The organism is Desemzia sp. AGC72, assembly GCF_057334175.1.
Genome location: NZ_JBHFIG010000020.1, coordinates 56,840 through 106,897 on the forward strand (window position 1 = coordinate 56,840; position 50,058 = coordinate 106,897).

The 50,058-nt window shown below is 36.9% G+C and carries 43 protein-coding genes and 3 pseudogenes (1 of these 46 running past the window's edge); 38 read left to right on the top strand and 8 right to left on the bottom strand.

Annotated elements, in window-relative coordinates:
- From ACE025_RS08695 to ACE025_RS08705, 3 genes and pseudogenes are all read left to right on the top strand, one after another.
- A pseudogene (locus tag ACE025_RS08695) lies at positions 1-862 on the top strand (LacI family DNA-binding transcriptional regulator) (its annotated part extends 146 nt beyond the left edge of the window); the annotation flags it as partial.
- An 84-nt stretch (positions 863-946) separates the two neighbouring features.
- A pseudogene (locus tag ACE025_RS08700) lies at positions 947-2,329 on the top strand (sucrose-specific PTS transporter subunit IIBC); the annotation flags it as partial.
- Positions 2,330-2,347: 18 nt separating this feature from the next.
- Entirely contained in the window at positions 2,348-3,748 is a 1,401-nt protein-coding gene (locus ACE025_RS08705; protein ID WP_485939297.1) for a glycoside hydrolase family 32 protein, read from the top strand.
- Positions 3,749-3,820: 72 nt separating this feature from the next.
- On the opposite strand, the gene ACE025_RS08710 is transcribed toward ACE025_RS08705, so the two are convergent.
- Positions 3,821-4,324 (bottom strand): pyridoxamine 5'-phosphate oxidase family protein, encoded by a 504-nt coding sequence (locus tag ACE025_RS08710; RefSeq protein ID WP_485939298.1) that lies wholly within the window; start codon positions 4,322-4,324, stop codon positions 3,821-3,823.
- Between the two features lie 193 nt (positions 4,325-4,517).
- On the opposite strand from ACE025_RS08710, the gene ACE025_RS08715 reads away from it, so the two are divergent.
- Positions 4,518-4,937, top strand: coding sequence for an Hsp20/alpha crystallin family protein (locus ACE025_RS08715; protein WP_485939299.1), 420 nt, complete (start codon positions 4,518-4,520; stop codon positions 4,935-4,937).
- A gap of 26 nt (positions 4,938-4,963) precedes the next feature.
- On the opposite strand, the gene ACE025_RS08720 is transcribed toward ACE025_RS08715, so the two are convergent.
- Positions 4,964-6,346 carry a DUF1576 domain-containing protein gene (locus ACE025_RS08720; protein WP_485939300.1) on the bottom strand — a complete coding sequence of 461 codons (1,383 nt, stop codon included), beginning with the start codon at positions 6,344-6,346 and terminating at the stop codon, positions 4,964-4,966.
- A gap of 373 nt (positions 6,347-6,719) precedes the next feature.
- A complete protein-coding gene (locus ACE025_RS08725) occupies positions 6,720-8,096 on the bottom strand; it encodes an MATE family efflux transporter (protein WP_485939301.1) in 1,377 nt (458 codons plus the stop codon).
- A gap of 357 nt (positions 8,097-8,453) precedes the next feature.
- Between ACE025_RS08725 and ACE025_RS08730 the strand changes: the two genes are divergently transcribed.
- Positions 8,454-9,170: a pseudouridine synthase gene (locus ACE025_RS08730; RefSeq protein ID WP_485939302.1), complete on the top strand. Its 717-nt coding sequence runs from the start codon at positions 8,454-8,456 to the stop codon at positions 9,168-9,170.
- 116 nt (positions 9,171-9,286) lie between these two features.
- Here ACE025_RS08730 and ACE025_RS08735 read toward each other — a convergent pair whose 3' ends face one another.
- A complete protein-coding gene (locus ACE025_RS08735) occupies positions 9,287-9,961 on the bottom strand; it encodes a glycosyltransferase domain-containing protein (RefSeq protein ID WP_485939303.1) in 675 nt (224 codons plus the stop codon).
- A 172-nt stretch (positions 9,962-10,133) separates the two neighbouring features.
- On the opposite strand from ACE025_RS08735, the pseudogene ACE025_RS08740 reads away from it, so the two are divergent.
- A pseudogene (locus ACE025_RS08740) lies at positions 10,134-10,873 on the top strand (SDR family NAD(P)-dependent oxidoreductase).
- An 81-nt stretch (positions 10,874-10,954) separates the two neighbouring features.
- On the opposite strand, the gene ACE025_RS08745 reads toward ACE025_RS08740, so the two are convergent.
- Positions 10,955-11,806 (bottom strand): class I SAM-dependent methyltransferase, encoded by an 852-nt coding sequence (locus ACE025_RS08745; RefSeq protein ID WP_485939304.1) that lies wholly within the window; start codon positions 11,804-11,806, stop codon positions 10,955-10,957.
- A gap of 117 nt (positions 11,807-11,923) precedes the next feature.
- Here ACE025_RS08745 and ACE025_RS08750 point away from each other — a divergent pair, with 117 nt between their 5' ends.
- The 7 genes from ACE025_RS08750 (at position 11,924) to ACE025_RS08780 (ending at position 18,630) form a co-directional block, all read left to right on the top strand.
- Entirely contained in the window at positions 11,924-13,114 is a 1,191-nt protein-coding gene (locus tag ACE025_RS08750; protein ID WP_485939305.1) for an MBL fold metallo-hydrolase, read from the top strand.
- Complete coding sequence (locus tag ACE025_RS08755; RefSeq protein WP_485939306.1) at positions 13,115-13,375, top strand: DUF3006 domain-containing protein; 261 nt, start codon at positions 13,115-13,117, stop codon at positions 13,373-13,375.
- 183 nt (positions 13,376-13,558) lie between these two features.
- Positions 13,559-15,025, top strand: coding sequence for a nicotinate phosphoribosyltransferase (locus tag ACE025_RS08760; RefSeq protein WP_485939307.1), 1,467 nt, complete (start codon positions 13,559-13,561; stop codon positions 15,023-15,025).
- A 24-nt stretch (positions 15,026-15,049) separates the two neighbouring features.
- Positions 15,050-15,877 carry an ammonia-dependent NAD(+) synthetase gene (nadE, locus tag ACE025_RS08765; RefSeq protein WP_485939308.1) on the top strand — a complete coding sequence of 276 codons (828 nt, stop codon included), beginning with the start codon at positions 15,050-15,052 and terminating at the stop codon, positions 15,875-15,877.
- A 173-nt stretch (positions 15,878-16,050) separates the two neighbouring features.
- Entirely contained in the window at positions 16,051-17,190 is a 1,140-nt protein-coding gene (gene nagA, locus ACE025_RS08770) for an N-acetylglucosamine-6-phosphate deacetylase (RefSeq protein ID WP_485939309.1), read from the top strand.
- Between the two features lie 16 nt (positions 17,191-17,206).
- Positions 17,207-17,911: a glucosamine-6-phosphate deaminase gene (locus ACE025_RS08775; protein WP_485939310.1), complete on the top strand. Its 705-nt coding sequence runs from the start codon at positions 17,207-17,209 to the stop codon at positions 17,909-17,911.
- A gap of 11 nt (positions 17,912-17,922) precedes the next feature.
- Entirely contained in the window at positions 17,923-18,630 is a 708-nt protein-coding gene (locus ACE025_RS08780) for a GntR family transcriptional regulator (RefSeq protein ID WP_485939311.1), read from the top strand.
- 110 nt (positions 18,631-18,740) lie between these two features.
- On the opposite strand, the gene ACE025_RS08785 is transcribed toward ACE025_RS08780, so the two are convergent.
- Positions 18,741-19,622, bottom strand: coding sequence for a hypothetical protein (locus ACE025_RS08785; protein ID WP_485939312.1), 882 nt, complete (start codon positions 19,620-19,622; stop codon positions 18,741-18,743).
- 150 nt (positions 19,623-19,772) lie between these two features.
- On the bottom strand, positions 19,773-20,630 hold the full coding sequence (locus tag ACE025_RS08790) for a DegV family protein (protein WP_485939313.1): 858 nt from the start codon (positions 20,628-20,630) through the stop codon (positions 19,773-19,775).
- A gap of 260 nt (positions 20,631-20,890) precedes the next feature.
- Between ACE025_RS08790 and ACE025_RS08795 the strand changes: the two genes are divergently transcribed.
- Together ACE025_RS08795 and ACE025_RS08800 are read left to right on the top strand one after the other, a co-directional pair.
- A complete protein-coding gene (locus ACE025_RS08795; protein ID WP_485939314.1) occupies positions 20,891-21,529 on the top strand; it encodes a YigZ family protein in 639 nt (212 codons plus the stop codon).
- 143 nt (positions 21,530-21,672) lie between these two features.
- The gene (locus ACE025_RS08800) at positions 21,673-22,734 is read left to right on the top strand and encodes an LCP family protein (protein ID WP_485939315.1); all 1,062 of its coding nucleotides are present in this window, start codon (positions 21,673-21,675) and stop codon (positions 22,732-22,734) included.
- Positions 22,735-22,832: 98 nt separating this feature from the next.
- Here the strand turns inward: ACE025_RS08800 and ACE025_RS08805 are convergent, their stop codons facing one another.
- Complete coding sequence (locus ACE025_RS08805; protein ID WP_485939316.1) at positions 22,833-23,921, bottom strand: glycosyltransferase family 4 protein; 1,089 nt, start codon at positions 23,919-23,921, stop codon at positions 22,833-22,835.
- 419 nt (positions 23,922-24,340) lie between these two features.
- Between ACE025_RS08805 and ACE025_RS08810 the strand changes: the two genes are divergently transcribed.
- The 23 genes from ACE025_RS08810 to phoU (ACE025_RS08920) all read left to right on the top strand — a co-directional run bounded on the left by ACE025_RS08810 (position 24,341) and on the right by phoU (ACE025_RS08920) (position 50,018).
- Positions 24,341-25,273 (top strand): LCP family glycopolymer transferase, encoded by a 933-nt coding sequence (locus tag ACE025_RS08810; protein ID WP_485939317.1) that lies wholly within the window; start codon positions 24,341-24,343, stop codon positions 25,271-25,273.
- 114 nt (positions 25,274-25,387) lie between these two features.
- The gene (locus ACE025_RS08815; RefSeq protein WP_485939318.1) at positions 25,388-26,734 is read left to right on the top strand and encodes an ATP-dependent helicase ComFA; all 1,347 of its coding nucleotides are present in this window, start codon (positions 25,388-25,390) and stop codon (positions 26,732-26,734) included.
- Between the two features lie 257 nt (positions 26,735-26,991).
- Positions 26,992-27,429 (top strand): ComF family protein, encoded by a 438-nt coding sequence (locus ACE025_RS08820; RefSeq protein ID WP_485939319.1) that lies wholly within the window; start codon positions 26,992-26,994, stop codon positions 27,427-27,429.
- Between the two features lie 273 nt (positions 27,430-27,702).
- The gene (hpf, locus tag ACE025_RS08825) at positions 27,703-28,260 is read left to right on the top strand and encodes a ribosome hibernation-promoting factor, HPF/YfiA family (protein WP_485939320.1); all 558 of its coding nucleotides are present in this window, start codon (positions 27,703-27,705) and stop codon (positions 28,258-28,260) included.
- A gap of 337 nt (positions 28,261-28,597) precedes the next feature.
- Positions 28,598-31,135, top strand: coding sequence for a preprotein translocase subunit SecA (gene secA / locus ACE025_RS08830; protein WP_485939321.1), 2,538 nt, complete (start codon positions 28,598-28,600; stop codon positions 31,133-31,135).
- A gap of 112 nt (positions 31,136-31,247) precedes the next feature.
- Positions 31,248-32,355, top strand: a protein-coding gene (gene prfB / locus ACE025_RS08835; RefSeq protein WP_485939322.1) for a peptide chain release factor 2 whose coding sequence is annotated in 2 segments (ribosomal slippage) — positions 31,248-31,319 and positions 31,321-32,355 — 1,107 coding nt in all. Because the reading frame shifts where the segments join, the coding sequence is not laid out codon by codon here.
- Between the two features lie 435 nt (positions 32,356-32,790).
- Positions 32,791-33,477, top strand: a complete 687-nt coding sequence (ftsE, locus tag ACE025_RS08840) for a cell division ATP-binding protein FtsE (RefSeq protein ID WP_485939323.1) — start codon at positions 32,791-32,793, stop codon at positions 33,475-33,477.
- Complete coding sequence (gene ftsX / locus ACE025_RS08845) at positions 33,467-34,354, top strand: permease-like cell division protein FtsX (RefSeq protein WP_427355123.1); 888 nt, start codon at positions 33,467-33,469, stop codon at positions 34,352-34,354. The genes ftsE and ftsX overlap by 11 nt, the downstream gene beginning before the upstream one ends.
- Positions 34,355-34,425: 71 nt before the next feature.
- Positions 34,426-35,622 (top strand): C40 family peptidase, encoded by a 1,197-nt coding sequence (locus tag ACE025_RS08850; RefSeq protein WP_485939324.1) that lies wholly within the window; start codon positions 34,426-34,428, stop codon positions 35,620-35,622.
- A gap of 275 nt (positions 35,623-35,897) precedes the next feature.
- Positions 35,898-37,073, top strand: coding sequence for a PDZ domain-containing protein (locus ACE025_RS08855; protein WP_485939325.1), 1,176 nt, complete (start codon positions 35,898-35,900; stop codon positions 37,071-37,073).
- Positions 37,074-37,138: 65 nt separating this feature from the next.
- Positions 37,139-37,864 (top strand): response regulator, encoded by a 726-nt coding sequence (locus tag ACE025_RS08860; protein ID WP_485939326.1) that lies wholly within the window; start codon positions 37,139-37,141, stop codon positions 37,862-37,864.
- A 155-nt stretch (positions 37,865-38,019) separates the two neighbouring features.
- The gene (pnpS, locus tag ACE025_RS08865; RefSeq protein ID WP_485939327.1) at positions 38,020-39,636 is read left to right on the top strand and encodes a two-component system histidine kinase PnpS; all 1,617 of its coding nucleotides are present in this window, start codon (positions 38,020-38,022) and stop codon (positions 39,634-39,636) included.
- Between the two features lie 232 nt (positions 39,637-39,868).
- Entirely contained in the window at positions 39,869-40,783 is a 915-nt protein-coding gene (locus ACE025_RS08870; RefSeq protein ID WP_485939328.1) for a substrate-binding domain-containing protein, read from the top strand.
- Between the two features lie 190 nt (positions 40,784-40,973).
- Positions 40,974-41,837 (top strand): phosphate ABC transporter permease subunit PstC, encoded by an 864-nt coding sequence (gene pstC / locus ACE025_RS08875; protein ID WP_485939329.1) that lies wholly within the window; start codon positions 40,974-40,976, stop codon positions 41,835-41,837.
- Entirely contained in the window at positions 41,834-42,649 is an 816-nt protein-coding gene (pstA, locus tag ACE025_RS08880; RefSeq protein WP_485939330.1) for a phosphate ABC transporter permease PstA, read from the top strand. Before pstC (ACE025_RS08875) ends, pstA (ACE025_RS08880) begins: the two co-directional genes overlap by 4 nt.
- Positions 42,649-43,401 (top strand): phosphate ABC transporter ATP-binding protein PstB, encoded by a 753-nt coding sequence (gene pstB / locus ACE025_RS08885; RefSeq protein WP_485939331.1) that lies wholly within the window; start codon positions 42,649-42,651, stop codon positions 43,399-43,401. Before pstA (ACE025_RS08880) ends, pstB (ACE025_RS08885) begins: the two co-directional genes overlap by 1 nt.
- Before the next feature lie 115 nt (positions 43,402-43,516).
- Positions 43,517-44,188, top strand: coding sequence for a phosphate signaling complex protein PhoU (phoU, locus tag ACE025_RS08890; protein ID WP_485939332.1), 672 nt, complete (start codon positions 43,517-43,519; stop codon positions 44,186-44,188).
- 294 nt (positions 44,189-44,482) lie between these two features.
- Positions 44,483-45,358: a phosphate ABC transporter substrate-binding protein PstS family protein gene (locus ACE025_RS08895; RefSeq protein WP_485939333.1), complete on the top strand. Its 876-nt coding sequence runs from the start codon at positions 44,483-44,485 to the stop codon at positions 45,356-45,358.
- Between the two features lie 122 nt (positions 45,359-45,480).
- On the top strand, positions 45,481-46,377 hold the full coding sequence (pstC, locus tag ACE025_RS08900; RefSeq protein ID WP_485939340.1) for a phosphate ABC transporter permease subunit PstC: 897 nt from the start codon (positions 45,481-45,483) through the stop codon (positions 46,375-46,377).
- A complete protein-coding gene (pstA, locus tag ACE025_RS08905; protein WP_485939334.1) occupies positions 46,377-47,261 on the top strand; it encodes a phosphate ABC transporter permease PstA in 885 nt (294 codons plus the stop codon). Before pstC (ACE025_RS08900) ends, pstA (ACE025_RS08905) begins: the two co-directional genes overlap by 1 nt.
- 331 nt (positions 47,262-47,592) lie before the next feature.
- A complete protein-coding gene (gene pstB / locus ACE025_RS08910; protein WP_485939341.1) occupies positions 47,593-48,399 on the top strand; it encodes a phosphate ABC transporter ATP-binding protein PstB in 807 nt (268 codons plus the stop codon).
- A gap of 20 nt (positions 48,400-48,419) precedes the next feature.
- Positions 48,420-49,178, top strand: a complete 759-nt coding sequence (gene pstB, locus ACE025_RS08915; RefSeq protein WP_485939335.1) for a phosphate ABC transporter ATP-binding protein PstB — start codon at positions 48,420-48,422, stop codon at positions 49,176-49,178.
- A 162-nt stretch (positions 49,179-49,340) separates the two neighbouring features.
- Positions 49,341-50,018, top strand: a complete 678-nt coding sequence (phoU, locus tag ACE025_RS08920; RefSeq protein WP_485939336.1) for a phosphate signaling complex protein PhoU — start codon at positions 49,341-49,343, stop codon at positions 50,016-50,018.
- The last annotated feature ends 40 nt before the right edge of the window (positions 50,019-50,058 follow it).

Sequence of the window (50,058 nt, forward strand, 5' to 3'; positions counted from 1 at the left end):
GCCAAATACATTCGCACAGAGTTTAAAAGCAAAGAACACTAAAATGGTTGGAATTATTGTACCTAGGTTAGACTCTTATTCTGCCAACGAAGTTTTGAGCAGTGTGGACAGAACTTTGAGAGAAAAAGGCTATCAATTATTGATCACTAACACCGATCAGAGTAGCGAAAGAGAAATCGAAAATATTTATACACTGGCTAAACAAAAAGTAGCCGGTATTATCTTAATGGCTACAGTAATTACAAAAGAGCATAAGAAAGTAATCTCGGAAATTGATGTACCAGTTTTACTATTGGGTCAACAAGCTGAAGGACTGAATTCAATAGGGCATCAAGAATTTGAAGCAGGATACGCAATGGGAAGACATGCGGGTAGTTTAGGACACAAAAACTTTTTATATTTTTCGGTCTTTAAAGAAGATATTGCAGTAGGGCAACTAAGAGCAAATGGCGTACTAACGGCTTTGAATGAAGAAAAAGACGTCAATGTCGAAATCATCGAGACAAGTTTTTCATTTACAAAAGCTTACGAAATAGCTTTGGAGATCTTACCGAAAACAAACGCTACGTATATCTTGTGTGCAACAGACAATATTGCGATGGCTGTTTTAAAAGCAGCACATACATTGCAGTTAAGAGTTCCAGATGATTTTTCATTATCAGGATTCGGTGGATATGAAGTAACGTCTATTGTTTCACCTTCTATTACTACCGTCAAGTATGGTTATAAAGAGTTAGGGGAAACAGCAGTAAAAAAAATGTTCCAGCTTATCAAAGGAGAAACAATAGGAGAAAACACCTTAATACCAAATTATTTATTGAAAAGAGAGTCTACGGTTTTAAATGTGAAAAAAGTTGAGTAATTTACTTGACATTCCCTTTTGAAACCGATATCATTCTATTCAAATAGAACCGGTTCCAATCTCAAAAACTTAGGAGGGAAAAAAATGGCAACGAATAAAGAAATAGCTTCAGATGTAATAAAAGCATTAGGCGGTAAAGAAAATATCCAGTCGGTCACTCACTGTGCAACAAGGTTGAGAGTTATTGTACACGACAAAGATAAAATCAACGAAGAAGAAGTGGAAAATATTGAAAAGGCAAAAGGCGCATTTTTCAATTCTGGACAATATCAAATCATCTTCGGTACGGGTACAGTCAATAAAATCTATGAAGAAGTCACGAATTTAGGGATTTCTGAACAGTCGTCACAAGAAACAAAAGAACAAAAAAATGAAGGAAAGAATGGTTTCCAAAGAGCTGTTCGGACTTTCGGAGATGTATTTGTTCCCATTATTCCAGTTTTAGTAGCAACAGGGTTATTCATGGGACTGCGTGGTTTATTGACGCAAGAACAGGTCCTAGCAGTATTTGGTTTAGTTCCAGAAGATATCAGCGCTAATTTCTTATTATACACTCAAGTGTTAACGGATACAGCTTTTGCATTTTTACCAGCTTTAGTAGCATGGTCTTCATTTAAAGTCTTTGGTGGTTCACCTGTTATCGGAATTGTTTTAGGACTGATGTTGGTCAACCCGGCACTTCCTAATGCATATGAAGTTGCTGCAGGGACTGCTGATCCTATCACTATGTTTGGATTTATTCCAGTAGTTGGGTATCAAGGAACAGTATTACCGGCATTTATTGCAGGATTCATTGGAGCTAAATTTGAGCGTATCATTCGTAAACGTGTTCCAGAATATTTAGATTTATTAGTTACACCATTTGCAACACTATTGGTGATGAGTATCTTGTCATTATTTGTTATCGGACCTGTATTCCACTCATTAGAAACAGTTGTATTAGATGCTACAATCTGGTTATTGCAATTGCCGTTTGGTATTGCAGGATTAGTGATTGGTGGATTGAATCAGTTGATTGTTGTAACAGGGGTACATCACATTTTCAACTTCTTAGAAGTACAATTACTAGCTAATACAGGAGTAAACCCTTATAACGCAATCATCACATCTAGTGTTGCTGCTCAAGGTGGAGCTACATTGGCAGTTGGTATGAAAACAAAATCGAAAAAATTAAAAGCTTTAGCTTTCCCATCAACTCTATCAGCTTTCTTGGGAATAACAGAACCTGCTATTTTTGGAGTAAACTTACGCTATGTTAAACCATTTTTATTCGGTTTAGTAGGTGGTGGTGTAGGGGGAATGCTAGCAGACCTATTGAACTTAGAAGGATCAGGTATGTCTGTAACAGTTATTCCAGGAACATTGCTGTATTTAAATGAACAAATTATCTGGTATATCGTTGTTAATGCCGTTGCAATCGCAGTAGCTTTTGTTTTAACATATATGTTTGGGTTCTCAGATAAAGATATTGCAAAGGATTAACGAATGAAAGGAAGAAATCACTTGTCGAGTCAGTCAGAAACGAAAAAGCATCAATTATCCTATCATATAGTACCGCCGCAAGGTTTGTTGAATGATCCTAACGGGCTTATTCAATACAAGGGTATTTACCATGTGTTTTTCCAATGGAATCAACACGGTACGGTTCACCAGTCCAAAAGCTGGGGACATGTAACCTCTACAGATTTGGTTAATTGGGAGTATCATGAAGCAGCTCTAGAACCAGTTGACTGGTATGATAAAGATGGAGTCTATTCGGGAAGCGCGGTAACAAAAGATGATACGTTGTATCTGTTTTATACCGGAAATGTGCGAGGAGTAGATGATAGTCGAGAAAGTTATCAATGTCTGGCCGTTTCGCAAGATGGGTTCCACTTTGAAAAGAAAGGCCCGTTATTTGAACACCCTAAAGGTTATACAAGACATGTTCGAGATCCTAAAGTCTGGCAAGGTGAGAATGGTCTGTGGTATATGGTTTTGGGAGCTCAAAGAGAAGACCTGACAGGAGATGCTATACTTTATACTTCGGAAAATCTCTTAGACTGGACATTTAAAGGTTCGTTGTTGGAAAATAAAGTTTCACTAGGGTACATGTGGGAATGTCCTGATGTCTTACAATTTAAAGAGAAAGACTTGTTTGTCTTTTCTCCACAAGGACTAGAGGCAGAAGGTATTAAATTTCAAAACATTTATCAAACGGGTTACCTGACTGGACAGTTAACAGCAACTGGGCAATTTGTTCCTGAGAATGAAGAGTTTGTTGAGATGGATAGAGGGTTTGAATTCTATGCTCCGCAAAGCTTTACCGATCAAAAAAATCGTGTCATTTCTTTTGGTTGGGTAGGGGTAATGGATCCAGAAGTGGAAGCTGCTGTTCCAACAATAAAAGATGGATGGGTGCACGCATTGTCTATTCCGAGGGAATTAACTTACCAAAATGGAGTATTGAAACAACAACCAGTAGAAGAGTTGAAAGCATTAAGAAATGGTCCTCCAACAGAGTTGGATACTGATGATTCATTGGTAAATCTTGCTTCATTCCAAAAAGAAGTACTCATTGACTGGAATGAAGAGCCGAAAAACTTTTCAATGGAGATTCGAAACAATGTAGAAATCAACTATGATCAAAATACAAGAAACGTAACGGTCAGTCGGATCAATTGGTTAACGAATGAGCGTGAGAAAAGAGAAGTTCAATTGAAAAAGGAACTAAAAAACATGCGTTTATTCCTAGAAAGCTCTCTGATTGAATTATTTGTGAATGATGGTGAAGAAGTGTTTACATTACGCTACTTTTCAGAAGATAAAGACGATCAACTTTCTTTCTCGCTTGCGGATAAGAACGAACAAAGAGAAATTTCCGTATATGAATTAACTGTTCAATAGAACAAAGAAGTGCAAAAAGAAATGAATCGGATTAAATTCTCCGATTCATTTCTTTTTGTCTTTTTAAGTTGATTATAAGTCAACGGTTTCGTTCGAATTTTCTCCTGGTTTAACAGAATCTTTATTTCCAACAGCTTTTTTAAAGAAGTTGGCAACAGATTTAGTTGTATTTCCTGTTTCCCAATATTCAGCTTTATCTGCTTCAACTTTGATTAAAATCAACATTGGATCATCATAGCTGACGTCAAACATTTTTTCGTAAATTTTGTTCCAAAATTCTTTTTTACGTTCTATATCATCTACAAATACGGCTTTACCGCTGATCGAAGCGTATGAATCTCCTACGACTGTCACATTAACATTTGGATTGGCAGAAATTTCTTTGTATTTAGTTGTATCTTTACGAGTGATGAACCATAAGTCTTCATCAAATTCTACTTCTTGGGTTTGCATGGGACGAGATACAATATTGCCATCTTCTGAAATCGTAGTCAGCATAACGACATCTGTGTCTTCTAAAATACCTTTTAGCACTGAACGAGCTTTTTCATTTTGTGTTGAATCATTATTTGACATATTTTTCACCTCTCCTGTTTAATAAATAAAGTATAGCAAAAATGAAAACGTTCTTAAAATAATAAGGTTATTGTTATTTTGCTAAAAAAAAATTTAGCACTGTATTGACTAGAGTGCTAAAAATAATTATAATATATGTGTAGTAAAGAAAGAGCGCTACAAGAGTCAAATCAAAAGAAAGAAGGAGTTTATTATGAATAGTTTATTTCCATCTAGACGTGATTTCATGAACCTCAACCGTAATTTTTTTGGTGATTCTTTTGACAATTTATTTTCAGCGGCTTCTTCATTTGACGTAGATATCAAAGAAACGGATACAGAGTATACTTTAGAAGCGGATATGCCGGGATTAACTAAAGAAGATATTCAATTAGATTATCAAGATAACGTGCTGTCTATCGGATCTCATAGAGAAGAAGGCAAAGACGAAACGGATAAAGAAGGCAACTACATCCGAAGAGAGCGTTCAGTCCGGTCCTATAAACGCCAATTTATTTTAAGAGATGTAGATGAGGCAAACATCACTGCTAAATTCGATAACGGAGTTTTAACAGTCCAATTGCCTAAAAAAGAAATGAAACAAGAGCCTGGTAAAAAAATCGAAATCCAATAACCATCCAATAAAAAGAACGACCTCACTTAATCGTGAGATCGTTCTTTTTCGTTGTTGTCTGTAACTGTTGGGTTATCAATAGTATCTAAATCTTCCGTATGCTCGGTGTCAATAAGTGGTTCAACGATTTTTTTATTTTGACGTTCTTTTTTATGAAAGTGCAAAACTTCTAATAAAGGGACTAAAATAGACGCAATAAAACCGCCTGAGAACCCATTATTATACAAGTTCATACCCGCATGTAAATAAGTGATGTTTGCAGACATTGCCATATGCAGACCGCCTGCAAATAATCCAGCAATAACTCCATAGTATCCACTTACGGGTGCTAAAGTAGTGCCGAATAATGCGGTCAATAAGAAAGTTGTTGAGTGCAGCTCAATAGACGTAAAGAAGCCAACGAAAAGAATGCCTGCAAAGATAGGTAAAACATTTTTGATGTGTTTTCCGAAAGCCCCAAAACCGACTACTGTGAAGATTCCGCCAATAACGGGACCATTTAACTCTCCACCTACCGCTAGTGAGAAGCTTGTAGAGATAAGACCTAAGAGACCCATATTGATTAAAGATAATCCAAAACCGTATTTTTCTAAAAAATCAGGACCGCCAACCCCATCTTCCTCTAAAAAAGTGCCGAAGTCTTTAAAGTTCATTCCATTAAAGTAATATCCCACGATAAACATAAACGAAAATAAACTATATAAAAAGATAGAAAAAGGAACGTTATTGCCCCTAGAAAGCAAATTAACTACATCCACACTAAAACCATAAGCTCTTAAAACAGCAATAAAAGCCATACCGATAATGCCAGCTGTAAAACCAATATTATACAAGCTGAAGCCTTTGTGGAAACTAGCAAAGTGCCGCGACAAAGGAGGAAGAATAAATCCGACAAAAACACCTGCAAGAAAACCTAACAAAACTCCTATGAAAAAGGGGAGTCCGATATTAAAAGAAATTTCGCTTACTAGAGGAGCAAGAGCAGTACCAAACAAAGCAGAAAGCAAATAATTTTTAAAAGGTGTGTGTGTTACTTTAGCGTATAGTATAACACCGAGGATGATCGGAATAGAATTATAGAGGTTTTTTCCGAATAGTGAAAATCCTGCAACAGTGAAAATAGCTGCCAGCAAAGGACCTGAGAGAGGTACTCGATTGGTTCGAATAATAAACAGGCTTTTTAAAACCATCAGCGAAGCATTGACTAGAGCAGCTCCAACATTCGCCAGCATAAAGTAATCGGTCACTAAATTTGCTGGAGAGATCAGTAGTTTAATACTCCCGTTCCAGATTTCCATAGGGGTATTAAACGTAAATGCAAATAAAAATAGCGAAAGCGAAAAGAACAAAGCAAACAGATATTTTGTTCGTTCAGTAACGATGCGCTTTTCATTTGTTCTATGGAACATCAAGGTCTTCATTTTAACTCAACACACTTTCTTAGAAGATTTTCTAAATAGAACAGGATTTCATCTGCAACATTCATTAAAAGTAAAGCAGGTACTTGCTTTTTTTAAAAGAATAACACGTCAAGTTTTTGGCGGCAACAAGAAATTTAAGTTCATAGACACAAATAAACTAAAAGTAATATGAAAACTTGTTGTATTAAGGTGATAGCGGTTTTAAAAAAGTGAACAAAATAGCAAAATACGTATAGAACAAATTGTATCTTTAAAAAAAGAGTAAACAAAATAACCGAAAAGTACAAAGAATAAATCCTGAAAAAACAAAAAACACTATCTCATCCAAACTCTGGAGTTGAGATAGTGTTTCAAATAAACTTTATTGGTTTTGACTAGTCAGTAATTTCTTAGCAAGCTGTTTTCTTTCCCCCACAGTGGTTTTTCTCTTAAATGAGTAGTAAGAATAAATTAGAGGAACTAGCGCCCCTAACCAAGCTATCGGATTTGCAATCGTTACACCTATATAACCTAATGGTTTAACTAATAACAGAGCAACTAAAACGCGAGCAAGCAATTCCATTACACCAGCAGCTGTTGGTGCAGTACTTTTTCCTAATCCTTGAAGAGTATATCTGTAAATGAACAACATAGCTAATAAGAAATAAAATGTTGCATTAGTGAAGAAATAAGTTTGAACTAAGTCAATGATGGCAGGATCTGTTTCTCCAATATACATTTCAGCAATTGGGCGTCCTACAGTAACAAGGACGATTGCCATCACTACACTGTAAGAAAGGACGATTTTTAATACTTTAGAAACACCTTCCCAAATACGATCGAATTTACCAGCACCATAATTTTGAGCTGTGTAAGTTGCCATAGTAACACCGAATGAAACTAAAGGCATAGTTGCGATTCCATTGATCTTTTCAGCAGCCGTTGTAGCAGCCACTGCCGTAGCACCTAAGCTGTTTAAAGTGATTTGGATAGCAATTGCACCGATGGAAATAATCGAAACTTGGAATCCCATTGGCAGACCAAGATTTAAGTGTTCCATAATTTCTTTTTTGTCTACTTTCCAATCTTCTTTACGAATACGTAAAATAGGAACTTTTTTCCAAATGTAAACCAAGCACAGTAAGCTAGCAATAATTTGAGAAATAACCGTTGCATAGCCGGCTCCTTCTACGCCAGTCCCCAAACCTAAAATGAATACATAGTCTAATGCGACGTTTAAAACAGATGCGATAGCTAAAAATAATAAAGGGGAGCGACTGTCGCCGATAGCACGTAAAATATTTGATAAAAGATTGAACAGAACGGTTGCGCCGATTCCAGCAAAAATAATCACCAAGTAAGCTTGAGCATCGTCTATTAAAGCAGCAGGAGTTTTCATGAATTCTAATATTTGTCTAGTAAATAGCGTCGCTATAATTGTTAATACGATACTGATTACTGCACTGATGATCACGCTGGCAGCTAAGTTTTTACGAATGGCTTTGAAATCTTGACGGCCGAAACGTTGCGCAGTGATAACAGAAAGACCTACTGTCAAACCTGTAGCCAAACCAATGATTAATGAACTGATACTTCCTGTAGACCCAACGGCTGCGAAAGCATCCACACCAATCGTTCTGCTGACGATAAAAGTATCTGCCATACTATAAAATTGTTGGAAAATATTCCCTAATAACATTGGCAAAGTGAAGAATAAAATTAATTTTGTTGGATTTCCTTTTGTCATATCTTGTCCCATAAAAAAATATTGCCTCCTAAAATTTTCGTTGTCGTTTAATGAAACTTTTTTTAAAAAATAAGTGCGTGGTTTTGTTAACACTTTTGCTAGTATAGTTTCATTTTCAGAAAATACAACCCATATTCCCCTTTTTTATTTTGACAAATTTGTTGACAAAAGATGGCTAAAAAGTGAATGCCGTTTTCATTGATTTTATAGGAAAGTTAACTGGCGTAGCAGCTTTTTTGATTTCACAAAGTGTTCATTTTCATAAATTTTCTTTTTGAAAAAGATGTTTCAAGAAGTCTATAAGTCTATTGTATTCAATCGAAAGATAGTTTACTGTTAAAGAGAAATTTATATAGAAGGAAGAAAAAGATGAGGATAGACAAATTATTAGCTGAAAAGGGTTTTGGTTCACGAAGAACCGTAAAGCGGCTGATCAAAAGCAAACAAGTATCAGTCAATGGCGAAATTATACTAGAGGATCGAATAAATGTTGATCCTGAGATTCAAGAAGTTAGCGTTTCAGGAAAAAGAGTGTATTACCAACCGCATGCCTATTATATGATGAATAAACCAGCCGGAGTAGTCAGCGCAGTAGAAGACAAGGAAAATAAAACAGTGATCGATCTGATTAAATCTTCCGATAAAGCAGTTGGATTGTATCCTGTTGGAAGATTAGATAAAGATACAGAAGGGTTACTGCTGCTGACAAATAATGGAAATTTAGGGTATCAATTGTTGCTGCCGCATAAACACGTGACAAAGACATATGAAGTTCGGGTGAACGAAAAGGTCACTATTAAAGACCAAAAAGCTTTTGAAGATGGAGTCGTATTTCATGGAGGAATTGTTTGCAAGCCTGCAAAATTAACGATATTGGAAGCACACGATGCAGAAAGCAGAGTTATCGTTGAGATCAAGGAAGGGAAATTTCATCAAGTAAAGAAAATGTTCCTAGCATGTGGGAAAAAAGTTACCTATTTAAAACGATTGACCATGGGACCTTTAATCATAGATGAAAAATTACCTGTGGGGTCTTACAGATCATTAACAAAAGAAGAGTTAGAAAAGTTGACTCCGTACTTTTAAAATAAAAGCACCGACCGAGAAAATCTATTTCTCGGTCGGTGCTTTAGTTATAGAAGCAGAATGGACAGATCTTCCTGTTCTCTTTTAAATGATGTATAAATTTTTATGAATATGAATCAAGAAACGACATTTTCTTGATCAGTATCTTCTATAGTAGATACAAGTTGTTGGTCAGTAATTAAATAACCTATTCTAAAGTTGTTTTTCCAAAGAATATAGTTAAAACTGAGGAAGTCTAAAAAGCTGAAAGTAGTTATTTCCTCCCACCATCGCTCCATCAATTGAGCAACTTCTAAAGAATGATTTTTCCGAAATAAAACAGTCGTGTCTGAGATACCGTGATTTTTGGAGTAAAGTTGATTTTGATAGTACTGCATTTGCAATCTAATGGTTTCAATGCGGTCGGATTGTTGTTCCATAGAAGAAACAGCAGCATCGTAAGCAGAATATGCTTCAACATGTTTGAAGGCATAGAGATCAAATTTATCCCAGGGCAATTCTTTTTCGATCCATTGATGTAAACTGTTTAAGCTGGACGCGGTCGGATTTTCAATCCATATTGTATAATCATACTCTGGCAACAAAATATGAGATAACATTTTTATGTGAGCTATTTTTCTGACAGAATCTAGCCCAGTTTCAGGAAGAGATTTCATTTGCCAAATAGAAGAAACAACTGCAGGCTCTTTCGTAAAACATATGTAGTCGTATTGGCCGGCAAGAGTGTAAGGCAGCTCATTGAAATCGAAGTTTTCAGTTGTAGCAGTGTAAATTGCAACTTTGTTTTTCATTGCCACCCCTTCTTTCTGCTTTAAATATATCACCTTTCGTATATGGATAATAACATAACGAATTTACTTTAAATAATAAAATCACTTAAGGTGTCATATGCTTTTTATTTGGGAACTTCGTTTTTCCCCGCTACTCTTAAAATACTAAAAAAAGAGAAAGGAGATTTTGTCAGTGGAAAAACTTGCAGGGAAAACGGCGTTTATTACAGGCGGTACTTCAGGGATAGGGGAATTCACTGCTAAAGCGTTAGCTAATGATGGAGCAAAAGTTGCTGTAGCTGGTCGTGATGAAGAAGATGGTAAACGTATAGTAGAAGAAATTCAACAAGCCGGAGGAGAAACAATTTTTGTTCGTCTAGATATTACAGACAAAGCTTCTATTACAAAGAGCATAAAACAAGCGGTTGATTCTTTTGGAAATATCGATATTTTATTCAATGGTGCCGGAATCCACGATTCTTATGATACGGTTTTAGACACGGATGAAGAGAGTTATGATCTATTAATGGATATTAATGTTAAAGGACCTTTTTTAATGACAAAAGAAGTATTGCCTATGATGTTGGAAAATGAAAAAGGTACTATCATCAATGTTGGTTCTCAAGCTACATTTGTGGCAGGACCTGGCGGTTCAGCTTATGTGACTTCTAAGCACGCACTCGAAGGATTTACGAAACAATTAGCTTATGACTTTGGAAAAAAGGAATCAAAGCGAATTTGATTGCTCCGGGTTTTATTGAAACACCAATGACTGAAGGAATAGAAGATGAACGATTGAAGGATATACCGGCGCAACGAGCAGGTAAACCAGAAGAGGTAGCAGCAGTAGCTGTATTTTTAGCTTCTGACGAATCGGATTACATCCAAGGTACATCCATAAAAGTAGATGGAGGATGGACAGTCGGTCGATAATATGGCTTTAAACGTCTATGTTGATAAAAATTAAAAATAGACAACAGAAAACAGATTTTTCCTTGTTTTCTGTTGTCTATTTTATTTTACTGCAATAAAAGCAAATGTATCCATTGACTGGATAGAAGATTGCTGGTTATAGGTTTTTAATGTATTTAATTCTGAAGTAAGCAGAGTTTTGAATTTATCCGGTATTGATTGAAGAGAAGCAATGACGTCGGGTGCATCAGAAATCGTCATAGCAACTTCCCATTCGCCGTCTTGCAATTGTTTGGAAGGGATTGTAGACTCTTTTGTGATTCTCCAACCAGCCTTCTCAGCGAGTATCAGACTGTCTTCAGGTGTGATCAACGTACGAATATTCGCTTCAGTCGTATAACGAAAACTTTCATATTGGGCCTGCAGCAAAGCAGCCAAGAAGTGCGGCAATTGATGACTTTCAGTTACACGAGTATCCCACTCTGCAAATACAAGACGTTTACCCCACTTGTTCAACTTGGTAAACATCTCCAGCAAGGTTTTTTGAGAACCCACATACCAACTAGAGTGTGAAAAGACGATCGTATCAAATGTATTTTCTGGAAAGTCTACTTCAGGATCTAGAATATCCGTATCAAAACTTACTGTGATGTGCTCGCCAATGGATGACTGCTGTAATTTAGCAATAGCTTCACCTAAAGTTTCAGGAGCTCCATAGTCGGGACTAGCTATATCAACAGCATGTACACTGCCGGTATTTCCTATTAAATAAGCCAATACTGCTGTTGTATCTCCTTGGCCACAGCCTATCTCCAGTACATTTTCTCCAGCATGAATTCCCCAAAATTCTGCTAAATGAAGACGATGCTGCGTTTGAACAGCTTGTATATCTGACAACTTTCCTGTTGGAGAAATATAATGTGCTATTTCTTCTATTGAAATTTTCTTATTCAATGCTTATCCCTCTTTCTTTTGTAGCCTAGAATTTATTTCATTATACCGATATTGAAACAAGATAAATACATAAAAAAAAACAATTTTATGTTAATCTAGTAACCAGAAGAAAGGTAAGTGAAAAGATTGAAAAAAGGTTTGGCAAAAATGAAATTACTTTTAACGTTAACAGTAATGGCGAGTGTATTAGGAGCTTGCAGTTTAGAGAGTCATTCTCCTGAAAGTATGGAAGATCCAGCTGCTTATGAAACATCTTTGGATGAAAACAAAGAAGAAACAGCTGCAGAATCTGAAAAAAAACTTGTAACATCATCTGAATTAGCTGTTCATTATATAGATGTTGGGCAAGCAGATGCGACTTTGTTTAAATTTGCAAGCGAAGACGAAGAATATACGATCCTTTATGATACGGGGGATTGGACAAGTACAGATGTTGTAGATTACTTAGCAGACAAAGAGATACAAGAATTAGACCTCGTGATTGCGAGTCATCCAGATGCCGATCATATCGGTCAATTAGATAAAGTATTGGAACAATTTGAGGTAGGAGAAGTATGGATGTCCGGAAATACGACTTCTTCGGATGTTTTTATCCGTTCACTTGAAGCCATACAGAAATATGAGGTGGGCTACTATGAACCAAGAGCAGGTGAACAATTCGATATTGGACCATTAAGTATGGAAATTCTTCACCCTAGTGTGTTAACAGGTGATACAAATGCAGATTCTGTTTCTATGTTTGTTTCTTATGGGGAAATTGATTTCTTATTTACAGGGGATGCAGGGAAAAAACAAGAGATGGAAATGGTAAATTCCGGGATGAATATTGATGCTGAAATATTGTCTTTAGGTCATCATGGATCAGATACTTCCAGTGCACCTGCTTTTATTGACGCAGTCAGTCCTGAAGTAGCCATCTACAGTGCTGGAGAAGGCAATTCGTATGGACATCCTCACATAAGTGTTGTATCAATGATTCAAGAAAAAGGAATCGAGTTATACGGAACAGATCAAAATGGTACGATCATTGTCAGAACGGATGGAAAAAGTTATCGAATTGAGACGATCACCGATGGAAATAAAAAACAAACAAGCACTGACAATTCATTGGCGGGGAAAATAAATCTCAATACAGCTTCTTATGAAGATCTGCTTGAAATCGCTCATATTGGTCCAGAGCGTGCAGAAGAAATCATCTTGCTGCGTCCATTGGAAAAAATAGAAGATCTACAGAAAGTAAACGGAATCGGACCTTCTAGACTAAAAGACATCATCACTGAAGGCAAAGCTTATATCGGGGGAGATTAAATGAAAGCTATGTTGGATCGAATTGAAGAGGGAAAAGCTGTTTTACTGATTCAAGATCTAGACAAAGAGTGGATTATTGAGAAGAACCATTTGCCTCAAGGGAGCAAAATTGGTGATTGGTTGACGTTACAGATAACAGAAGGACGCATAAGTGATATGACGATAGATCAAGCATTGACACAAGAGAAAAAAAAGACTGCCACTGATTTGTTAACATCCATTCGCAAGCAGCCTAAAGAGAGCAAATTCAAGAGAAAATAAGAAACGCTGTACGATAAAATAGTTTAACAACCTAAAATGAAATTAGATTAAATATATTGACCATAGGAAGTTTGAATGTAGAAAAGAAAAATCTCGTTGAAATGACATTAAACGCATAGGTTGAGCTTTACTTTTGTGGTATCATTAAAAACAAAGAAAAAGTAATTTTTGGGGGCAATCAGAGTGAATAATATATATCCAGATGATAGTTTGGCATTGCATACAGACATGTATCAACTTAATATGATGAAATCATATTGGGAATTAGGTGATGCAGATAAGAATGCTGTGTTTGAAGTATACTTCCGTGAGCATCCTTTTGGAATTGGATACGCAGTTTTTGCTGGATTGGAACGCGTTGTAAACTACGTTAAAAATCTATCTTTTACAGAAACTGATCTCGATTATTTAAGAGAAACTCAAGAATATCCAGAAGAATTTTTAACTTACTTAAAAAACTTTAAATTTACTGGGACGATTCGTTCAGCTATAGAAGGGGACTTAGTCTTTGCTAATGAACCTATTATGCAGATAGAAGGATCGCTTGCTGAATGTCAGTTATTGGAAACGACGATTTTGAACGTCGTCAATTTTCAAACTCTGATTGCAACAAAAGCTTCCGAAATGAAAACGGTAGTGGGAAATGATCCCTTGTTGGAATTTGGCACTCGAAGAGCCCAAGAAATGGACGCAGCCATTTGGGGAACACGAGCAGCCTTTATTGGCGGGGCGGACGCTACAAGCAATGTCCGTGCTTCTAAAATTTTTGGTATTCCAGCCAGTGGAACACATGCACACGCAATGGTTCAAGCCTACGATAGTGAATATGAAGCTTTCATGGCATATGCAAAAACACATAAAGATTGCGTATTTTTAGTAGATACATTTGATACATTAAAAACAGGCGTACCGAATGCGATTCGTGTTGCCGATGAAATGGGCGATAAAATCAACTTCTTAGGTGTTCGGTTGGATAGTGGAGATATGGCCTATATCTCTAAACAAGTTCGAGCGCAATTGGATGAAGCCGGATATCCTAAGGCTAAAATTTATGCTTCAAACAACTTGGATTCAAAAACGATTTTAAACTTAAAAATGCAAGGTGCCAAAATTGATGTTTGGGGCGTAGGAACACGACTAATTACTGCCTTTGATCAACCTGCATTAGGAGCCGTATACAAGTTGGTTTCTATAGAAGATAAAAACGGAAACATGAGAAACACGATCAAATTAACGAGTAACGCCGCTAAAATGTCGACCCCAGGCAAAAAACAAGTATGGCGTATCACCAGCAATGAAAAGGGGAAATCGGAAGGCGATTATGTAGCGCTGTGGGATGAACGCCCTGATTTGGATGAAGAATTATTCATGTTCCATCCAATCCATACGTATATCAACAAAACAGTTGAAAATTACACTGCAGTACCTCTGTTAAAAGATATTTTTGTGGACGGAGAGTTGGTGTATGATTTGCCGGATTTGAAACAAATCAAAGTGCATGCTAAGGAAAGTTTGACTGCCTTATGGGATGAGTACAAACGTATTTTGAACCCAGAAGCTTATCCTGTCGATTTGTCTCAAAAAGCTTACGACAATAAATTAGCAATCATTAAAGAAACCAGAAAGAAAATGAAAGACTTAGAAAAATAAACAGGTTTAGAAAGGGTGCAAGTTATGTCAGAATTAAGAGATGAAATCTTATCAGAAATGAAAGTTCAACCTTCTATTGATCCTAAAGAGGAAGTTCGCAAGCGAGTAGATTTTTTAAAGTCTTACTTAACAAAATATCCTTTCATAAAAACACTCGTACTAGGAATCAGCGGAGGCCAAGACTCAACATTGGCTGGAAAAATCAGTCAATTGGCTATCACTGAAATGAGACAAGAGACAAACGATACAAGTTACCAATTTATCGCGGTTCGCTTGCCTTATGGGACTCAAGCTGATGAACAAGATGCGTTAGATGCCATTGAGTTTATGGATGCTGACAAAACGGTTCGCTTCAATATACAGCCTGCTACTGATGCAGTGGTAGAAGCATTAACAGATGAAGATATTCAAATCAGTGATTTTAATATTGGCAACGTTAAAGCTCGTCAGCGGATGATTGCTCAGTATGCTATAGCTGGAAATTACAGTGGTGTGGTAGTAGGAACAGATCAATCTGCTGAGTCAGTGACAGGTTTTTATACAAAATACGGTGATGGCGGGACAGATATCAATCCATTATTTGGATTGAATAAGCGTCAAGGTAAAGCTATGTTAAAAGAATTAGGTTGCCCCGAGCACTTATATACGAAAGTCCCGACAGCTGATTTAGAAAATGACCGTCCATCTCTTCCAGATGAGGCAGCATTAGGTGTCAGTTATGAAGCTATTGATGATTATTTAGAAGGAAAAGAAGTCAAAGAAGAAGACGCAAAAACGATTGAAAACTGGTTTGTGAAAACACGTCATAAACGCAGTATGCCGATCGATATATTCGATGATTTTTGGAAGTAACAGTAAAAAATGAAATAAACTCTTAAAAAATAAGCCTCATAAGGAATCATACGATTCTTTTATGAGGCTTATTTTGTTACGATCTGCTGGCAAAAAATGGAATTCTAGCAGTTGCAATTTCGGTCTATACCATTTATAATAAAGAAGAAATTTTCAATAAGGGAGACGAGAATATGGCAAATCAAGTACTTGTCAACGGAACTATTTATACTGGTGAAACTAGGATTGATAACGGTTACGTTCGTTTTGATCAAAAAATCTTAGAAGTTGGAAAGATGGAAGAGTTCGTAAAGGACTCTCAAGAAGAAGTGACGGATATTTCCGGAAAACTAGTTGTTCCTGGTTTTATTGATGTACACAGTCATGGCGGTTATGGTGTTGATAACATGGACGCAGATTCAGAAAGTATCAATGAAATGATTTCTAAGATGTATCAAGAAGGAATCACCTCTTATTTTCCTACAACAATGACTCAGTCATTTGAAAATATTGAAAAATCTTTAAAAGGAATTGCTAAAGCTGCTGAAAAGAATCCGGTCATTCAAGGAATCCACGTAGAAGGACCTTTTATATCAGCTGTATTTAAAGGGGCTCAGCCAGAAGAACACATCAAAATTCCAGATGCAGAGACCATGAAAAAGTGGGACGAGATCAGTGGCGGCCGTATTCGCTTAGTGACATATGCTCCAGAGACGAGCGATGCCAGCGAGTTCGAAAAGACTTGCCAAGAGCATGATATTGTATTGTCAGCGGGACATACAAATGCGACACGCGAGCAAATGAAACAATCAAAAGCAAAACATATTACACATTTATACAATGCTCAAAGAGGGCTTCATCACCGTGAACCGGGCGTTACAGGTCACGCATTCTTAGATGAAGATACGTATGTAGAAGTCATTGCAGATGGATTCCACATTCACCCTGAAATGATCAAGATGGCTTATAAAATGAAAGGGCCGGATCGTATAGAAATAATTACAGATGCTATGAGAGCAAAAGGGATGCCAGATGGCGAAAGCGAACTGGGCGGACAAAAAGTTATCGTAAAAGATAAGCAAGCTCGTTTGGAATCTGGTAATTTAGCTGGAAGTGTATTGGAATTCCAGGATGCATTTAAAAATGTAATCGAGTTTACCGGATGCAGTATAGAAGATGCAGTGAAAATGAGTTCTGTCAATCAGGCTAGAGAATTTGGATTGACGCAAAAAGGAATTATCACCAGCGGAAAAGATGCTGACCTAGTTGTTCTAGATCCTGAGTTTAATGTGGAAAAAACATTTAGTTACGGAAAAGAAGTATATAAAAAATAAAAATGGGGTTAAAGATATGAACGTTTATGTAATGAAAAACAAAAGAGAAGCAAGTCAAAAAGCATTTGATTTAATGAAGCAAGAAATGGAAAATGGAGCTGACGTTTTTGGGTTAGCGACTGGAAGCACTCCAGAAGACTTGTATGAAATTATGACAGAAAGCGATACGGATTTTTCAGATATCACATCTGTAAACTTAGATGAATATGTTGGTTTATCACCAGAAGATCCTCAAAGCTACCATTACTTTATGGAAAAACATTTATTTTCAAAAAAACCGTTCAAAGAGACATACGTGCCGAATGGTTTAGCCGAAGAATCAGAAGAAAGTGAGCGTTACAACAAAATCATTGCGGATAACCCGATTGATTTACAAATTCTAGGAATCGGAACTAATGGTCACATCGGATTCAACGAGCCAGGAGCATCGTTCGAGTCTGAAACACGCAAAGTTGCATTAGTAGAATCGACTATTGAGTCAAATAAAGTTTATTTTGAACATGAAGAAGACGTTCCTAGATATGCTTATTCTATGGGAATCAAATCTATCATGGCATCTAAAAAAATTATTTTGATGGCATTTGGCGAACATAAAGCAGAAGCCATCAAAAACATGATCGAAGGACCAATTACTGAAGACGTACCAGCTAGTATTCTGCAACGTCATCCAAATGTTACGGTTATTGTTGATGAAGAAGCTGGGTCGTTATTGAAACGTTAAGGGGTGGAATAATGACCAAAGAAAAACCGATTTATATTCAGATCCACAATAAAATCCGTAAAATGATCGAAGAAGGTAAATGGCAAGTGGGGGAACGAATTCCTTCCGAACGCGACTTGGCAAAAACTTTTGAAGTGAGCAGAATGACTTTAAGACAAGCTGTACAGACGCTTGTGGACGAAGGTATTTTAGAACGGCGAGTTGGCTCGGGGACATATGTATCCAGTCAAAAAGTTCAAGAAAAAATGACCGGTATCCAAAGCTTTACAGAAACCATCTTGTCTCAAGGGAAAACGCCCACTAGTAGAACTGTTTCTTATCACGTTAAGCCTGCTAGTGTGAGTGAAGCTGAACATTTGAATTTGCAGAACGAGACTGTTGTACTTCGTATGGAGCGTATACGTTTTGCAGATGATGTGCCTATTTGTTTTGAAGTGGCAACGATCCCTTATCACTTGGTTGAATCGTTAGGGAAAAAAGAAATCACTTCCTCTTTATACAGAACATTAGAAGAGAAAAAAAATATCCATGTAGGTAAAGCAGAACAAACAATCTCAGCTATGCTGGCATCAGAAAGAATAGCAGAACATCTAAACATCAAACGTGGAGAAGCTATTCTAAGATTGAAGCAGATTACGTACAGCAAAGATAACAGACCATTTGAATACGTCCGTACGCAATATGCAGCAGATCGTTTCGAATTTTATCTGGAAAATTAAATTAAAAAAACAAATTTTAATATATATGTTTACAAACAAAAACCTCTGATGAAAGTATTCCCATCAGAGGTTTTTTGCGTATTTTAAACAGTTCAAAAGGAGCTACAGGGCTAATATAGTGCTTCTGATTCTTCAATTTGTTGATGGATCGACTGTTTTCTGGTTTCTAATTTAGTTTGGAGTTCCTCTACATTGAAACCAAGCTGTTCCAACATTTCAATGTTGCGTCCGATTTTTGATTTCGTATCCCAATCGGAAAACAGATTGTCAAAGAAAATATCAAATGTTTTACTCATACCGCTGAATTTCTCGTAACTTAAAAAACCATCCAAAGATATATCTTTCAATTCTTTTGTGTAATTTTCTAAATGTTGTTCTAATTGGTTCATTTTTGCTTCTGCTTTATCGATCTTGTCGTATTTCATCATATCAAGAAAAATACTGCCATTTGTAAACATATCCCAAGTGGAATAAGAATCTGCAGAATCTAAATCATCTAAAGCAAAATCAATTCCTGCCAAAACTTTTTCGCCTGCAGCCAGAGCTTCGTCAATTTCAATCAACACTTGATTTAGTTCAGCTCGTTTCAATTCTTCGGTTTGACTTTTCTCGCGGAAATCAGTATTTTGCTGATACAATTGTTCTTTGGTTTGTTGGATGCGCACAGTGGTTTCTTGAATAGCGGTCTGGATCGAATCCAATTTTTCTCTTGCTTCGAGAAATAAAGCTAAAGATAGATCCAGTTCTCGTTTTGCGCTCAATTGTTCTTGCTGCTCTTTATCTAGCTGCTGGTCGTAGTTTCCAATCAACCGTTTCAAAAAGGCTGATAAAGATTCTTTTTGCAGTTTTTCGACATCAGCCTTTTCTTTTTCAAACCATACTTGAGCTGCTTCATACCGTTTTTCGTTCTCATTTAACCTTTCTAAAGCTGTCTTTTCTTTATGTAATAAAGACTTCATTTTTACTTGTAACGTTTCATATTCTTCCAACATGTAGATCTCTCCTAATAACTTTATTTGATTGAATCCGCTTTATCATTATTATGACGGAAAAACACAAATTTTCAACAACAAAAAAAGTCTAGAGAAAATCTAGACTTCTGTACGTTATAAATAAGTGCTGAAAATAAAATAAATTGAATATTAGGATAGTTTTGTAAAGTCTTCTACCCAAGTCATGCCTAAAGCACCTTCACCTAAATGTGTTCCAATAACTGGACCAAAATAACTGAGGTTAAAAGTAACTTCAGGGTATAAAGCTTCTAAATTTTCTTTCCAAATAAGTGCTTTGTCTTCAGCATTGGCATGTATAATGGTTGAAACGATCGGATAACCTTTTTTGATGTCTTCGCTCAACAAATCTTCAATACGTTTTAGAGCTTTTTTATGGGTACGGATTTTTTCGAACACGACAATCTGTTTTTCGTCAAAATGCAAGATAGGTTTAATTTTTAACAAAGTTCCTATTGAAGCTGCTCCATTAGAAAGTCGTCCGCCTCGAACTAAATTTTTTAAGTCGTCTACGACAAAGTAAGCTTTAAGACTTTGCTGCATGCGATCAAAATGTTCAAATATCTCTTGTACAGACGCGCCTTGCTGGACTAAACGAGCAGCCTCTAAGGCAAAATAACCTTGAGCAGAACAGCTTAATCCTGAGTCATAAGGATAGACTGCGATATCTTCTGTATGTTGTCCTACGCTGTCAACACTTTGGTAAGTTCCGCTGATTTTACTGGACAAATGGATGCTGATGATCGCATCGTAGTCATTTGATAATTCAGTAAAGAGAGCCTCAATGTCTCCTAAAGTAGGTTGCGAACTAGTCGGCAACTTTTCGCTTTGACGCATAAGATCAAAGTACGTTTCGTTTGTTACATCAATTTCTTCTTTTAAAGCTTCTCCGTTTACGATAACAGAAAGCGGCAGTTGATAGATCTGGTTATCATGATACTGTTCTGTTGTTAAATAAGCAGTACTATCGGTTACAACAGCTATTTTCACTAGTTTACCTCCTGAGCTGATTTTCTCTTTTATATAAGGAATATCACTACACATTAGTAAATTATACCATATAAAAACGAATGGAATGGTTTATTTTGAGATGTTCACATTGTGTTAAATAAATCTAGTTTCTTAAACAGGGTAAACTAATTCGTGCCACTAGATTGAAATCTGTCTGATTTCTCTTGTTTCACTAAATAAAGACTTGTACACTGTAAAGTAGAATAGAAGCCAGAACTTCATAGAGAAAGGGGATAAATATGCTGAAAAAATATCGCACGATTGAAAAAGATGGTCTCTATGAATTGGAAATCAAAAAATCTCGTTTTATTTGCCATGCAAAGAGAGTGAGCAATGAAGAAGAAGCTTTAGAATTTATCGCAACAATCAAGAAAGAACATAATAAAGCCAACCACAATTGTTCTGCTTACACGATCGGAGACCACGACGAAATCCAACGAGCTCATGATGATGGCGAACCTAGCGGAACTGCAGGCGTTCCTATGTTGGAAGTATTGAAGAAAAGAGAATTGAAAAATGTGGCAGTTGTAGTAACACGGTATTTTGGCGGTGTAAAGCTGGGTGCAGGTGGACTGATACGTGCTTATGGGAATGCTGTCAGTAAAACATTAGAAAAAATCGGATTGGTTGAAGGAACTCTTCAAATCGAGATCCAAGCTACGATAGAATATCCCTTATTAGGAAAAGTCGAAAATCAACTCAGAGGATCAAGCTATACTATAAAAGAAATTTTATATACAGATAAAGTGACAGTTATTTGCTTAGTCAACGAGGAAGAAAAAGAGAGATTTTACGCTGATATGGTTGAATGGGTCAGCGATCAAGTCACCTTCCAAGAAGGATCAACAAGTTATTATGAATCAAAAATAAGTCTGTAATTGTTAAGAAACCGTTACAAATTCAAAACAGTAGTATTAGAATGATATAAGTTGTGATAAAATGACCAAGTCTTTATATAACATTAAAAATCATTTATCCCAATAAAAAAGGTTTAAGAATACATTTGAAAAGGTGATCCTAGGTGACGAAAAAACAGATACCCTCAACAACTCGCTCTGATTATAGGAGGAACGGAAAAAAGAAAAAAACAAAGAGTCAAAAAATCATACTAACGATTTTAATTCCTCTTATGGCTGTATTGTTGTTTATAGCTGTATTTGCAGCAAAATTATTTGCAGAAGCCCAAAGTGCAGTTGAAGATTCGTATCATTCTATTGAGCGTGAAAGTGAAGTCAACGTGAATCCAATAGAAGAAACTGTATCTGTCCTGATCATGGGTGTGGATGATACTGAGAGTCGGAATTTAGGAAGTGCCAGAACAGATGCGCTGATCTACTTAACGATTGATCCCATTGAACATGAAATAAATATGGTCAGCATTCCTCGTGATACATACACAGAAATCATGTATGATGGACAAGTTCAGAAAAGAAATAAAATTAATTCAGCTTATGCGGTAGGGCAAGAAAAAGCCGTTATTGAAACAGTTGAGGACTTACTGGATGTTCCAGTACACTATTATGCTACATTCAACTTTGATTCTTTTTTAGAGATCATTGATGCTTTAGGTGGTATCGAAATGGATGTGCCGGTTACTATTACAGAGCAAAATTCTGATGGTAAAATGGGTCAGATCCATTTAGAAGAAGGACACCAAACGTTGAATGGAGAACAAGCTCTTGCTTTAGCCCGTACGAGAAAAATAGACAATGATGTGAAGCGTGGAGAACGACAACAATTGATCATTCAAGCAATCGTTAAGAAAGCTTTAAGTATTGGATCGATACCGAAATTATCGAATGCTATTGAAGCTGTTGGAAGCAATATGCGGACAGACTTGAGATTTAATGAAATGTTGAATATTGCTCAGTCTGGATTGGAAGGAACCTATACATTCCAATCGCATATCTTTGAATGGACTGATTTTGATCTTTACGGAGCCAGCATGGTGGAATTATATCCAGACAGTGTTGATTATATCAGTCATAAACTGCGTGTAGCGTTAGAGTTGGAAGCGGAAGATGAACGAGATCAAGAAGGATATGAATTCACTTCAAATCGGATTCCTGAATATGCTTATTAACATTCTTTGTGGATAACTTAACAGAATAAAAGCGCGTCACAAAGTTATCACTTTGAGACGCGCTTTTTAGTTGGTCTAAATAGATTGTAAAAGATTATTTAATCTTTACGATTCCATGAACGTGCAAATCTTCTAATTTGTTTTAACAAAGGTTGATTAGATTTTCCAGTCAGCCCAATGAGTTCCACAAAAAGTTCTAATCCGAACCCTAAACCTATAGTAAGGAAAACAGATCCCCATAAAGTTGATACAGGGTAAAGTAAGGCAATCAAAGAAAAAATGGCTGCCAAACAGTAAATAGCAAAAACGGTTTGTTTATGGGTAAACCCTAAAGACATCAACCGATGGTGAATATGAAGCTTATCTGCTGTAGCTATAGACTGTTTATTCAGTACTCTTCGAATTATCGCGTAAATCGTATCTGTAATTGGAATGCCCAGCACCACAATAGGTATAATTAAAGTAATCAAGGTAGCATTTTTTAATCCTTGCAAGGACATTACAGAAATAATAAAACCTAAGAAGAGTGCTCCAGTATCTCCTAAAAATATATGTGCCGGATTAAAATTATAGGGTAAAAATCCTGCTATACTAGCCACAAAAACAAATATCATAATCGGAACAGCCATATTGCTTACGGTTAAGAAGAAATAACCGATGATCCCCATAGTTGTCAATGCAATCATAGAAACTCCACTGGCTAGTCCATCTAGTCCATCAATCAAGTTCACTGCATTAGTAATGGCCAGTATCCAAAACAACGTTACGGGAAAACTGAAAGATCCAAAGTGCAGTTCACCAAAAATCGGCAGGGTCATCATATTTAGTTGGATATTGCCCATAAAATAAACGACGCTTGCAGCAGCTGTAATCCCCAATATTTTTAATTTAGGACTCAACCCTTTTAAATCATCTATGATCCCAGTGATTAAAATAATACAAGAGCCTATGAAAATCGGCCAAATTTCGTGATTTGGGATTGGGACAAGAAAAAATATAGTGAAGAAAAAAGAAACAAAAATAGCGATACCACCCATAGTAGGTACAGCTCTAGTGTTTACCCGTCGTTCATTTGGAAGGTCAACCGCACCAATAGCGAGAGACATTTTCTTTACTAAAGGCGTTGTCAGTACGGAAATCAATGCAGCTGCAATACAGGCTAAAATAACGTGAAACATATTATACATGTGAACGTGATCCTTCCTTATTGTTATCTTTATCTCATAATCGGAATTTTATTCAATAAGTTTACTAGAAGAACTTCTATCCAGCAAATTGACAAGAGACAAGTGTGTTTATATATTTGGTTAGTAGATCGTGAGTGGAAGAATAACTTCTCGCAAACGTGAAACTTTGCTGTACTCATTATACAAATTTAATACAGCAAAGACAAACACAATATTGAACAGTGTTTTGAAAGAGAGTTTTAAGAAATACTTTATTGTGTTTAGTCAATGAATCCGATAAACTTGATGAAAGTCGTTATTTTCAGAAAAGTAAAAAAACTGATTTTTTTTACCCAATCCAGCACTATTAAGGGGAGATCCATATGCGTTCTATAGAGAGGAAAAATAAACACAAGAAAAGAAAACGAGTCTTCCTGATAATGGCGGTTTTAGGGGTGCTTCTCATTGCAAGTTACTTTATCTATGCTTTTTTATCTGCCAACTCTTTCTTTAATGCCATTCAAGGAGATCCGATTTCTTCGCAAGATGAAGAAAAAGTTGTTATTGAGAACAAAGAACCATTCTCTATCTTACTGTTAGGTGTAGACGAACGACCAGGGGATATCGGCAGAGCAGATACAATCATAGTTGCGACTGTTAATCCGAACACTGAAGATGTAAAATTATTGTCTATCCCTCGAGATACTTTGATTGAATTGCCTAAATCGGGAGAGGCAGACAAAATCAATGCCACTTATGCTTATGGTGGAATCTCCTATACGATTGAAACAGTTGAAAACTATTTAGATATTCCGATCCAGTATTACGCACAAATCAATTTCCAAGGGCTGGTGGATCTAATCGATGTGATAGGTGGTATCGAAGTCGACTCTCCATTAGATTTTACAGTCCAAGATAGTGATGAAACTCAAGACGCTATTCACATTACTAAAGGGTTGCAGCATTTGAATGGAGAAGAAGCTCTAGGGTACGCCCGTATGCGTAAACAAGATCCGCGTGGAGATTGGGGACGGCAAGAACGGCAACGGCAAGTTATTCAAGCTATCGTGGATGAAACGATTTCTATTTCGAGTCTAACGAATTTTAATCGCATCTTCAATGCTATAGCACCTAATTTAAAAACTAATCTATCTGGTCGGGAAATATGGATTTTAGGCACGAATTATACTTCTGCAGCTCAAAATATTGAATCTCTTACTTTAGATGGGGAAGAAGAGTACATTTATTTCCCTAGTTATGGACAAGAAGTGTATGTATGGAGACCATACGAAGAAACTTTAGCAGAATTGCAAGAAATTTTAAAAACACATTTGGAATTAGATTCGCAGTCTTTAGAACCAGCAGTAGAGTAAGTAAAAAATCATACAAAAAACGAGGCAGAACTTTCCTGAATCGTTTTTTGTATGATTTTTGCTTTTCTCAAACTATTTTCATTGCATTGCGTATAGTACTTTTGAGGTGAAGTTATGAAGTTGGAAATGATGGGAAGAGAGCTGTTGTTACAAGAAATGAGTGACATAGCAGAGATGGATGAGAAAGTTGAAGCAAGACAAGGATTTACACAAACAAATCAAAAGACCTGCTGCAATCGATGCGGTTCTTTCATGCCAGAGGATAGAGCATGGGCTCCATGCTCTTGTGGAAATAGTTGCTTTTACTGTCTTGGCTGCTTACAAATGGGGAAAGTGAAAAAGTGCAGTACACTTTATTACAAGAAGGAAGAAAATCTATTTGAAGACATAAACGAACCGATATTGACATGGGAAGGCACCTTGTCTTCTCAGCAGCAACAGGCTTCGACCGATATTCTTTTGACGATAAACCAAGGAGGAGAGCGACTCGTATGGGCAGTAGCTGGAGCAGGGAAAACGGAGATGTTGTTTCAAGGGATAGCACAGGCGTTGAAAGATAAGAAAAGAGTTTGTATAGCTTCTCCAAGAGTAGATGTTTGTTTAGAATTAGCACCGCGGCTCCAACAAGCTTTTTTGCAGGCAGAGCTGATCGTTTTACATGGAAATATGGAAGAAACATACCGCTATACCCAACTTTTGATTGCTACCACACATCAACTCATGCGCTTTCGAGAAGCTTTTGATGTGTTGATCATTGATGAAATTGATGCTTTTCCTTTTCATTTGGATGATACGCTTCAGTTTGCATCACAAAAAGCACGAAAGAAAAACGGTGCATTGATCTATTTATCTGCTACCCCAAGTGCAGCTATGCGAAAGCAGGTTCAGATGCAAAAACTGGAGGCATCTGTTTTACCTGCACGCTATCATGGTTATCCACTGCCTGTCCCTAGATTTATGTGGACAGGAGATTGGAAGAAAAAGATCCAGAACCAAAAAATGCAAGGTCGTTTTTTTAAAACTATCCGAGAAATGTTGATTGCCAAAAGGAGATTTCTTGTTTTTGTACCTAATATTGAATTGATGCATGAATTGGCTGTGTGTTTAAATAATGTATACCCTTCAGCGGTGTTCACAAGTGTATATGCTGAAGATCCTGAAAGAAAAGAGAAAGTTTTAGGAATGAGACAAGAAAATTTTGATTTTCTTTTGACCACGACTATTTTAGAAAGAGGGGTAACCTTTAGAGATATCGATGTTTTAGTATTGGGGGCGGAAGACAAAAATTTTACAGAAGCGGCATTGGTTCAAATATCTGGACGAGCTGGCAGACACAAAGATTACCCTGCGGGAAAAGTGCTCTTTTTTCATTATGGACAGTCGCGAGAAATGAAACAAGCAAGACAGCAGATCGTACAGATGAACCGATTAGCTAATAAGAGGGGATTGATCCATCAATGAATAGTTGTTTGTGGTGTGGTGTCGAAGAAATGCCGGTGATTTGTTTAGCAGATCTGGTCAAATTATCTAAAATAACCTCAAAACCGCTTTGCCGTAAATGCTCCCTTCTTATTAAAACACTAGACAACCAATCTACATGTAAAGGCTGTGGAAGAGTTTGGGAAAAGGTTGAACTTTGTCCCGACTGTATTCGATGGAAAATACTTTATCCACAATATGATTTTCAGAATGACGCTATTTATGAATACAATTCTTTTATGAAAGAATGGATAGAAGCTTATAAATTCAAGGGTGATTACCGAATGGGAAAAATTGTTGCTGGACCGCTGAAGAAAAAAATCAGCCGAAAATTGAAGGATTCATGGATAGTAGTTCCCGTCCCTATCAGTAGGAAAAGTATGCAAAATAGAGGCTTCAATCAAGTTACTGGGCTATTGTCTTTTGCGGAGGTACAGTATGAAGAAGTTCTTCAACATATTGGGACCGGGGAAAAACAGTCAAGTAAGAATCGTCGAGAACGAATGATCAGTCCACAACCTTTTGAAATGGGCATGGAAAAGTTCGGAATTGTTGTGGATAAAAAAATTCTTTTAATAGATGATGTGTATACTACGGGCAGAACTCTTTTTCATGCAGCAGATTGTTTATTGTCAAACGGAGCTAATAAAGTCAATACGCTAACAGTTGCTCGTTGACTTGTCTCTCATAAGAGGATGTATTTTCAAGGATGAAGTAAGAGAATTGATTGAAAAATTTGATTATTAAAACGCTATCTTTTATAATGATATTAAGCAATACATCATATGAGTGGTCCATATGATGTTGCGGTATCTGATGATTAGAGGTGTTAATCAACCAGTAGTAACAGAACTACCTATCAGAGAACGAAAGTGTTCGTAAAAAAGGTTCTGCTATTTTAAAAAACCTATTAACTACCAAATGGTGTCAGATGAAAGGGGAGACTGTTTATGATTAGATATAATGTCCGTGGAGAAAACATTGAGGTGACTGCTGCAATACGCAGTTATGTAGAGAAAAAAGTAAGCAAGATTGAAAAATACTTTAGTGATGTACCAGAAGCTACAGCTCATGTAAATTTAAAAACTTATTCTGATAAAACAGCAAAAGTGGAAGTGACTATCCCTGTACCGTACATTGTGTTACGCGCAGAAGAAACTTCTCCAGATTTATATGGAAGTATCGATTTAGTTGTGGATAAACTAGAAAGACAAATGCGTAAGTACAAAACGAAAACAAACCGCAAAGGACGTGGACAACATAATCAACCGATCGATCCGCTTGCAGGTACTGATTTTGAACAAGCAGCTGATGAAGAAGCCGATGATGAAATGTCCATTGTACGTACAAAACGCTTATCTTTAAAACCAATGAATAGTGAAGAAGCTGTACTACAAATGAACATGTTAGGGCATGACTTCTTTATTTTTGAAGATGCTGACACAAACGGGACAAGTATTGTTTACCGTAGAAATGACGGTCAATACGGATTGATTGAAACAGAGTAACTCAACTCTTTAATGTCATAAAATAGATAGAGAACCTGTGCAAAGAGAAATTCTTTGCACAGGTTCTCTATTGTTTCCTCTAGACAAAATCATGTTTTTAATTTGACTAAAGTGTCGCATATATACTTCTAAGTATTTCAAAAAGGGATTTTTTGTGTAGACTTTAAAGCTCCCTGTTGCCTTTTGGCGAAAAAAGGTTTAATTTCTTTCTATATATATGATAGAATTAGAAAGAATGTAGACTGAACAATAGGTGAAGTGTAACAAAAACACAGATGTCAGATAATATAGGCAAATAAATAGTGGATAGAATGACCATATAGGGGAGAAGTATTGAATGGCAAATTTATTACGCAAGATCTTTGATACAGATAAAAAAGAATTGAAAGAATTAAATAAAATTGCACAAGAAATCGAACAGTACGGCGATCGGATGTCAGCTTTGACGGATGAACAATTACAAGCGAAAACTCCAGAGTTTCAAGAACGCTACAAAAACGGCGAAACGTTAGACGATTTATTGCCTGAAGCTTTTGCGGTTGTTCGTGAAGCAGCAAAACGTGTACTAGGGCTATATCCATTCCATGTTCAATTAATGGGAGGGATCACTTTACATCGTGGAAATATCGCTGAGATGAAAACCGGTGAAGGTAAAACATTGACAGCTACCATGCCTGTTTATTTGAACGCATTGAGCGGCGAAGGTGTTCACGTTGTTACTGTCAACGAATACTTGGCTAGTCGTGATGCTGTGGAGATGGGTGAATTATATGAATGGTTAGGTTTGACCGTTGGATTGAACACCAATGACAAATCATCAGCTGAAAAACGCGAAGCTTATAATTCAGATATTATGTACAGCACGAATAATGAACTTGGATTTGACTATTTACGCGACAATATGGTCGTATATAGAGAGCAAATGGTACAACGTCCTTTGAACTTTGCAGTTGTCGATGAGGTCGATTCTATTTTGATCGATGAGGCAAGAACGCCGTTGATTATTTCAGGGCAAACACAAAAATCAAACACATTGTATACTCGTACCGACTTCTTTGTGAAAGGTTTGAAAGAAGACGAAGATTATACGATTGATGTTTCATCAAAAACGATCGCATTAACAGAAGAAGGAATGGAAAAAGCAGAAAAAACATTCCGAGTAGAAAACTTATACGATGTTGAAAACCAAGAATTGACACATCATTTAGACCAAGCTTTGCGTGCGAATTACATTATGCACCATGATATCGATTATGTTGTTCAAGAAGGCAAAGTTAAAATCGTTGACCAATTTACGGGACGCATTATGGAAGGTAGACGTTATTCAGATGGGCTTCACCAAGCGATTGAGGCTAAAGAAGGCGTTGAGATCCAAAAAGAGTCTAAAACAATGGCAAATATTACGTTCCAAAACTACTTCCGTATGTATAAGAAGTTATCTGGTATGACAGGTACAGCAAAAACTGAAGAAGAAGAATTCCGTGAAATCTACAATATGAGTGTAGTGGCTATTCCAACCAATAAACCATTGGGACGAGATGATCGTCCAGATTTGCTTTACCCTTCATTAGAAAGCAAATTCAACAGTGTTGTAGAGGAAATCAAAGAGCGTCATGCTAAAGGACAACCAATCTTGGTGGGTACAGTGGCAGTTGAGACTTCTGAGTTGCTGTCAAAATTATTAAAACAAGAAAAAATCCCTCACCAAGTATTGAATGCAAAAAATCATTTTAAAGAAGCTGAGATCATTACAAACGCTGGTCAAAAAGGTGCAGTTACCATTGCAACCAACATGGCCGGTCGTGGAACGGATATCAAATTAGGCGCTGGTGTACGCGAATTAGGTGGTTTATGCGTTATTGGTACGGAGCGTCATGAATCTCGCCGTATTGATAATCAATTACGTGGACGTGCAGGTCGTCAAGGAGACCCTGGTGTCAGCCAATTTTATTTATCTCTTGAAGATGATTTGATGAGACGATTTGGTTCTGAAAGAATCCAAGCCGTTTTACAACAATTGAAGCTAGATGAAGAATCGACTGTTATTCAAAGCAAAATGATCTCTCGTCAAGTGGAATCGGCACAAAAACGTGTCGAAGGAAATAACTACGATACACGTAAAAATGTCTTGAAATATGACGATGTAATGCGTGAACAGCGTGAAGTTATCTATAAACAACGACTAGAAGTTATGATGGAAACTGAGTCTTTGAAAAATGTTACAGTTCCGATGATCAAACGCACCATTAATCGTATCGTTCAAGCTAATACTCAAGGCGAACAAAAAGAGTGGGACTTGCAAAATATCGTAGATTTTGCCGGATCAGCTTTAGTTCATCAAGATACCGTTACTGTGGCCGACTTGGAAGGCAAAACAGCGAACGAGATCGAAGATTATCTGCTTGAGTTGGCTAAGAGTGTATATGCTGAAAAAGAAACTCAATTAAATGGGACAGAACAAGTTCTTGAATTTGAAAAAGTGATTGTCTTACGTGTGGTGGATACTAAATGGACAGATCACATCGATACGATGGACCAATTGCGCCAAGGAATCGGATTACGTGCGTATGGTCAATCAAATCCTTTAGTAGAGTATCAAGCAGAAGCCTTTACTTTATTTGAAGAAATGATTGCTTCTATTGATTATGATGTCACTCGTTTCTTGATGAAATCTCAAATTCGTCAAAACCTTAAACGTGAACAAGTATCAGCAGGCGCTGCTGCTCACGCTGAAAATGGAAAAAAAGCGGCTGAACAATCAAAACAGGCAATCAAACAAGCCGTTCGTGTTGATGGAAGCAAAGTTGGACGCAATGATTTGTGTCCATGCGGAAGCGGAAAAAAATATAAAAACTGTCACGGAAAAGAAGATTAATAAAACCAGTCATCAAAAGGAAAATGATTCACTGGGTTAAATAGTTAGACTTGAGGGGTTAGACAAAGAGATTTGGCTAAGCCCTCAAGTCCATTTTTTAGGAGGAGAAACAATGGAACAAAGTGAAGTAAGAAATTTTTTAGAAGCCGTCGAAAAGAAATTAGTCAACTTTAGGGGGTCTCTTTGACTTAGAAGGCATGGAGAGAGACATTGCTGAATACAATGAGATCATGTCTGAACCAGCTTTTTGGGAAAATACTGAAAAGGCACAAGAAACGATAAATAATGCGAACACGATCAAAGAGAAGTATAATCAGTTCAAAGCATTAGAGGCCAAAAAAGAAGATTTGGAGCTCATGTTGGAAATGCTGAGCGAGGAAAACGATGAAGCGCTGGAAAAAGAACTGAGCGATACAGCTATCCAATATGAGAAAGAAATCGATGAGTTTGAACTTCAAATGTTGTTAAGCGATCCTTATGATAAAAATAATGCACTTCTAGAAATCCATCCTGGAGCTGGAGGAACTGAGTCACAAGATTGGGGAAGTATGCTGTATCGCATGTATACACGTTGGTCTGAAAAAAGAGGGTTCAAAGTTGAAATTGTTGATTATCAAGATGGAGATGAAGCTGGAATCAAAAGTGTGACTCTTTTAATCAAAGGACATAACGCTTACGGCTATTTGAAAGCAGAAAAAGGCGTACATCGATTAGTCCGTATTTCTCCTTTTGATTCAGCAGGGAGAAGACATACTTCATTTGCATCTGTTGATGTAGTACCGGAAATCAATGAAGACATTGACATTGAAATCAATTCTGATGACTTGAAAGTTGATACTTATCGTGCGAGCGGTGCCGGTGGTCAACACATCAACAAAACAGATTCTGCAGTACGTATCACTCACATCCCTACAGGTGTAGTTACAGCTAGTCAAGCGCAACGCTCACAATTAAAAAATAGAGAACAAGCCATGAGCATGTTGAAAGCGAAACTCTACCAAATGCAAGTAGAAGAAAAAGAAAAAGAAATGGCTGCGATTCGTGGAGAGCAAAAAGAAATTGGATGGGGTTCACAGATCCGCTCATATGTTTTCCATCCGTATTCAATGGTCAAAGATCATCGTACCAACTATGAAACCGGAAATGTAAATGGAGTAATGGATGGAGATTTAGATCCGTTCATTCATGCCTATTTAAGCAATAGTCTAAAAAGTGTTTAATCAAAAACAATGAATTATATTTTTTTAGTTTTGATTCGGAGACTGATTTGTAGCCTTTAAAAACTGTGTATATAAAAGTGTCGAACTTCTGCCATATTTAACAATAGACAGAAGTTCTTTTTTTGTCATGTTTGTAATATTTAAAGCGATAAGTAAAGTAATAAAGAAGCGCAAACTGACGATAAAGACAGCTGAAACAAGGTGAATTGCTATTAAAACAACAAATAGCGACCTCTGTTTTAGAAGTGTAGTGAAAGATTAGAATGTCTAAGCAGCGTAATATCGTGAAATATATTGAAATGTTTTTGTAAAGAGATTAAAACAGACATTAATGTCGTGAGTGATATAATGGGTTTTGTGCAAAGGGAAGTCTTTGCCTTTTTTATTCTGTTAATACCAGATAAAAAAATCTAAATTTAGATAGGTGATAAAACAATGATAGAGATGCTCAACGTTTCGAAAAAGTATCCTAATGGGATTACTGCCGTGAACGATTTAACTATTCGTATTGAGCAAGGTGAATTTGTTTATGTAGTCGGGCCAAGTGGTGCTGGAAAATCAACCTTTATTAAGATGATGTATAGAGAAGAATTACCTACAAAAGGAACAATCAAAGTAGGAGACTTCGATTTAGTGAAAATGAAAAATAAAGACATCCCTTATTTAAGAAGACATGTAGGAGTAGTTTTCCAAGATTTTAAATTATTGCCAAAGCTTACTGTATATGAAAATATTGCTTACGCGATGGAAGTAGTTGAAAAGAATCCGAAAATGATCAAAAAACGTGTCTTGGAAGTTCTTGATTTAGTCAATTTAAAACACAAAGTTAAAATGTTTCCAAATGAATTATCCGGTGGTGAACAGCAACGTATCGCTATTGCAAGAGCTATTGCAAATATGCCGCGTGTGTTGATCTGTGATGAGCCGACTGGTAACTTAGACCCTGATACGTCATGGGAAATCATGAATATTCTGGAAGAAATTTCTAATCGAGGAACGACTATTATCATGGCAACACACAATAGCCAAATTGTTAACAAAGTAAGACACAGAGTTCTTGCTATCGACAATGGCCGTATTGTCCGAGATCAACAGGAAGGAGAATATGGTTATGAAGCTTAGAACCATGGGAAGACACTTTAAAGAGGCTTTCAAAAGCTTAGTCCGAAACGGATGGATGTCAGTAGCAGCAGTCAGTGCTGTAGCAGTAACATTGCTTTTGGTAGGAAGTTTCGTTGCTTTATTGATGAACGTGAACAAATTAGCATCTGACGTTGAAAATGATGTAAGTGTTCGTGTTTACATCGATTTAGCCGCAAATGAAGAACAACAAAAACAGTTAGGTGAAGAGCTGGAAAAACTAGAAGCCGTTGAAACGGTCGAATATTCCAGCCGTGAAGATGAATTGCAACAAGTTGTAGGAACTTATGGAGCAGAATTTGATTTGTTTGAAGGCGACGATAATCCTTTACATGATGTATACATCGTCAACACAACTACTCCTCAACAAACAAGTGCTGTTGCTAAGCAAGCAGAAGAACTAGAATTTGTCTCTCAAGCCAACTATGGTGGAGCAGAAGCAGATAAATTGTTTAAAACAATGGAAAATGTACGTAACGTCGGTGGGATAGTGATTGTAGCATTATTGTTAACTGCTGTATTCTTGATATCAAACACGATTCGAATCACGATTTTCTCTAGACGTACTGAGATCGAGATCATGAAATTGGTAGGAGCAACCAATTGGTTCATTCGTTGGCCGTTTGTCATAGAAGGAGCATTAATTGGTCTAGTTGGAGCAATCATACCAACGGCTATCATCAGCGGAGTGTATATTTACGGTTATGAAGTAATATCAAATTACTTTGTGGGAACGTACTTCTCATTATTACCTGTAAATCCATTCTTATTCCAATTAGGTGCTGTCTTATTAGCAGTCGGATTTGTTATTGGATCAATCGGTTCTATCTTATCCATCAGAAAATTTTTACGCGTATAAAAAACATATCAGCAAGCCAAATGTAATGAACAATAGTCAAAAACTTATCGTAGACATTAGGGGGAAACATCGTGAACAAGAAATTAGTCCAATTTGCATTATTAGCTATGTTAGGAGTTTCAACTGCAATTTCACCAATTACAGCTTATGCATCAGTTGATTCAGATATTGAAAGCACAACGAACAAATTAACAGAATTGCAAAAAGAAGAGCAATCTGCTCAAGCTTCTTTGGTGGAAATCGCTGAAACTATTAAAAACAATGAAGTTAAAGCAGAGTCTTTAGTATCAGAAATGACGGCAACGCAAAACCAATTGGAAGAACTGAAAACTAAAATTGCTGATTTAACAGATGCAATTGAAGATCGCGAAGAAAAGTTGGCTATGCAAGCTCGTTCAGTTCAAACAAATGGGAATACTGGAAACTTTGTAGCATTCTTACTGGAAGCTGATAATGTTGCGGACGCATTGGCACGTATGGATGTCGTAGGCAACTTAGTGAAAGCAAATAAAGATTTAGTATCTGCTCAAAATAAAGATAAAGAAGCAGTAGCAAAAGCAGAAAAAACGACTGAAGAAAAACTTCAAGAACAAAATCTGTTAGCTGCCGAATTAGAAGCTGCTAAAGCTGATTTAGAAGCTAAAAAGATTGAAAAAGAAGTAGTCGTGGCAACAATTGCAGCTGAAAAAACAGATGTACAAGAGCAAAAAGAGTATTACTTGTCATTAAAAGAAGCTGCTGAAAAAGAAGTAGCTACATTAACTTCTCTTGATGCAGAAATTGCTTCTGTTGTAGAAAACGCTGGAGAAGAAACTGTTGTTGCATCAACAGAAAAAGTTTCTTCTGAGTCTTCTGCTAAACCAAAAGCTGAACAACCGACAAAAGTAACAACTGCTCCAGCAGGCGGAGTATGGGCAACCGTTCAAAATGCTGCTTATGCTGTATCAGGAACACCTTACTTGTATGGCGGTAACACAACTTCTGGTTTTGACTGTTCAGGTTTTACAACTTATGTGTTCAATAAAGCTGGTATTTCTCTTCCTCGTACAGCGAGCGGACAATACGGAGCTTCTACAAAAGTTTCTCAGTCTCAAGCACAACCTGGAGATTTAGTATTCTTTAGTCAATCAGGCGGTATTGATCACGTTGGTATTTATTTAGGAAACAATAAATTTATTGGTTCACAAAGTTCAACTGGAGTAGCAGTTGCTGAAATTAGTCAATCATACTGGGGCAAATACCTAGTAGGATTCGGACGCGTAAACTAATTATCGTTCTTAAAAGAAACACCCCCTAATTTGTTAACGATGATAGGTAAAAGACTTCACTCTTTCTAATTAAGAAAGAGTGAAGTCTTTTTTTTAATAAATAGTAAAATATATTTACACTGCCTTATGGTATAGTAGAAACAAGTAAACTAATAAAATATTTTCTTTATAATTGACTGTAAATTTTTTGTAAATTGTATTGTCTTTGTAAAAATTAAGATTATCTTATATTTGTTTGATAGAATAGAAATTAGAGCTGGGGGAGAAGTAGAAATATGATCATGAATTTACTTAGTGCACTGTTATTATTTTTTATTCAACCAACTTTTTTGGTGGGGATTCTAGTGGCCATACTTTTATCTGTACGTAGAAAGAAACAAGAAAGAAAACTTTTTCGTGTGGCTATCAATAAAGATAGTCATGAAATAAAAGATTATTTCGTAAAAGGACTTATACCTGGTTTAATCGCATCTATCTTAGTTATAGCAGCAGGAATCCCGATCACGATTGAAGCAATAATCATTTATCAACTACTCGCGTTACTAGCAGTAATCATTGGAGGTCACTTTGTACACCCATTATTTATTATGCCTTTGACTGCTTTTCTCGTATGGGGATCAAATAAAATTGAATTAGTAGATCAATTGCCGAATCCTGCTAAAGACTGGTATGAAGGTTTTTCTCAGACAGAGTGGATCAATGTCTCATTAGTCCAGAATCTATTAATCATTACTGTGGTTCTGTTGTTTTTAACAGCTGCTCGTTTTTTGAAGCAAAAAGAAAAAAATTATTCACCTAAGATCGTTGAAACCAAAAGAGGGAAAAAAATAGCAGCTTATCGCTTAACTCCTTTTTGGGTTATTCCGTTAATATTGGTTATTCCAGGCGAAGCTTTTTCAAATTTATTTGATTGGTGGCCTGTCTTCTCAATTGGTGATTCAAATTATTCTTTCTTCGTTTTACCAGTGTTAAGTGGGTTCAAATATACCGTACGGTCTTATGTACCAAGAGAAGCTACAGCTGAGTTAGCTAAAGATTTATTCGTCGTGGCAGCACTAACTACCCTATGCCTTGTAGGCTCTTATTGGGCACCTGTGTTGACTTACATTGCGACAGCTCTCGTATTTCTAGGCGGAATCACTGTGTTGATGCGCCATGCTTTCAGAGAAAAAAAGGGGCATCAATTGTATGCGCCGGCTAATGGAGGGTTAAAAGTAATTGGAATAAGACCAGGTACTCCTGCTGAAAAAATGAACTTGCAAATTGGAGAGACTGTTGTCATGTGTAATGAAACAACTGTAGAAACGGAAGAAGACTTCCATGAGGCTCTATCTAAAAACAGTGTTTATTGTCGTTTAAAAGTGAAAGATATTAAGGGTGAACCTCGTTTGACAGAGACAGCATTATACGCTGATGATCCTCATGGGTTAGGTATTGTATTTTTACCTTGATAAAATAACAAACATCTAAAAGAAAAAAATCAGCAAAAAAAGAAAAAGATTAACGGAGGCATAAAATGAAAAAAGTACTCATTGTAGATGATGAACCTTCAATTATCACTTTGCTAGCTTTTAATTTGGAAAAAGAAGGTTATTCAGTAAAGACCGCTTTAGATGGATTAGAAGGATATGAACTAGCAGCAACCAAGCAATACGACTTTATTATTTTAGATTTGATGCTTCCTTCTATGGATGGAATGGATATTTGTAAAAAGCTGCGCCAAGAAAAAGTAAATACTCCTATCTTAATGTTGACAGCTAAAGACGATGAGTTGGAAAAAATTATTGGGCTTGAATTAGGGGCTGATGATTATATGACAAAGCCTTTCAGTCCTCGCGAAGTATTAGCACGAATGAAAGCCATCATGCGCCGAATCGGCGAACCAGCGGATACGGCGGAAAGCGACAATGCAAATGAAACTGCTGATGAAGAAAAAAAAGTACAAGTTGGAGAAATTGTCATTTACCCTCATCAATATGAAGTTTTAGTTCGCGGTAATTCGATTGAACTGACTCCTAAAGAGTTCGAGCTGCTGTTGTATATGACGAAGAGATTAAACCGTATATTGAGCAGAGAGCAATTGCTGAATGCGATATGGAATTTTGATTATGCAGGGGAAACACGGATAGTGGACGTCCATATCAGTCATTTAAGAGAAAAAATTGAAGTAGACACGAAAAATCCTGAATATATTCGAACCGTAAGAGGTTTTGGATATAAATTTGAGGCACCAAAAGTATGAAGCAGCTCCATTTAAGAATTCTCAGTACTTTTGTCATTATCTTTGTTTTATTTAGTTTGATATTCGGGTTCTTTTTGAATAATTTATTAAGCGAACATTCAAGAGATAGACAAAGCGATACGCTAATTGAACAAGCACGTTTAATGGGTTTCTTTTTGTCAGAAAATATAGAAAACAATTTAGATGATTCGGCAATTGTTGAGCAGATAAATGACTTATCCATTCAATTAGACGAACGTATAACAATCATTGGATTAGATGGAGAGGTTACATTTGATTCTGAGACCAACGCTGAAGAGCTGGAAAATCATGCTTACAGAGAAGAAGTAAAGGCCGTTTTAAACGGAGAAGCTTATGGTATAGGATCGCGAGTAAGCAACAGTACAGGGATAGAACAATATTACGTAGCCATACCGTTACGTGATCCAGCTGGAGAAATGAGCGGTGTTTTACGCCTATCTCAGCCCGTCGATACGATCACGCAGTTATACAAGGAAATTAATCAGTCCCTTATCATTTTCATTTTAGTTGCTGTTCTGGTAGCTTCTTTTATTACCTATTTAACCACTAAGCGTATTGTCCGACCGATAGAAGAAGTAATGGATGTCACGAAAGAACTATCTGAAAAACATTATAACGCTCGCTATTCTGGACAAGGATTTGGCGAAATTTCTAAGTTAGGTTCTACGGTCAATGAACTGGCTGAAAGTTTAGAAAATCAAATGCTGCAAATCAAACAAAATGATGAACGGCTGTATGAGCTTATCAACCACTTAGTCATTGGTGTTATGCTGCTGGACAATCAACGCAATATCCAAATGGTCAATCCTGCTATGAGTCGGATTTTAGGAGAAGACACGTCTCAATTATTAGGAAGTTCATATGTAGAAGCTATTAAGAGTTATGGGTTGAGTCACATCATTGAACGAGCTTACAGAAGAAAAAAATCTCAGAATAATGAAATTTATTTCTATTATCCAGAAGATAGAATCGTTGATGCCAATATCGTTCCTATCAACGGGAAAAATCCTGGAGAACTAAACGTCATCGTCCTGCTTTACGACATTACTGAAATCAGAAGGCTGGAAAAAGTCAGAACTGATTTTGTCGCAAATGCTTCTCATGAATTGAGAACTCCTGTCACAGCTCTGAAAGGTTTTGCAGAAACCTTATTGGATGGAGCCAAAGAAGATAAAGAAATACTCGAACAATTTTTAGAAATCATGTTAAAAGAAAGCATTCGATTAGATTCTATTGTCAATGACATTTTGGAGTTGTCTCGTGTAGAGCAGAAACAAGTTCCGTTGAAGTCTGAAGACGTTAGAGTGAAAGATGCTGTAGAAGCAACCTTCAAATTAGTAAGGCAAAAAGCTGAAAGCAAACACATGGAACTCATCATCGTAGAAGAAGATGAGCTGACGATTCAAACAGATCTTAACCGATTAAAACAGGTTTTAGCTAATTTGATCAATAATGCGATTGTATATACGCAAGAAAAAGGGCGAGTTACAGTCAAGATTTATAGAGAGAACGAGTTTGCAGTTATTGAAGTAAAAGATAACGGTATTGGTATTCCAGAGGATGAACAAGACCGGATCTTTGAGCGTTTCTATCGAGTGGATAAAGCAAGAAGCCGCAATTCAGGAGGAACAGGGTTAGGATTGTCTATTGTAAAGTATTTAGTCGAAAATTTACATGGGACTATTTCAGTATCCAGCAAATTAGGATTGGGAACCACCTTTACTGTGAAATTGCCCTCACACTTAATTTAAAATAGGGCAACTGAATCAAATACATCTTTTCTACCGTAGAAAGTTATTTTCTATAGTAGAAGAGATGTTTTTTTTGTTTGGGACACTGCTCATTTACGTTAAATTAATAAACTTTACACAACTAAGGCGAAAGATTACATAAATTCGATTAAAAATTAATATTCAGAGTTTAACATAGGGTTTGTGGACGAGCGGATAAGGTCCAAAAAACAAACAAAAAGGATGGGGAAAAATGGATTTCAAAAAAATATCTAAGTACATGTTAACTACGGGAGCTGCATTATTATTAGCGGCTTGTGGCGGTGGAGAATCAGGCGCTGAGAATCAAGACGGAGAAACAACTGGTGGCGGAAGTTTTGATACAACGCAAACGATCAACGTCATTACTCGTGAAGATGGTTCAGGTACAAGAGGTGCGTTTACAGAAATCACTGGCGTTTTGGTAGAAGACGGCGAAACAGAATCAGACAACACTTACGCTGGAGCTACTATTCAAAACAGTACGAATGGTGTGATGACCACTGTATCAGGCGACCCCACATCGATTGGGTATATATCATTAGGATCCCTTAATGATACTGTAAAAGCATTGAATATTGGCGGTATTGAGCCAACCACTGAAACTGTACAAGATGGGTCATATGAAATTTCACGACCATTCAATATCGCTTATAAAGATGAGTTGAGTGAAGCAGCACAAGATTTTTGGACATTTGTGATGAGTGCTGAAGGGCAAGAATTGGTTGTTGGAGAAGGATATGTAGAAGCTGTAACAGATGCACCTGCATACGAAGCAACTGAAGGTCTTTCTGGAAATGTCAGTGTAGTAGGATCTACCTCTGTAACACCGGTCATGGAAGTTCTTGCTGAAGAATACTCGAACTTGAATCCAGATGTAACGATTGATATCACTTCAAATGGTTCATCTGCTGGTATGACAGCGGCAATGGATGGATCAGCAGATATTGGTATGGCTTCACGTGAATTGAAAGAAGAAGAATTAGCTGAGCTAACAGCAGAGCCTCTTGCAATTGATGGAATCGCAGTGATTGTTCATCCTGACAACACGGCTGAAGATTTGACTATGGAACAAGTAAGACAAATTTATACAGGAGAAGTGACTACTTGGGCAGATGTCGCTGAATAAAAGAAACACATTGTAAAAACAAATAACTTTACAGTGGACGCTACAAGCTTGCCTCAGCAATGTGAAGCAGGCTTGTAGTTATTTATACGGGGTAAAATAAATCAGGTAAAATTTTACAATTATCCATAAGTATAGTTGGTGAAACTATGTTTATGAATGATTTACTCTATTACACAAAGGAGAAAATCTAATGAAAGCAAAAAGAGTAGAAGGATTTATGCAAGGTGTGTTTTTAGTTTCAGCTTTGCTGTCGGTCTTGTCTATCATTCTCATTATTATTTTTATGTTTGCAGGCGGCGTTCCTTTTATGGTGGAATATGGAATAGTGGATTTCTTGTTCGGAGATCGCTGGTCGCCTTCTAATACACCGGCATCGTTTGGTATTTTGCCGATGATATTAGGATCTATTTTTGTCACTATTGGAGCAATTGTCATAGGAGTGCCGATCGGAATACTGACAGCTGTTTTTATGGCTGAGTTTTGTCCGCCAAAATTGCACAAATGGTTAAAACCTGCAGTCAACTTGATGGCAGCTATCCCTTCAATTGTCTATGGATTCTTTGCGTTGCAATTGATTGTTCCAATCATGAGGAATTTTTCTGGAGGAACTGGGATGAATATGCTGACAGCTATGATTTTACTAGGAGTTATGATTTTGCCGACAGTTATTGGACTATCAGAATCCAGTCTGCGTTCAGTTCCAAGATCATACTATACCGGGAGTATGGCGTTAGGTGCAACTCATGAACGTACTGTCATGAAAGTCATCATGCCGGCTGCAAAATCCGGAATCATTTCTTCTATTATATTGGGAGTGGGAAGAGCAATTGGAGAAACAATGGCGGTCGTTTTGATTGCTGGAAACCAACCCATTATTCCTCAAAGTATCACTAGCGGAGTACGTACGTTGACAACTAATATCGTCTTAGAAATGGCTTATGCTGCAGGTGAACATAGAGAAGCTTTGATTGCTACAGGTGTAGTACTTTTCGTATTTATTTTGATCATAAATGGTGTATTTATGTTCATCAAACGAAAGGAGTCTAGAGTATGAGCAGTAAATTGATCAGAGGACTCGTTTATTTATCAGCAGCATTAACATTTACTTCATTACTGTTCATCTTGCTGTATATTTTCGCAAATGGGCTTCCGCACTTGAATTCTGATATTCTTTCATGGAACTTTACTACTGATAACCAATCATTGATTCCATCTTTGATCACTACATTTATTGTGTTAGGACTGACGTTGTTGATTGCAACTCCTGTTGGCGTATTTACAGGTTTTTATTTAGTAGAATATGCTAAAAAAGGAAACAAAGTTGTCGGAGTTATTCGTATGGCAACAGATACGTTAGCCGCTATTCCTTCTATTGTATATGGGTTGTTCGGGATGTTATTCTTCGTTACTTTTTTAGGTTTTCAATACAGTGTAGCAGCAGGAGTTTTGACTTCAGTGATCATGGTCTTACCATTGATCATTCGGTCGACAGAAGAAGCTTTGATGGCAGTCAATGATTCGCTGCGTGAAGCAAGTTTTGGTTTAGGTGCTGGAAAGTTAAGAACGATTTTTAAAGTTGTTTTACCAGTCGCTATGCCCGGAATTCTTTCAGGAGTGATTTTAGCCAGCGGCAGAATTATCGGAGAGACCGCTGCTTTGATGTACACTTTAGGAACTTCTTCTAATTTGCCTAGTGGATTATTTTCATCGGGAAGGACATTAGCCTTGCATATGTATGTTTTATCTAATGAAGGTATACATGTAAATGAATCGTTTGCTACAGGTGTAGTGTTGATTATATTTGTACTGGTAGTCAACGGACTATCGACATTTCTTAGCAATAAGCTTGCAAAGGGGACTAAATGATGAGTAAAATCAGTATAAAAGATATGGATCTATGGTATGGAGATTTTCAAGCGTTGCACGGAGTGAGTTTAGAGATTCCAAAAAATGAAATCACGGCATTTATTGGCCCATCAGGATGTGGAAAATCTACATTGATCAAAAGTTTGAATCGGATGAATGATCTAGTAGAAGGATGTCGCATTGAGGGAGATATTTTACTGGATGGGAAAGATGTTTATAAAAACAGTATGGATGTAAATGCACTACGTAAAAGTGTCGGAATGGTATTTCAGCAACCGAATCCTTTTCCGATGAGTATCTACAATAATATTGCTTATGGTCCGCGTACTCATGGAGTTAAAAACAAAAAACAGTTGGACGAAATCGTAGAAAAGAGTTTGCGTGGGGCTGCGATATGGGAAGAAGTCAAAGACGACTTGAATAAAAATGCATTGTCTATTTCCGGTGGTCAGCAACAACGGATATGTATTGCACGGGCGTTAGCCGTTCAACCGGAAGTATTGTTGATGGATGAACCTACGAGCGCATTGGACCCAATTTCGACAGCTAAAATTGAAGAATTGGTCACAGAGCTGAAAGAAAAGTATACTATAGTTATGGTCACTCACAATATGCAGCAAGCTTCACGTGTATCTGATCATACAGCTTTCTTTTTTAATGGACGGATTATTGAATCTGGAAATACTAGAGATATGTTTACCAACCCAACTAAAAAACAAACGGAAGATTACATTTCTGGTCGCTTTGGGTAAACATTAAAATGGGTAAATAAATTATCCAGAAGGTGTCATTTTAAAATCAGCTTAAAAATGGTAAAATGATTCTTAAGGAATCAAGAGAAAATATGAAATAGAAAGAGGTCCTTCAATGAGACAGAATTTTGAAGAGGAATTAAATGATCTACATGTTCATTTCTCTGAAATGGGAATGATGGTCAGTGAGGCAATTTATAAATCTGTTAAAGCATTTATCAATCATGATAAAGAGTTGGCTCACAGTGTGATCGAAAATGATGTGGCGATCAACAATAGAGAAGCAGAGTTGGAAAAGAAATGTTTTGAACTGATTGCTTTACAACAACCTGTAACCAGCGACTTAAGAAAAATTATTACAGTTATGAAGGCTTGTGCTGACTTAGAGCGTATGGGAGATCATGCTGTAAGTATCTCTAAATCGACTATTCGAGTCAAAGGGAACAAACGTGATCCGAAAATAGAAGCAGAAATCGCAGACCTGTCAGAGATCGTTAAAAAGAGAGTAGAAGAAGTTCTGGAAGCGTACTTGCAGTATGATGTAACAAAAGCTAGAGAAATTGCTCAAAAGGATAATCAAATAGATGAAGCTGCATACTCGATCACAGATAAAGCAATCGAGGATATGAAACGTAGTTCTGAACTGGTTATTGGAGCTGCCGACTATATTTTAGTCGCTTCTTATTTGGAACGAATCGGAGATTACGTAACGAACATTTGCGAATGGATCGTTTACCATGAAACGGGTAAAGTAGTCGAATTGAATACTAAAAATAAGGATATCTAAGAATTCTATGAAAAAGAAGTGTTAGTTATCTAAATATTGACAAAAGTACTAAATTTTTCACTATTTAAATGACCTTCATGAGGGAAAATCAAAAACGTTGAAACCAATAGAGTTTCAACGTTTTTTTGACGAGTTGAAATCAATTGAAAAGGCTTACTGTTAATGGTCTTTACATAAAATTTACAATAATGCTATATAAGATTTACAAAGTATCGGTATTATGGTTTTGAGTTAAATTTATGTATAATGTTTACATAGTCAGTTTGCAAATAACTGTCATCTCATAGGAGGTACATGATGAAATTTAAAAAGTTCCGAGCACTTTTATTGGTCATGGCTAGTTTAGTGTTAACAGCCTGCGGTGAAGTAGTGGATGAAGAGTCTATAACAGCAGTTGGTTCATCAGCTTTACAACCTTTAGTAGAAGCAGCCGGAGAACAATATAGCGCAGAAAATTTAGGGAAATTTATTAACGTTCAAGGTGGAGGAAGCGGTACTGGTTTGAGCCAGATTGCTGCTGGAGCAGTAGATATTGGAAACTCCGATATCTTTGCAGAAGAAAGCGATGGAATAGACGCTTCCAAATTAGTCGATCACCGTGTCGCGGTTGTTGGAATTACGCCGATCGTTACACCAGGAACTGGAGTGACTAATGTTACGCTTGAAGAATTGCAAGGCATCTTTACTGGTGAAATCACCAACTGGAAAGAATTGGGTGGTAAAGATTTGCCGATCACGGTGTTAAACCGTTCTTCAGGAAGTGGAACAAGAGCAACTTTTGAAAAATGGGTCCTTGAAGAAGGAATGAAAAGTATTGTGTCACAAGAACAAGAGTCAAGCGGTACGGTTCGTCAAATCGTTGCTAATACACCTGGAACGATCAGTTATGTAGCATTTTCATACGTAAATGATGATGTAGAAGCATTATCTATCAATGGCATTGAGCCTACTAATGAAAATGTAAACAGCAACGACTGGATCATCTGGTCTTATGAACACATGTACACGAATGGAGAACCAACTGGTTTGACAAAAGATTTTATGGATTACATGCTGTCTGATGAAATCCAAGACAACTTAATAGGAGCTTTAGGATATATTCCTATCAAAAATATGGAAGTTGAAAGAGATGCAGAAGGCAATACGTCTCCTGTGGAAAGTTCAGAATAGAGAATGTATGAAGCTGTAAGTTTATGAAAGAGACGACTGTCTATCTAGACAGCGTCTTTCATTGTGCATGAGGACATTGAGTACAAGGAGGTTTTCTTTTGGAAGAGACACAAAGCAAGTTTATGCAAAAATCAAGTAAGCGCAAAATTGAACAGTTTGGAAGAACCATCAGTTTTATTTGTATCGCTTTTATTGTATTGATCGTATTATCTATTTTGTATTTTGTTATCAGTAAAGGAGTTTCAACATTTACAACCGATGGTGTGTCAATCATTGATTTCTTATTCGGAGATATTTGGAGACCAGGCGAAGTTGGGGAAAATGGTGAGCCATTAGTCGGAGCTTTACCCATGATTTTAGGTTCTTTCTTCGTTACTTTGTTATCAGCATTGTTAGCTACTCCATTTTCTATTGCAGCAGCAATTTATATGGTGGAAATCTCTCCTAAAGCAGGGAAAAAGATTCTGCAGCCTGTTATCGAATTGCTAGTCGGTATCCCGTCGGTTGTATATGGATTTATTGGTTTGACGGTTATCGTACCTTTTATTCGCGGTATTTTTGGCGGTACAGGATTTGGTATTTTATCTGCCACGATCGTTTTATTTGTTATGATTTTGCCAACAGTTACAAGTATGGCTGTAGATGCGTTAAAAGCAGTGCCGCGCCATTATCGTGAAGCATCATTGGCGATGGGGGGGACACGCTGGCAAACGATTTATAAAGTCGTTTTGCGTGCTGCTACACCAGGCTTATTGACAGCCGTAGTATTTGGTATGGCACGTGCCTTTGGAGAAGCTTTAGCGGTGCAAATGGTTATTGGGAATGCTGCAATGATTCCTACTGATTTAATCACGCCTGCTTCAACACTAACTAGTATTTTAACAATGAGTATGGGGAATACGGTTATGGGAACACTTGAGAATAATGTACTGTGGTCTCTGGCAACGATTCTTTTAGTAATGGCTCTGTTCTTTAATATCCTGACACGTTGGATCGGTAAGAAAGGAGCAATAAAATAATGAATTCAAAAAAAGCAGATAAAATTGCAGTAGGCGTTATTTATGCTATGTCAGCAGTTATTGTATTGATCTTGGCTAGTTTATTGCTCTTTATTTTATGGCGCGGATTACCTCAAATTTCATGGGAATTCTTGACAGCTCCTGCTAAATCTTTCCAAGTTGGCGGGGGGGTTGGGATCCAACTCTTCAACTCATTTTATTTGTTGATATTGACCATGCTGATTAGTACACCTTTAGCTTTAGGTGCAGCTATTTACTTATCAGAATACGCCAAACAAAACTGGCTGACAGATTTTGTACGTACAGCTATTGAAGTTTTAAGCTCTTTACCTTCAGTAGTAGTAGGATTGTTTGGTTTCTTGATTTTTGTTATCCAATGGGACTTTGGATTCTCGATCATTTCGGGTGCCTTGGCATTGACGATTTTCAACTTGCCATTATTGACTAGAACTATTGAAGATTCTTTACAAGCTATTCCAGCTACTCAAAGAGAAGCGGGACTAGCATTAGGATTGTCTCGTTGGGAAACAGTCACAAGAGTTATTCTTCCTGCTGCACTGCCGGGGATTATCACAGGTATGATTTTAGCAGCAGGACGTATTTTTGGTGAAGCCGCAGCTCTTATTTATACAGCAGGACAAAGTGCGCCGGCTTTAGACTTTACTAACTGGAACCCTCAATCGATCACAAGTCCATTAAATATTTTCCGCCCAGCAGAAACATTAGCGGTCCATATTTGGAAAATCAACAGTGAAGGTGTTATGCCGGACGGAGAAGAAGTATCCGCCGGAGCATCAGCTGTGTTGATTCTAGCTGTAATGCTGTTTAACCTAGGCTCACGCTACCTAGGAAGAAGATTACAGAAAAAAGCCACATCAGAATAACAAGATGTTGAGAGGCCTTTGGCAGCAATAACACAAAATTTCTCTTTTTTGCAAAATTGTTAGGTCTCGCAACTCTACTCAAACAGCATGTGGAGCGACCCGGGAGAAATTGAGCACTAACGAAGTACAAACGCAAGCAACCCAGCGTATCGGTTGTGCGGATTGAACAGTGTTAGGCGGAGATTTCTGGGGAGCGCAACTGACCTAAATCATATGCAGTAATTTATACAGCTTGATCAAACTAGGTGGCTGACAGCTTTAAGCTGGAATGGAATTTTTTAATTTAAGAAAATCCATTTTTGTCCACTAGGAATAAAGGAGGACTTTCATGATGAAAAGTCAATCAACTCAAAATACGAACATCATTACTTTAAAAGATAAATCAGCAATAGCTTTAGAGACAAATGATTTACATGTGTATTATGGAGATAATGAAGCTATCAAGGGAGTTTCATTGGAATTTGAGAAAAACAAAATTACTTCTTTGATTGGACCAAGTGGATGTGGGAAGTCAACATATTTAAGATCTTTGAATCGTATGAATGATGAGATCGAAATAGCTAAAGTAACTGGTGAAATCTTGTATAAAGGCGTAAATGTGAATGCATCAAATATCGACGTATTTGAAATGAGAAAAAACATCGGGATGGTATTCCAACGTCCGAATCCTTTCAGCAAATCTATTTATGAGAATATTGCATTTGCTTTGAAAAGACATGGTTTAAAAGATAAAAATGAATTAGATGAAATTGTTGAAACAAGTTTAAAACAAGCAGCTTTGTGGAATCAAGTGAAAGACAACTTGCACAAGAGTGCATTAGCTCTATCTGGTGGACAACAACAACGTTTATGTATTGCACGTGCGATAGCATTAAAACCAGATGTTCTGTTATTGGATGAACCAGCCAGTGCTTTAGACCCAATATCAACAGCTCAAGTAGAAGAAACGCTATTAGAATTGAAAGAAAATTACTCGATTATTATCGTAACTCATAATATGCAGCAAGCATCGCGTATTAGTGACTATACAGCCTTTTTCTATTTAGGAAATGTTCTGGAATACGATGATACAAGAAAAGTATTTACACGTCCTAAAATTCAAAAAACTGAAGATTATGTTTCAGGCAACTTTGGTTAAGAAGGGAGTAGTAATTGACAGTGAATGAAAAAATAATTGAAACGAATGATGTTCATTTGTACTATGGCAAAAATGAAGCATTAAAAGGTATTACACTTGATTTCAATCCTCGTGAAATTACAGCTCTTATCGGACCAAGTGGATGTGGAAAATCAACGTATTTAAGAACGCTTAATCGGATGAATGACTTGATTGAAAATGTAACGATTACTGGACAAGTTAAGTTTAAGGGGAAAGATATTTATAGTCCGAAAACGGATACGGTGGAATTAAGAAAAAAAGTAGGAATGGTTTTCCAACAACCTAATCCGTTTCCGTTTTCTGTATTCGATAATGTAGCTTATGGACTTCGAATCGGCGGAATGAAAGATAAAGAAAAAATTCAGCACATCGTCGAAGATAGTTTGAAAAAAGCAGCCGTATGGGATGATGTCAAAGATAAATTGCACAATAGTGCTTTAGCTTTGTCTGGCGGACAGCAACAACGTGTATGTATCGCCCGTGTATTAGCTGTCGAACCAGAAGTGATTTTGCTGGATGAACCTACCAGTGCATTGGACCCGGTATCAAGTGGTAAAATAGAAAATATGTTGTTGGAATTGAAAGAAGATTACACAATGATCATGGTAACGCACAATATGCAACAAGCTTCCCGTATTTCAGATAACACAGCGTTCTTTTTGCAAGGTGATTTGATAGAACATGGGAAAACAAGACAAATCTTCACGAATCCAAGACAACAAGAAACAGAAGATTATATTTCAGGTCGTTTTGGTTAAAAGTACTTTTGAAAGAGATGGACTTAGTCTATCTCTTTTTTGTTTTAGTCATAAATAGGAACAATCATTGGATTTTTCTAACAATTCAGTGCATAATAATAGGTAACATATAAATGCTCTTATAACAGATAAAAAAGACTATATAAATGAAGGTGATTTGAGATGAGAAAAGTATTTGAAGAAGAATTAAACGATTTGCATGTCCATTTTTTTCAAATGGGAAAAGCTGTACATGAATCAATTGAGAAATCAATAGAAGCCTTTATAAAACATGACAAAGCTCTTGCACAAGAAGTTATTGATAATGATATTCATATTAATCGACTTGAAGTTGCGTTGGAGCAAGATTGTATTGAACTAATTGCATTGCAACAACCTGTAACTACAGATTTGCGAAAAATTATTACAGTTATGAAAGCTACATCTGACTTAGAACGAATGGCAGACCATGCGGTAAGTATTTCAAAATCAACGATTCGAGTCAAAGGAAATAAACGCGAATACGATATTGAAAAAGGAATTTATGAAATGTCTGTAAAAGTCCTTTACATCGTTCGCAAAGTTTTAGATGCTTATGTCATATTTGATGCTGATGAAGCAAGAAAATTAGCAGCTTTAGATAAAGAAGTAGATATGATGGGGAAAGAACTTTATTCAAGATGTATCAAGTTCATGAAGAATGACCCTGAAATCGTATTGGGAGCGACAGATTATCTGCGTGTAACCACTTATTTAGAACGAATAGGAGACTATTCAACGAATATCAGTGAGTGGATCGTGTATTTGGAAACAGGGAAAGTAGTAGAATTGAACACGCAAAATCACTTAAAAGATATTTAAGTTAAAGTAGTAAAAGAGAACGGAACCGAGGTTATATCCT

Excerpts from the sequence above, each read along its gene's own strand:
- ACE025_RS08780 (WP_485939311.1), top strand. The coding sequence starts at position 17,923 with ATGACCAAAGAAAAACCGATTTATATTCAGATCCACAATAAAATCCGT.
- ACE025_RS08715 (WP_485939299.1), top strand. The coding sequence starts at position 4,518 with ATGAATAGTTTATTTCCATCTAGACGTGATTTCATGAACCTCAACCGT.
- ftsE (WP_485939323.1), top strand. The coding sequence starts at position 32,791 with ATGATAGAGATGCTCAACGTTTCGAAAAAGTATCCTAATGGGATTACT.
- ACE025_RS08895 (WP_485939333.1), top strand. The coding sequence starts at position 44,483 with ATGATGAAATTTAAAAAGTTCCGAGCACTTTTATTGGTCATGGCTAGT.
- ACE025_RS08730 (WP_485939302.1), top strand. The coding sequence starts at position 8,454 with ATGAGGATAGACAAATTATTAGCTGAAAAGGGTTTTGGTTCACGAAGA.
- secA (WP_485939321.1), top strand. The coding sequence starts at position 28,598 with ATGGCAAATTTATTACGCAAGATCTTTGATACAGATAAAAAAGAATTG.
- ACE025_RS08725 (WP_485939301.1), bottom strand. The coding sequence starts at position 8,096 with ATGGGACAAGATATGACAAAAGGAAATCCAACAAAATTAATTTTATTC.
- ACE025_RS08785 (WP_485939312.1), bottom strand. The coding sequence starts at position 19,622 with ATGTTGGAAGAATATGAAACGTTACAAGTAAAAATGAAGTCTTTATTA.
- pstC (WP_485939329.1), top strand. The coding sequence starts at position 40,974 with ATGAAAGCAAAAAGAGTAGAAGGATTTATGCAAGGTGTGTTTTTAGTT.
- pstC (WP_485939340.1), top strand. The coding sequence starts at position 45,481 with ATGCAAAAATCAAGTAAGCGCAAAATTGAACAGTTTGGAAGAACCATC.
- pstA (WP_485939330.1), top strand. The coding sequence starts at position 41,834 with ATGAGCAGTAAATTGATCAGAGGACTCGTTTATTTATCAGCAGCATTA.
- ACE025_RS08705 (WP_485939297.1), top strand. The coding sequence starts at position 2,348 with ATGAAAGGAAGAAATCACTTGTCGAGTCAGTCAGAAACGAAAAAGCAT.
- pstA (WP_485939334.1), top strand. The coding sequence starts at position 46,377 with ATGAATTCAAAAAAAGCAGATAAAATTGCAGTAGGCGTTATTTATGCT.
- pstB (WP_485939341.1), top strand. The coding sequence starts at position 47,593 with ATGAAAAGTCAATCAACTCAAAATACGAACATCATTACTTTAAAAGAT.
- ACE025_RS08855 (WP_485939325.1), top strand. The coding sequence starts at position 35,898 with ATGATCATGAATTTACTTAGTGCACTGTTATTATTTTTTATTCAACCA.
- ACE025_RS08775 (WP_485939310.1), top strand. The coding sequence starts at position 17,207 with ATGAACGTTTATGTAATGAAAAACAAAAGAGAAGCAAGTCAAAAAGCA.
- nadE (WP_485939308.1), top strand. The coding sequence starts at position 15,050 with ATGTCAGAATTAAGAGATGAAATCTTATCAGAAATGAAAGTTCAACCT.
- nagA (WP_485939309.1), top strand. The coding sequence starts at position 16,051 with ATGGCAAATCAAGTACTTGTCAACGGAACTATTTATACTGGTGAAACT.
- ACE025_RS08860 (WP_485939326.1), top strand. The coding sequence starts at position 37,139 with ATGAAAAAAGTACTCATTGTAGATGATGAACCTTCAATTATCACTTTG.
- ACE025_RS08820 (WP_485939319.1), top strand. The coding sequence starts at position 26,992 with ATGAAAGAATGGATAGAAGCTTATAAATTCAAGGGTGATTACCGAATG.
- phoU (WP_485939332.1), top strand. The coding sequence starts at position 43,517 with ATGAGACAGAATTTTGAAGAGGAATTAAATGATCTACATGTTCATTTC.
- hpf (WP_485939320.1), top strand. The coding sequence starts at position 27,703 with ATGATTAGATATAATGTCCGTGGAGAAAACATTGAGGTGACTGCTGCA.
- ACE025_RS08870 (WP_485939328.1), top strand. The coding sequence starts at position 39,869 with ATGGATTTCAAAAAAATATCTAAGTACATGTTAACTACGGGAGCTGCA.
- ACE025_RS08710 (WP_485939298.1), bottom strand. The coding sequence starts at position 4,324 with ATGTCAAATAATGATTCAACACAAAATGAAAAAGCTCGTTCAGTGCTA.
- ACE025_RS08810 (WP_485939317.1), top strand. The coding sequence starts at position 24,341 with ATGGCGGTTTTAGGGGTGCTTCTCATTGCAAGTTACTTTATCTATGCT.
- ACE025_RS08805 (WP_485939316.1), bottom strand. The coding sequence starts at position 23,921 with ATGTATAATATGTTTCACGTTATTTTAGCCTGTATTGCAGCTGCATTG.
- ftsX (WP_427355123.1), top strand. The coding sequence starts at position 33,467 with ATGAAGCTTAGAACCATGGGAAGACACTTTAAAGAGGCTTTCAAAAGC.
- ACE025_RS08795 (WP_485939314.1), top strand. The coding sequence starts at position 20,891 with ATGCTGAAAAAATATCGCACGATTGAAAAAGATGGTCTCTATGAATTG.
- pstB (WP_485939331.1), top strand. The coding sequence starts at position 42,649 with ATGAGTAAAATCAGTATAAAAGATATGGATCTATGGTATGGAGATTTT.
- ACE025_RS08815 (WP_485939318.1), top strand. The coding sequence starts at position 25,388 with ATGAAGTTGGAAATGATGGGAAGAGAGCTGTTGTTACAAGAAATGAGT.
- ACE025_RS08720 (WP_485939300.1), bottom strand. The coding sequence starts at position 6,346 with ATGTTCCATAGAACAAATGAAAAGCGCATCGTTACTGAACGAACAAAA.
- ACE025_RS08755 (WP_485939306.1), top strand. The coding sequence starts at position 13,115 with ATGAAAGCTATGTTGGATCGAATTGAAGAGGGAAAAGCTGTTTTACTG.
- phoU (WP_485939336.1), top strand. The coding sequence starts at position 49,341 with ATGAGAAAAGTATTTGAAGAAGAATTAAACGATTTGCATGTCCATTTT.
- ACE025_RS08735 (WP_485939303.1), bottom strand. The coding sequence starts at position 9,961 with ATGAAAAACAAAGTTGCAATTTACACTGCTACAACTGAAAACTTCGAT.